The following is a 57,671-nucleotide window of genomic DNA, read 5'->3' on the forward strand; positions in this document are numbered from 1 at the left end:
TAAATCATATGAATTGGGTATATCATTTCCATATCTCATATAAGATCTCAACGCTGTGGGCGTAGTATACAGAATGGTTGCCCCGTGTTTTTCTATAATATTCCAATACTGACCTTGGTCAGGATAGTCTGGTGCACCCTCATAAATAATTTCAGTTACTCCATGCATCAATGGTGCATATACTACGTAGCTATGTCCAGTTACCCAGCCTATATCTGCTGTGCAGAAAAATACATCCGTTGGGACAAAATTGAAGACCCATTTTGCCGAGTTAAACAAATGAGTCAAGTATCCTCCGCTTCCATGGACAACACCTTTCGGTTTACCTGTGGTCCCAGATGTGTATAATATAAACAAAGGATCGTTACTTTCCATCCATTCTGACACACAATAGTTAGATTCTTTATTTACTAAATCTTCGAACCATATGTCCTTTTCATTTATATCTATATCTTCATGAGTTCTTTTAACGACTATTACTTTTTCAACAGTAGAGGTTTGTTTTACAGCTTCGTCTACTATTTTCTTCAATTGTACTATTTTCCCTCTTCTATATCCTCCATCTGCTGTAATTATTATCCTAGATTCAGCATCATTGACTCTGTCAATGATTGATTGAGAACTAAACCCTGAAAAAATAACAGAATGAATGGCTCCTATTCTAGCACAAGCAAGCATTGAAATGACTAATTCGGGTATCATTGGTAGGTAAATTGTGATCCGATCTCCTTTTTTTATACCCAGCCTTTTGAGTGCGTTGGCCAATTTGTTCACTCTATAAAACAATTGATTATATGTAATAGTAACAGATTGTCCGTCTTCACCTTCCCAAATAATGGCTGCGTGATTCTTCTTTTCACTTATTAGATGTCTATCGAGACAATTATAGGCGGCATTTAGTTTTCCTCCCAAGAACCATCTAGCAAAGGGAGGATTCCAGTCCAATACTTGCTCCCATTCTTTAAACCACGTCAAGTTTTTCGCACAATTTGACCAAAAATGTTTTGGATCTATTTGGGATATACTTTTTATTCCTTTTATCTTATTTCCCTCTAGCGAAATGATTTCTTGATGTCCATCATCCTTGCGATATTGAGGATCAATCATGAAAAAGGAAAGATTTTTCTTTACTTAAATGCTTTCGTTATTTATTATAGTGTATTATTTATATACGATTCCTCTATCAAAAACCATACACAATCAAACCAATTTACATATATTATTCATCCAAAATCTTTCTTTCAGTGGCAATCTAGAATTACATAATAAACTTATATAGGAATGTTATATTTGATTGTTGCAATAAACTAAAATAAATAAAGAGAACGAAAATAAAGTGTGAAATATAGAAGTCGAACTGAAATAGTGGCCATGATCCTGGATGCAGCCAACGGCGGAGCAACCAAAACAAAAATCATGTATAAAGCATTTTTAAGTTATGCCCAGTTACGTGAATATTTATCAGTATTAATTGAAAATAATCTAATCGAATATGTTGAGGGTTCACAAACCTACAAAACCACCGAAAAAGGCTTAAACTTTCTTAAAATGCACAATGAAATTGGAGAACTCTTAAGTTCAACTACACAAAAGTAAAACAACTTTTTAAATTTTTATAAATTCTTGTAATTTATGATTTTTTTAATAAATTTTACAAGTGCAATCAATCAATCAATCAATCAATCAATCAATCAATCAATCAATCAATCAATCAATCAATCAATCAATCAATCAATCAATCAATCAAATAAAGAGTGAAGGAAATCAAAAATAACTATGGTTTTCTACCACCTACTGCATATTTCAGATCTTTTTTGTTATTTTGTACTCATTAATTATTTGTAGCCATTATATGGCTGGATTCGTTGTTTTCTATATTATTTCCTAACGACGCTTCCACATAGTTAGTTACTTCATTGGTAGAACTTTCAGCGCCTTCTGCATTTGATCCCACTTCTTGTTGTTCCTGGTCTTGTTGAATCCCTTGATTATAATTCGTATCTTGTTCCGATTCTTGGGTTAGCTTTTGAATATTATAATCTAATACCTCTTCTTTATCTTCATTTTGGACGTTTAATTGATCATTCTTGATTTCGTTGTTGTTTGAGGTAGCTGTGTTGTCTACTGTTTGTTGTGTAAGCTTGTTAATTATGTTGTTTATTTCTGTTTTTTCTAAGTTGACATGTTCTATTAATTCATTAGTGTGTATAGTTATCTGCTGATAAATATCTTCTGTTATTTCGTTACTCTTATATTGTAACTTTGCATCAAATAAAACTGCTTTTATTCTTTTCGATTCCATATCTATTTCAGATATTCTTTGATGAAGTCTCTCGATAATCTCTTTGGTGTTTTCGCCTAAATCATCCAACCTTTTTTCATACTTTAAGTATACCAATTCTGCATCGTCTTTCATATTGTCGTTATCAGCTACGATTTCTTGCAAAGCTTTAATCCTCTTCAATGTCAAAGATTTTTCTCGCAAGAGCTTTTGTGCATCCAATCGCCACCTCGGAATAAAAATGACATAGTCGCCTTGTACCAACAGTTGTTCATAAGGTAAATTTTTTATACCACTTGATCCACAGTCTACACTTACGGATTCTATAGATCCTTCTATATCTGTGATGATACCTACAACTTTTCCAATGAATGTTCCATACATGTCTTTAACTTTTTTACTGACAAATTCGAGCTTCAATTCGCTCATGCAATTCAATTTGTAGATGAGTATAATGCTCGCTGTGTGAAAAAGATTTTATAATATTGTAAGATTTAATCAACTTAAGTACAATTACATGTATACAATAAACTTTGAGTAAGAAATTGAATCAGGAAAATTTTAATAATGATGAAAGAAAAAAACTTGAATCTCATTTTTCCAATTCAGACAGTAATATATTTGTAATAATTACTCCACGTCAGGTCGATCGGGGAGCCTTGATGTCTAGATATTCTAGAACTGACAAGACGATGAGAAGGATATTTATTGATGAATTTCTACCAAATCCCAATAGAGGTCTGGAATTTTATAACAGAGTCCTTTTAGAATATGGCGATGAATCTGTAGCTGAACTCGGGACAGCTCAATGTGCTTTGGAATGGGTATCTAATATATCTGCACAAAAAATAGAAGATCATAGGATCGGATTATCATTTTTAGAAAAATCATCCCGCTACGTTGCATTTGATAAGAAAATTAACGGAGTTTATAAATATTTTAGGGATAAAAAAATCATGTCTTCAATTTATGCCGACAAGTACATACAGTCATGTGATTTGGCATTTGAAACTTATTCAAAGAATATCTTACCTATGCAACAGTATCTAAAAGAAAAAATTCCAATAGATAATCTTATTTTTAATGATTCTGAAACAAAAACTGATACCCTCTTTAACAACCTTAAAAGCTCTATGGATATTGATAATGCAAAAAAAATATATAATTCATCCATTAAGGCCAAAGCTTTAGACATATTGAGAAATCTCCTTCCATCATCAACTCTCACTAATCTGGCAATTACAGGAAATGGAAGAGCGTTTGAATATCTTTTGTTTAATATGAACTCCTCCGAATTAGGAGAAATGAAAAATTTAGGTGATTTATTATATAAAGAACTGGAAAAGTACATCGAACCATTTATCAAACGATCAAAAGATAGACACAGCATTTCATATTGCAAATACCTTGATAATACCGAGAAATCAATTTCACGAATTCTGGATAAGGATCTTTATCAAAAACATGATGAGATTTCCGTTAATGACATTTCATTGGATACTTTCATTAATATCAAAAGTTTCATAGGTGTCAAATTGCTTTATCATGTGCCCAATATCGAAGCAGAAATCAAATTGGTTGCTTCCATTTTGCATGAATATGGTAGAGGTCTATCCATGTCTTTTTTACTAGATCTTGTTACTACCTTCTCTGAAGAAAAGCGACATGAGATTATTCGTGCATATTCTCATTTTAGAGAAAATAGAAGACATAGACCTGGAAGAGCTTTTGAGGTAATTGATTATTCATTTGAATTAGTAACTAATTATGGAATGTTTAGGGATCTTCATAGGCATAGACTTTTGACTATGAGTCGACAGTTGTTATCTACAAAATATGGGTTTGATATTCCAGAGGAGATTAGTGAATTAGGAATAGAAAAGGATTATAGTGATTGTATGTATTATAGTGCTGATACTTACAAGTTAATCTCATCTACAATGCCTGCAGAAGCACAATATGCTGTAACTTTTGCTTATAGGTATCCATATTTTATAAAAATGAATCTTCGTGAAGCATGTCATATGATTGAACTACGAACAACTCCGCAGGGCCATCCAGATTATCGAAATGCGTGTCAGAAGATGTATTCACTGATAAAACACGTCAATCCTGTTATTTCTGAGGGTATCAAATTTGTAGATATGAATAGTTATGATTTAGAAAGATTCAAATCAGAAAAGAATACCGTATTGAAAAAATCTAAAATAAATGTACCTGATTATTAATCGATTATTAATCGATACATTATGATCTCTTCTTATAGTATCTTAATATACATGGCTGTTATTTGTATCAAAATTCTACTTTTTTCACTAAAACCATTTGTCAAGAGATTGACTTCTTTTAACAATACTTTTTTCAAGCCTTCCCAAGTGGTTGATAACTCTTTCATTGGAGAAATTTTTCTCATCACAAAGATATTTTATGGTTTTTTCCTTCTCTATCTCATTAAATTCAATATTTAAATCCTCTATGTCAGTAACTTGGGGATTCAGAAATATTTCCCTTATTTCATTGTATGGTGTGGTCAGTAGTTCTGCTTTTATTTTTTCTATGTCTTCAATCTTCTTGTACTTTTGTATCAATTTTAAGGCATTTTTAGGACCAATGCCACTAAATCCATCAGGATTAAAGTCAGTACCAATCAAGATTCCAACATCCACAAGCTGTTGGTGAGTTAGATTATTAGTCTTTAGTACTTGAGAGTACTCTATTATTTCTGGTACGATATCCACATACACATTTCTATTGGGGATTTTTCTTTTCCCACTAACTGTCAAATTCCTTATCAACCTTTTAGCACCAAATAGTATTGAATCATAATCTTGACTCACGGATGAATATGCTAAATCTTTCTTAGTTAGAAGTGCGGCGGTTGCTTCCCCTTCTGACTTTGCAGTAATATATGGAATACCCATCAATGACAATAAGTATTTTGATTCTTCAATCATTTTAGAGGTTAGAATTGAAGTTCCCTGACTAAATTTTTTTGCGTCGTCTATTCTTCCCTCTTCCAATGCTACATTATACTTTTCAGTCGCTTCTTCTTTGACTTTTCTTCTTCTTTGAATTTCTCCTGATTTCAATCTATGAGGTAGTCCGTCGAAAACATATACTAATTTGACTCTATCACTAAGTAAATTTATGTTTCTATAAAAAAGTCCACTAAGATGACTAGTGGGTTCTCCTTGGTTGTTTGCAAGTAATTCTCCAGTGGGGCCTCTAATTGTCGCTAAGAATTGATAAATTACATTGAAAGCATCTATTGCAACCACTTTTCCATCTAAATCGGGAATTCTGATAGGATTAGATGTAATCAATGGTTTTAGGTTTAGTCCCATATTCTGATGTTCTACCCTTTATGATTTTTAAGTATTTGATATTTTACAGTCTTGTAATAATGAGACTGCTTTGTCGCCTAACTCAACATATTTAGCTGGAATGAACAGATTGATTATTTGTGATAGACTGGCCCTCTTACAATCGCTCATTAGTTCAACGCGGTGAGATCCTCTTCTCGTATGATTTCCTTGATGGTTGGGGTTCAGAGATAGAGAATATGAATATAAACAAAAAGGGTAAACCATTTGTATTTCCAGATTCTTTCATCTTGGCCATTGGTTACATTCGCTATTTATTTCACCTACCATACAGACAAACCCAAGGTATAATTAAGGCCACAGGAAAAAGGTTACCTGCTAATCCACCAAGTTATGGTCACATCTGTAAACGAATCAACAAGCTAAACATCGATATTAAAAGAGACAAGATGGATGACGATGATGACCTAATAATATCAATAGACAGTACAGGTATCAAGATTACTAACAGAGGTCAGTAGATGGATGAGAAATGGAATACACAAAATAGAAAAGGATATCTCAAGATCCACGTTGCTGTAGACATAAAGACCAGGAAAATCATTGCTTTGGAAGTGACAGATGAGAAGGTACATGATGGGAAAATGCTAAAGAAACTAGTCAATCATGTTTTGGATTCGAGAGAACCAAACACTGTAAAGATAAAATCGGTACTAGCTGATGGAGCCTATGATTCAAATCCAAACTTTGTGTATCTTGAGGACAAAAAGATCAATCCAGGTATAAAGGTAAGAAGGAACTCTATTGTTTCTCCTAAAAACAATAGGTTAAGGAACAACGAAGTAAAGTTACAAGCAAAGGATCTGTTGAAATGGAAGACAAAAAGAAAATACGGACAGAGATGGATATCTGAAACTGTGTTCTCATCTATAAAGAGAATGTTTGGTGAATACACATCAGCAAACAGGTTTCAAAACATGGTAAAGGAGATCATGATAAAAGTATCATTGTATAACATTTTTAGAAGAATATAACATGATGATCATGATGATAACCGGAGAATAAGGAATTATGCAACAAAGCATAGATGATCCTAATTCTAGATATTTTGTACATTCTATTGTATCATGATTCAATGAATTGAGGTTTAGTCATTCAAATGTTAGAGCAAGTAAAAGATAGAAAAGGATTTAATAAAATATGAAAAAATTGTGAAAAAACTAACTCAAGGAGATGTCTCTTTCTTTGTAGATGGCTTTGATTTAGTTTTGGTTATAGTCTTTTTGACCACTGGTATATCGTTTGTTCCACTTTTTACAGGTGTTGCTTTTGTTGCTTTTGTTGCTTTTGTTCCACTTTTTACAGGTGTTGCTTTTGTTGCTTTTGTTCCACTTTTTACAGGTGTTGCTTTTGTTGCTTTTGTTGCTTTTGTTGCTTTTGTTGCTTTTGTTGCTTTTGTTGCTTTTGTTGCTTTTGTTGCTTTTGTTGCTTTCTGTTTATTATCCAATAATCAATCTATTATAGGGTATTAAATAAATTTATTGGCTCTAATTTGAATTGAAATACAATAAAAACATAGTAACGATCTCAAAATCTAATATTTGGTCATTAAAATATTGACTATGATGCCTAAATTCAAGATTTTTGATTATAACCAAACTTATGGAGATATAGTTCTTAACAAATCCAATTAATCATTCAGATGAGTAATATAATGATGATCTCCTGAGTTTTAGTTATTTCCAAAATTAACAAGTATGGTGTCAAAATACGTCTATCTAGGTTTATTCACGTATGTAAACAAAGATCATATTGTAAAAATCTAAAGTTTGCGGAGATAACATAATAATATTTGTCTAAAGATATCACTAGAAATATTCCAGCAGACCGAATTTGATAAAATGAATAGTCAAAATTGGTAAAAGATTATAGTAAATCATTATTTGTTAATTAAACAATTTCAAATACATCAAAAGATTTAAGGTTAACAAGCTCAGATTTGATTCTTACCTGTGTGATACCACGAATTATCATGACCTTAAATTTAGATTGGAATGTCTTTTTCTGACAATAATTATGTATAACTCCATCTTGGTTAAAAAAACAGTAATTAGTCTTGCTAAAGTATTGTAATTATTACTATGGAGATCTTCGACTTTATACACTTCATTGAGGGAATGGATTACTTAGCGATATTTCTTTTGACATTCATTTCTGCGGTGCTAATTATTGTTCCAATTCCTTATTTTCCCATTCTAATGACAGCAGTTTTAGTCACTGATTTAGATCCAAATTTAATAGTTCTATTTGGCGCACTTGGAGCCGTAAGTGCTAAATCAATTATATATATGATTAGCTATTATGGAACAAACATTGGTAATTTAAAAAGAAACTTTAATTCAGAGGATTATCCAGAAACTTATAGGATCCTAAGAAAATATGGGGGTTTAACGATATTTCTGGCAGGTATTACACCTATTCCGGACAATATTATTTTTATTCCATTTGGAATGTATAGATATAATCCTCTAAAATTCATCTTGATCACATTTTCTTCCAAAATGCTATTGAACGTAATAGTAGTGTGGGGAACAATAATTATTGGCAAACCAATAATAGGAAATTTTTCTGAAATGTCTTTAGATATTAATACATTAATTGCTGCAGTAATAATATCATTAGTCTTATTTACTATTTTATTCATATTCTTCTTAAAGATTAAATGGGCTGTTTTTCTCGAAAGATTTTTTGTAAAAATAAGATCGTTGAGAAAAAATAGGAATTCATAGTGACACTTGCCGTTTACCTACTCCCCGTATTAAGCTTCATTGTCGGATGAATTAAGCTGGAGCAAGATTATTATGAAAAACTAATGAAATATTGATACATGGTTACTTTTAATTATTCAAATGTAAATGAGGTCTCAAAAGCTGATATTGTCATAATTGGTGTACCTGATGAATCTAAATCCCATGCGAAGAGAAAGGGTACAATAATGGGTCCTGATATTCTTCGGAGATCATCTAACGAATCTAACTTTTTTGAGAGAGGAGGAAAAACTATTCCTATATGTCCAATGCGCGGAGCAATAGATGGGAAATGTATTTTTGATTATGGTAATATCAGGAGAGAAGACTTGTACCGACTAATATTTGAGCTAGTTTCCTCAAAAAAAATTCCCATCGTCATAGGAGGAGATCACTCGATTACTACTGTTATATTGCGTGCAATAGGAGACTACATTGGTAAGACAGGACTTGTGTATTTTGATGCTCATCCCGACTTTGTTTCAACGACAAATGACTATTATGGTTCCGTGTTGCATGACGCTTCAAGATGGATAGATTTTAACGAAAGTATTTTGATAGGAACGCGTTCGGCCGAGCCAGAAGAATTAGAAAATGCTATCAAAGTAGGATTAGACATTGTTACGCCTCTAGATATAAATGAATTTGGAATTGCTAAAATTATGGATAAGGTGAAAGAAAAAAGTAACAAAGGTAAGAAGTATATTTCCATTGATCTTGATTGTTTGGATCCAGCATTTGCTCCGGGAGTTTCAGTCCCCTCAGCAGGTGGTCTATCAAGTATTGATTTGATAACTCTGATTAAGGTGGCAATTGGTTCAGGTATTCTCGGTCTTGATATAGTAGAACTCTTACCGGAATTTGACATCAATAACGCAACTTCAATTCTTGCTTCTAGAATCTTGCTTGAATCTATTGCTTCAATTGATCTCGCGCAAGGCTAACTCTTATTGTTTCTAAAATTTAATACTAGATATACGATTATTAATATCTATTTTTCTAACCAATTTAAGCTAGAGTTCTACGATAACATTTCAGATAAGATAATTTTTTATAAATATTTATGATCATTTGGATAGAAAAGTTAACCAAATTATATAAGCAAGTTGTCCCTGTTTTGATCTAAAATGTCAAAGACAATACTAGAATTTCCTCCAGGACCAAAATTTTCTCTAAGATTACTAAGTCAATTGTCAAAAGATCCAATCAAAACCTTAAGTAATTTTGCGCAAAGTTATGGAGAGATCACTCACTTTAAAATTGGTAATGGTCATGTATATTTAATTAATAATCCAGATTACATTGAAAAGATTTTGATATATAATCATAAAAATTTTAGAAAAGGTAAAAGACTGCAAACAGCCAAAAGATTGTTGGGCGAAGGCTTAGTAACAAGTGAGGGTGAGAAACATGATGGTCAAAGAAAAATAATTCACCCGTTGTTTTTACCAAAGAGAATTGCTTCTTATGGTCAAATCGTTGTAGACAAGACATCCTTGATGTGCAAAGAATGGGAAGATGGCCGCATCATGGATATTCATAAAGAAATGATGAATGTTACTCTAAGAATAATTTGTAAATCCATTATGAATTATGAAATTGATTCCGAAGAGGCATCTAAATTTTCGTCTGCATTAGAAGTTTCAAAGAAATACTTTAAACGCCTTCAACATCCAATAGGACACATTTTGGATCATTTTGAAATTCTACCAGAAGTACATAAAAGTAGGGAATCAATAAAAACACTTGATTCCATAGTTTATCAATTAATCGAAGATAGAAAAAGGACTACCAGTATGGATAGAGATGAAGGATCAGGTATAGAAGTGGAGAAAGAGGATGACTTGTTATCAAGGCTAATACAAGCACAATTACTATCAATCATGAAATCAAATGTGAAGCAAAATAATGAATTCGACCAGCATCAGACAAACGCAATATCAGACCTTAACCCCATGACTGATCAGCAAATTAGAGACAATGTTATAACCATGCTCATAGCAGGACACGAAACCACATCAAATGCAGTTACTTGGACGTATTATCTCATATCCCAACATCCGGAGGTAGAACAAAAAATGTTTGAAGAAATAGATTCCGTACTTTTAAAAAATATGGATGGAAAGAAAAAGATCTATAGAAATCCAACAATCAAAGATCTTCCCAAATTCAGGTATATTGAAAAAATATTTAGAGAATCAATGCGCATTTATCCACCTGTTTGGAGCATTGGCAGGTTGGCTGAAGAAGATTATTTAATTGATAAATATACGATTCCAAAAGGATCTTCAATCCTAATGAGTCAATATGTTATGCACCATGATAGTCGATATTATGCTAATCCGAGCGAATTCAATCCTGACAGATGGACTGATGAGTTTGAAAGACATTTACCAAGATTTAGTTATTTCCCATTTGGAGGAGGAATACGTGGTTGCATAGGGGAATCTTTCGCATGGCAAGAGGGCATACTATTAATTGCTACCGTTTCAAGCTATTGGAGATTGGAGCTTATCCCAAATCAAAAAATTAGAATGGATCCCGGAATCACACTTAATCCAAAAAATGGTATAAAGATGAAGTCAAGGATTAGATCGATATGAAAACAGATATCATTAACCGTAACTTGCTCGAATACAAAATTACATAAATGACGAATCAAAAATGAGATGAAATAGTGGCATAGACATGAGATTTAAATCGGTAAGAAAAGTTGAAAAATTAAATAAGAGAAAAGTTATCACCCATTCAATTATACAATTCACGCTTACATTATTTTGCTCTATAGTTCATTTTTCATCATTGGGGTCCCAATTGAATTTGTAGTCCCCTATCTGATTGTTTTTGGTGTTTCCCTATATCTAGCCAATAAATATTCTGGTAAGACATTAAGATTCTACAAAAATAGTAACGGTATAATTTTTGTTGATCTCGGATGGTTTTCCAACTTCTCCTATATATTGGCTACCATAACACGTATCGTTATTACTTCTCTTGGCATAATTTTGAGACTTGGATTACTCGAAAAAACAGGAATGGATTATAAATTGACTTTCTTTTTCTTTGGGGAGGCTATGACGATATTTTTACTGGTTACAATTATTTTTGATTTTTTATTAATTTACGGGAAAGCTGCTTTAGCTGGTATGCATAGAAGAATGTTAATTCATTATAAATTAATACTGAGTGGAAAGAAGAAGTAAAAGAGGAAACCAGATAGATTTTTCTGCTCATTAGAATTATTTCGAATTTAACTGCATATTTGGCTATTCGAGTTGATGTCGATATTATTAATGTCCCTATCCAAGTATATTTTTTGGATCAATGAACAATCTCGATTTCGAGCAACAACTATTCTAAATTCTCACTGCTGCTGGATATTTCTCACTGCTGCTGGATATTTCTAACATATCAGAATCGATTATGCAATAATAATGCAACGGTATAATCATGTTGTTTTAATCATTCACGGGTATATTACAACCTGTCCCGAATATTTTTAATTTTTTTGCATACAGATAAAACCGATCCGAGTAATCAATTGATTTGAAACTAAGAAATTTTCTCAATCCTAGAAAAGTCGGTAAAAAAACCTGAATATTATCAAATCGATCGTCATTATGATATTTCTCTAGCAGTAGATATAGGACTTTTAAGTATAAAGACCTTTTAATACAATTAAAGTAACTAATTTGTATCGTAGGTTTTTTGTCGAAGCTATCTTGACTAACAATTGTTTTTATCATTACAACTCCTACTATTCTATCTTCATTTAAAACAATCAATAATTCATTACTTTTTATTAGTAAAACTAAGTTTGAATAATCCATATTGAACTTGTAGAATCTCCAAGAATCAAAATATCTATCATCCATTATCTTTATAATATTTAGATCAGATAAGTATCTACGAATCTTGGCGACGTCAGCTAACTGTGGTGTCTTAATAACTAATTTGATTGCTCGCATATTTGCAAATGGGGATAATTTCTTGCCCGTAAGTCCTAATTTTTCTAACCGTATATTATAATAAGTGCATGTGAAGAGTTTCAAAAATCCTAATTTTTCTAGCATTTTTTGAGAGGCAAAATTACCTTGAGAAACCAAAGCACAGCATTCATTTAAGTTATTCTTGATTCCATAATCAATACTACGATTTAAGAGGGCGGTGGCAAAACCATTGTTTCTATACGGCTTATTTATCCGTAGCCCTTCAATCCATAATGAATTATTTGAACAATGAAGAATATGGATGACTCCTACGAGATCTGATTTTGAAATGAAAGATGATAACTGAGTTTCACAGACAAATAGCAGACTCGATGGCTCACTTATCCAATTATCCCAAGCCCTATCAATATAATCCCCCCATTCAAACGTATTCATGCAAAAATTCAAGACTTTATTTTTATCAGAGGATCTAGCCCTACGGATATTCATGTCAAAGAATGATCAAACTCCCAAATATTATTATAATATACCGATTCAATCAAGGTAATCTCTGCATGCTACTAAATGCGATTTTTTCAAAATGATATAATCGATATTAAACCGTCAAGAATGATAATACGGATGAAAAACCAAGAATGGGGTAGTCAGTTTCCTTATGTATTATAGATTCATGAAATCTTTCGGGTTGTGCTTTGAGGTGATAAGAGATGTTTGACTAATTTTTTTTAGACCTTGATCTTTTAGTTTATTATAAAGTAAAATATATCCAAACTATATGCTGAAGAGTACGTATGACTATATTTTAACAATTTGCTACGTTTGGTTGATTATTAATGGTTTTTTTATAGTCATTACATTAGAAATAATGATTATTTTAGGTTTCATATTCCCTCTTCTCATAATAATCATACTAAACAGAGAAAAGAAAATCAATATAAAAAATAGCAGCAAGAATCGAAATAAAGAGGGAAACCCTACATTATGATAAGTTCTGAATTCTTAATAATTTTAAATAAGATAGAATTGATAAAATTTGAGTAGCTTAAAAAATATGATGTTTGTTACTTGTTAATCAAAATCAAAAAAATCGGTGAAAAATCCTCGTTTTTTCTTTTTGTAACCATATTGATTAGATTCATATCGATGATGATCATAATCATCGTCGCTTCGGTATTTTCTTACTTCCCTTGAATAATCGTCATAATTTCCAGGACGTTCATTTGAATATGCAGGACGTTCATTTGAATATGCAGGGTCCTCATCATATTTTTTAGAAGCATTAGCGATTTTTTCTATTTCACCTCTATCTAGCCATATACCTTTGCAAGAAGGGCAGAAATCGATATCAACTCCATATCTTTGATTGGCGCGCATCATGGTTGAACAATTAGGACAAGTTAATTCGTTAACCATAGAAAAAATAAGATTTTTCCAATATTAATCTATTTTGTCATAATTCTTATCGTTAAATTGGATAATGTTGTCCGATATTAATTAAGCATGTTCATTACATTCTATCAATAACTACATTTTTAATACCTTTTTTCATAAATATCGAGAATTGCACAAGCAAAATTGAAAAGCCTTTTAATTAATTGCATCGTAATTATTTCATGAAACTGAATGGAAAGGTAACTATTATTACAGGTGCATCTGGTGGGATTGGAAAATCAGTAGCACAAAAAGTACTTGAAGAAGGTAGTAAAGTGGTTTTAGTTTCTAGAAATAAAAATAAATTAAAAAAAACCGTAGAGGAGTTGGGCAAGAATGATAATTTGATACATATGGCGGCGGATGTATCTCATGAATCTGAGGTATTAAGTGTTATTGAACAAACTTTGACTGCTTTTGATAAAATAGATAATCTCATAAATTGTGCAGCAATAATTAACGATCCTACACCATTCCATCTAATGACTGAAGATCAATGGACGAACTTGATGAATGTTAATCTAAAAGGAACGTTTCAGCCTATCAAAGCAGTGATTCCCTTGATGATCGAACAAAAATCAGGTAATATCATCAATATATCATCATTATTGGGAATAAGAGCTATACCAAAGGTACCATTTTCAGTATATGGTGTCACAAAGGCAGGTATCATAATGTTAACAAAAAGTATAGCAGTAGAATACGGACAATACAATATAAGATGTAATTGTATAGCACCGTCTACCATTCGCAGTCCTATGATGGAACCATATTTACAGGACGAGAACGCAAAAAGGATGTTAGAGGGATCATTTCCATTAAAAAGGATTGGCGATCCAGAGGATGTTGCTAATGCCATTTTATTTTTAGCTTCAGATGATTCAAAGTGGATAACCGGAACAGTGATGACGTTAGATGGGGGAATATCAGCTAAACTATAGTATTTTTTAACCAACTGGTATATGGTTCGTTTTAGACACTTGTGTTTGTACTACTTAGTTAAGTTGACATAATGAATATCGAATAAGATTAGCTTCACAAAAGTTTTTGATCGAGGATAATAAATACATACAAACGAACGCAAAAAGATATCAGTCTAACAAATTATGTAAAAATAGTTTTCAATTCAAAAGAGGGCTCATTTACAATCAAATTATACTAAGTATTACGAGTAAAATAAAAGGTAACCAAGATGCAGTTGAAGTGTTATGTGTTTTAGGAATAGATGTTTCAAAACATTATGATAATTCATTCATAGACTCAAGCGTATTTACCACTTCATTGAGATAATCTCATCTCTAGGTTACTCCCATAACAAATAGTCTGTTACCAATAGGAAAATCAATATGGTCATCAGGAAAAGTAAGAATCTATATATTGTGAAAGAATGCACAGATCTGAATGTTCTAAACCAGATTTCATCTGTTTTGAAGAGCTCGCTATAGACCTAATATTTAAAGCAGCTGTTTTTCTTGTAAATGACACAGGGCTATAATACTTGTATATATATAATATAATCGAACAAATTTCTGTTCGATTAAAACTTAATTCTAAATTAGTAGTGAAAATATTCAAGGTATTTCAAAAGTATCTCTTACCTGTGAGAAGTTAAACCTAAACCTCCTCATAGGTAATTATTAGACAATTATTAGAATTTCATGTACCAAGCTTAAACCTTTAATATAATCAACCTTTTACTGTTTTCAATACATCTATATTTTTTGTTGATAATTAATATGAATAAAAAGTTAATGCGATTTTGTTAATTTAAAATTTATTTTTTTAGATAATCCAATTGTATTTTGTATTTTGGGATATTGCTTGAGGAAATCTTTCAGCTTTGCCTAATGGGATAACCATTTCTTCTTTAGTTGGTGAGTGACTTCTCATTTCCAAATGAATGTTATTGGGCATAATCTGCTCGAGTAGTGCTTTTTCATCAGTTTTGAAGATAACTATCTTGAGGGAACCGACTTTCTTCACATATATAACTAACGGGATAAGACTCATCTTTGTAATAGAGTATTAAATAAGTTTCTTCAAAATTCTTACGTTACTCCACTGACTACTTTTTACACCTTTGAAGTATACCAACATTAGACGAGAAGTGGACAGAGTCCTTGATCATTTTACAAAAATTCAATTAAAAAATAGTCTCATTATGCTTTGTTGCATAATTCCTTATTCTCCGGTTATCATCATGATCATCATGTTATATTCTTCTAAAAATGTTATACAATGATACTTTTATCATGATCTCCTTTACCATGTTTTGAAACCTGTTTGCTGATGTGTATTCACCAAACATTCTCTTTATAGCTGAGAACACAGTTTCAGATATCCATCTCTGTCCGTATTTTCTTTTTGTCTTCCATTTCAACAGATCCTTTGCTTGTAACTTTACTTCGTTGTTCCTTAACCTATTGTTTTTAGGAGAAACAATAGAGTTCCTTCTTACCTTTATACCTGGATTGATCTTTTTGTCCTCAAGATACACAAAGTTTGGATTTGAATCATAGGCTCCATCAGCTAGTACCGATTTTATCTTTACAGTGTTTGGTTCTCTCGAATCCAAAACATGATTGACTAGTTTCTTTAGCATTTTCCCATCATGTACCTTCTCATCTGTCACTTCCAAAGCAATGATTTTCCTGGTCTTTATGTCTACAGCAACGTGGATCTTGAGATATCCTTTTCTATTTTGTGTATTCCATTTCTCATCCATCTACTGACCTCTGTTAGTAATCTTGATACCTGTACTGTCTATTGATATTATTAGGTCATCATCGTCATCCATCTTGTCTCTTTTAATATCGATGTTTAGCTTGTTGATTCGTTTACAGATGTGACCATAACTTGGTGGATTAGCAGGTAACCTTTTTCCTGTGGCCTTAATTATACCTTGGGTTTGTCTGTATGGTAGGTGAAATAAATAGCGAATGTAACCAATGGCCAAGATGAAAGAATCTGGAAATACAAATGGTTTACCCTTTTTGTTTATATTCATATTCTCTATCTCTGAACCCCAACCATCAAGGAAATCATACGAGAAGAGGATCTCACCGCGTTGAACTAATGAGCGATTGTAAGAGGGCCAGTCTATCACAAATAATCAATCTGTTCATTCCAGCTAAATATGTTGAGTTAGGCGACAAAGCAGATCATCTACATTCATGAGTTCCCCAATAGCAAAAAATCCTTTCCCTATAAGTGTAGTAATAAAAAAATCGATAAAAAACCTCGGTTAAGATGATTAACATATGTTTAGATAAGAACCATTATGAAGAAAAATCAAAGTCGTCCAAGTAGGACTGTTGAACATTATTCAGTTCGTTTGTTACACATTATGAAATAACATTACCCAAAATTAATATCATTGTACAGATAATTCTGTAAAGTCACAAAAATTAGAGTCATTCATTACTTTTATCTTTGATATGTCATACTATGAATGCAATACTTGGAATAGATTGTACTTTGTCTATGCAGATGTGATTACAATAAACAAATAGTGTATTATCTGTGATGTTTGTACAATGTTTGAATCAATCATGGTGTCAAGATTAGTCATAGAATAATCTTGGGAACTGTTGCTTTCTACTTTGGCCATTATAAAATGACTATTAATCAAGTTGTAGTTTACATAGATAAAGGAGGACTTAAGTTAAGTAGATATGGGAATTAATATAGTATATACTTCTGAGGACAATAAATTTAAGCCGTTCAATCTATACTTTGAACCCTATATTTCTGAAAGCAACGCCGCTAGTCATTCTACTCTGAAGCTAGTTAACAAGGATTTGGCATTAGAAATTTACTTGGAAAATAATGACAGTGAACTTATCATAAATAAAAAAATACAACGCGATCTTATGTTGTCATATGAAAAAATTGTGATCGAATATGATGATAGTAAACAAATATTCCGAACTTTGAAAAAAGTTAAAGCAAATTTAGAGAATTTAGTTAATCCATGATTAGGATATTACAAATATTGATAATCAAATAGAAGCGTACAGTCAAACATGTATACAACCGATAAATTAAATTAATATATTGATGATTAAAAACAAGCGCGATTTTTATTTTCAACAATGACCTTGAATACAAATGCCTTTTTCAAATGTGCAAAACATGAAATTTACAATTATGCATATTGATATCGAATGCCTCCTTTATACAATTCCCATTATACTTTGATACTTGTTAGATATTTGTTAGTGATGCTTTATGCCTACCCGAATCTAAACTTCTTCCCCTTCTCAAGCTCCCTATTTTTCTATAATCACTATTAAATTGTCTTAACTGGGATTGCCAATACATGTTAAAGGATAAGGACATAATATTAGTTGACAATATAGTACAATATTACACTGCGTAATATATATAAATATAGTACATAATTAAATGTAATGAATAAAAAAAAGCAAATGATAAAACTGAAAATTATTAGTCGATCTCCATACCTAATGGGCATAAGAAAAAGGATAAAGATACATAGTGAAAAATAAAGAAGTGGTATATGACAAAAGAAAGATATTACTAAATCGAATATCCCAAATAACACATTGGTATAGCCCCATACATATTCTTCTATTTACGACCATTTATGAATTCTGTCTACTTTCAAAGTAATAACTTGTCGAATTATTGTCTTGAATTTCTTAGCCTTAAAGTACTATAACTATATAATGGTATCATAATTATATTCGATCAATAGGTACAACTGACTGTTCTATATATTTCTATGAAAGATTACAAATAGTTTTTTAATACTTATTTTCTACAATTTTATTATTGTATTCAAATGACTCATTGAAAAAAAGTGATTTTGTAACTCTAATAAATCTATTCACAATAGACCAATTAAGGTAAAAAATATTTGTGAATATGTTGATAGAATCTGCCGATCAAATTATGAAAAACAGGAGGGTTTCATATCAGCTAACATAAATAGTAACCTAGATGGAATTGTTGGAGTAAATTATGCATTGATTAATATTAAAATTATTGATATAGATAAGTACAATGGCTAGTCTTCATTTACATAATAGTTGAAACAATTTATGACCTAAGATTTTATTTATTTTGCTGATACTTACACCTCTAAGTATGAGGGGAATAATTATGGGATGGATTTATTATATTGTAAGGATCTTAACCATAGAGATGATTTTGTAGCGAGATGTCTGAAAATAGAAAATAAAGAATGTCAAGCAGGTTGTGAAGAGTTTACTGAAACTTATAACACCAAGATCAGATCATTAATGAGAGTTCTCTGACATTAATGCTTATTAGTATCGAAAAAGGATATAAGTAGATTAAATGACAACAAAAATTTTCGTGAACTTGCCTGTGAAGGATCTAAACAGGGCAGTAGAGTTCTTTACTAAACTTGGTTTTAAATTTAATCCTCAATTTACGGATAAAAATGCAACATGTATGATAATCAGTGAAGATATTTTTGTCATGCTACTAGTTGAAGAGTTTTTTAAAACCTTTACTAAAAAAGAAATTTGCAATACTTCAAAAAATATAGAAGCCATAATAGCATTATCGGCTGAGAGTAGAGAAAACGTTGATGAAATGATTAATAAAGCGATAGAGGCTGGAGGAATTGAACCGAGAAAACCACAAGACCATGGATGGATGTATGACCGTGCTTTTGAGGATATTGATGGACATCTGTGGGAAATAACATACATGAATAAAAGCAGCTTAAAATCAAATGACTAATAGTGATAAGATAATAAAAGATAGACTTGATTTTGTTGCCTTATCAAGTCACATCTAACAAAAAACTAAAAAAAATCTAATCTAAAATAATGACTCTCTAATCTAATATACTTGCTGAGTCAGAGATCTCATTATTTCATATATTGTGTATGAATTTACAAATGGCTTGTTTAACAAGATAGATAAGACAAATTATTCCTGCATATCAAAAGTGATGAATCATCTTTAAAAAAAATAACACCGTTTAGATTAAATAAAATGGCATGTCTTCATCCATGATACAATAAATGAATTCTAAAGTAATAAATGAAATTAAGATTAAAGATGGTAGAGTGTTGACACTAGTTGAGGGAGATATTACTGAAAGAAATGTCGATGTAATAGTCAATCCTGCAAATTCTTACTTACAGCATGGCGGTGGAGTTGCTAGTACCATAGTAAGGAAAGAGGGAAACATTATCCAGGAGGAAAGCGATAAGATAGGTTTTGTTCAAGTAGGATCATCCACAATAACATCTAGCGGAATTTTGCCATGTAAATCTATCATACATACCGTAGGTCCAAGAATGGGTGAGGGGAATGAGAACGAAAAATTGAGCAAAGCCATCAATAGTTGTCTTGGACTATGCTTGCGAAAAGGATTTGAAAGTATCTCAATCCCTGCAATAAGTTCAGGAATATTTGGTTTTCCAAACGATAAATGTGCCAAAATATTAGTAAATGAAACGATATCTTTTCTAAAAAACCTGGAGGACTCATCTGCAGGTATTAAGCTAGTAGAATTCTGCATACTTGGGAAAGATACATTACAAGCTTTTCAATATGAATTCGAAAAGTCAAAACCAGAATTCTAAAATTAGTACAATTGTTTCTAAATTACATATTTATTTGACTTTAGCAAAGAAAGGAATAAGAATTAATATTTATGAATTATTCCTGTCATTGATAAGAAAACCTAGATCTTTCATCATCATCATCATCTTTTCTAAAGATGCAACATCAGGGGGATGACACGCTATTTGAAGCTATTGACCTTCTGCCAACAGGACGAAGTAATAGTAACAATAACAGTTACGGTAGTAACTTATTGGTTGGAAATAATGATCTTTTCGATCATTTAAGGGCTTTAGATCACTTTTATGAGCGGAGTACTCTAAAGCGGATAACGAATCTGCTCATGCTTAATTCTTCATATATACTAAATAATCATTCTAGCGTATTTTAATATTAGATAAACTAGACTTGATAGGTGTTATATGTGGATGGAAAAATAACCAATAAAAAAATTGCATTGGTAACAGGTGCCAATAGGGGGATAGGATTTGAAACATGTAAGCAACTTTCGCAATTAGATATAACTGTTCTATTAACCGCTCGTGATCCTACGAAAGGTGAAGCTGCAGCTAAACAACTAACAGACCAGGGACTGGATGTAATCTTTTTTCAATTGGATGTGTCAAATAGAAGTAATGTAGAGGATATCTTTACAAAGATAGAAAAACAATTTGGACGTCTTGATATTTTGATTAACAATGCTGCGATTCTATATGATAAAAATCAATCTACTATTAACGCAGATCTAGAATTGGTAAGTAAAGCATTGACAACAAATCTATACGGTCCATGGCTATTATGTCAAGCTTTCATTCCACTGATGGAAAAAAACGGCTATGGTCGTATCGTTAATATATCCAGTGGTGCAGCTTCCTTGCATTATATGGAAGGTGGAACACCCGCCTATGGTATATCAAAAGTTGCACTTAATGCTTTGACTAGAAAATTAGCATCAGAATTAGGACAAAAGAATGTATTGGTAAACTCAATTGATCCTGGATGGGTAGCAACAGACATGGGCGGTCGTGGTGGACGCCCAGTAGAAAAAGGTTGTAGGGGATCATATGGGCTGCTACCTTGCCAAATAATGGCCCGAGTGGGGGATTCTTTTATGACGGGGAACCTGTACTTTGGTAATGATCCTAATGAAAAGATAGTTTCATCGTCTATCTTGTTTCCTATCTACTTGCGGGTACAACCATTCTGGATCTGAACCTTGGCTCGTAAAATTTAGAATGATTCAATAATGAATTATTTGACTAAATTACCTTTTATGTTAATCAAATATTTTGTCTTTGATATGATACTTTTGTCCTTCACTATTATACACAACGTAACACTTAACAAAAATCCTATAAGGTAAAATATGGGTCGTAGTATTCTATCAATCGGACAATTGATCGAAATTGAAAGATAATTGGTCTGAACCTAAAAAAATTATCATATAAAAGTGATATACAACCGTTTGACCTAATTTTTGAAAATGCTGAACTCTAAACATCATATCTATCTAATACTTGTAATCCTATTCCCTTTGATTCCATCATTATGAGCACGTTTTTTCATTACTATAAATTGCTATCTATATTAGATTACAAAGAAAGAAGAAAGGCGATTGACAGTAATCTACATCCAGACTTAACTTTTCAAGATAATGGCAAAACGAAAGGAAAAGATATACTATTTGATAAGACTTTGTGAAAAATGGAGAGACTTGATACATGCCTTACATAGGGAGGACAGAGAATTATTGTTAAATATTTACTCATATAGGTACAGGTATGATAGTAATTATAGCTTTACAAACTGTAGCAAAGATTCAAAATTAGATAATTTTCTATATTTTTATTCCATTACACTTCTGCATTACCAAAAAAATAATCAAAGAATTAAAAGGAGAGATGTGACTATTAAGATCACACAAAAACAAGATTATTTATTAATTGTGTCAACAATTGCATTTCCTGATTATATCAAAAATTAATATGTTTGCATTATGGTAATGTAATATGTCATCTTCCTCCTTTCTAGATCAAATTCCAACATGGACTTCAAATACATACTATGTTGAAACATGTAACAATAATTCTGGATGTCCATGCAATTCTAATGGTTTTTGCAGAACACTGGTTTTATTTCATATTCATTCTGGAAAATATGACGGTGCAAACCTTCAGGGAATTAACATGACATGTGTATTTTCACGGCAAAAAACAATTCATGAAGATAACGAAAGTACTCAGTTATTTGTTACAAAAGATTCAGACGAAGAACATTATACACAATTAACTTCCTTAGGGTTTTATCTGGAAGCTTGCCGAGGCTGTAAAAAAGTGATGAGAATTGCTACACCATATCTCAATTTTGATCATCCTGTTAAAAATGCATTATGTTCAGTTATAAAATACCAGGATCCTCAATTTTTAATTGTTATAGTATCAACCAAGTTAATAAAACAAAATAGTGCAACCTAATTGGATAAAGTTCAAAAGATAATTCTAGTTTCAATCATTTCTGTTTCTGCAATTGCATGGATTTTTTCCTTAGGACAACCAGACATGATGGAAGCAATGATGACCTTAAATCCTATAGCAATCTCAATTTTTATATTAAGCTGGACTATTGGAATGGCTGCCATGATGTTTCCTGCAATTATTCCCATGATATTGCTATATAATAGGCTGATATCAAAGAGTTTTGACGATAGTCGTCATAATCATAAAAGTGATTATTACACAAGTTCTGTACTAGATAACTTTAAACCCGAGATTGATACTTCCAAACCACAAAAAAATGGACGATTTTCCTGTATGTCTTTGCCTTTCGGTTTACCAATCAAAACAGCTGCGTTCATAGGAACTTATCTTTTGGTGTGGACATTGACTGGTATTTTCCTTCTAGTAGTATGGTCTATTGTGATGAACAGTCTTCTTGTTAGCCACAGTTCAAGAGATATTGAAATTGTTGCAGGAATAATACTTTTGATTTCAGGTATTTATCAATTTAGTTCTCTAAAACGAAAATGCCTAGGATATTGTGAATCTCCTTTGGCTTTTTTTATGAAAAGATGGAAGGGCAACAGAGTAAGTAGCGGGCTAACAATGGGTTTCTATCATGGATTATATTGTCTTGGATGCTGCTGGCCCTACTTCCTTCTTATGATAGCCTTAGGTTGGATGAATATTTTTTGGATGGGATTGTTTGCAGGCATAATTTTTGCAGAAAAAATATGGTCCAAGGGAATTTATGTATCTAAAGCGACTGGAATTGTTTTTATGATCATAGGTATACTTACAATGATAGGAACAGTATCGATTATGCCTGAAGATGAAAATATGGGATCCCTACATAAAATGGAGAGGATGGATATGAGCAATTCAAATCCTGATAAAGGGGATAGCGTAATTGACAATACTGTGAACATGAACATGAACATGAACATGAACATGAACATGAACATGAACATGAACATGAACATGTCAAAATAGGTAGTAAGAAAAATTCATTTAACCAAAAATTCTTGAAATATTTTTACATTAAAGGCTCTACCGACAAATACTTCAAACGAAATAATGTACTTTAAATTTTATTAGACTAATCAGTATGTATGACCACAAATAGTATACCTTCTTGGAAAGCTTCTGGAGATTGGTTTGACGTATGTAAATGTAGTATTCCTTGCCCCTGTGAATTTGCACAAGAACCAACCTATGGCGATTGTGAGGGTGTACTCGCATATCATATTAATAGCGGAAATTACGGTAAGATATCATTAGACGGATTGAATGCTATAGGTCTAGGTTCGTTTGAAGGTAATATATGGGCAGGCGCTACAAAAATAAACCTTGGTTTCTTTTTCGATGAACGTGCTGACAAAGAACAAAGAGAAGCTCTTCAAATGATATTTAGTGGAAAGGCTGGTGGATTTATGGCCGAATTAGCCAAATTAATAGGCGAGGTTAAGGGGATAGATTTTGCGCCCATAAAATTTGAAATTTCAGATGATTTGAGCTACTGGAGTGCAGAAATCCCTGGAAAAGTACTTGCAAGAGCGGAAGCTCTTGGCGGTCCAATGACCCCAGTAGGTAAACGGGTTCAAACAATAAATCCACCAGGTAGTGAGGTAGGTCCAGGTGCAGTAGCTACGTGGGGAACAGCCTTAAAAGATGAAGTGGATGCAATGGGTTTTAAATGGAAAAGAGAGGGCAAATCTAGCAAACATATACCGTTTTCTTGGGAAGGTCCATGAATAGTGTTACACAGCTAACTGTTGCAATTATTATTTGCCAAGAACCATCTTGATTAATCCTCTAGCATATTCTCCAGAAAGTTGCTCAGGTGGATATCCATGATAGAGGAAATGAATCTGTGAGTCTAATACCAATCTTTCAATATTTTTCTGCATTTTTTTCCTCCACTGGTCTAATTATTAGACTCATTTATATCAGGTATGTTATCTGAATAGATGTTATTATACATCTATTAACTAAATCGGTAACTTTTCATATTTCAAATTTTGTGAAATCAACCTATGTTTCTTCATTGATTTTGTTACTATTCAGAGAAGGATGAGGCTGACAAAAAATTTATTCATCTATAATTGAGGAATTTTACCGAATGTTTGGACAAATACAAACAACTATCCCAAATTAGTATTATAAGAACTTTATAGAAAACTATTACAAATTTTTTTAATAGAACTAAATTTGCAAAGTATATTCAAAAATTATTATATCATATATTATTACTAAAGAAGGCAAGAATAGAATGTTAAAGTCAAATAACACAAAATTAACTGCAGTATTAGCTGTAACAGTATTTGCTACATTAATGACGTTTGGTCCTACAACATCCAATTTTCAAAACGCATTCGCACACTATGGAGTGGATATAGATCAATGTAAGGATGATGAAGATTACTACGAAGATAATGAAGAAGCATGTGACAAGAACCTAAGAGCACACTATGGTGACGATTATGATGGTGATTTTGGTTCTAAAACCATAGACGAAGATGATGACAATGACGATAATGACAATGGCGGCAATGGCGGCAATGGAAACAGTGCTTCACAAGGTATAGGCCAATCTCAATCTTCTAGTCAAAACTCCCAATGTGTCTCTGGTGACGATACAAATGACTCTTGTAACAACGTAAGTGTCCAAAACCAAGATAATGATGGAAACAATGCAGCTGCTCAAGATGGCGGAAACGGTAAAAAAGGCAAGGGCGGTAATGATGCTGACCAAGGTATAGGCCAATCTCAATCGTCAAAACAGAATTCCCAATGTGTCTCTGGTGACGATACAAATGACTCTTGTAACAACGTAAGTGTCCAAAACCAAGATAATGATGGAAACAATGCAGCTGCTCAAGATGGCGGAAACGGTAAAAAAGGCAATGGCGGTAATGATGCTGACCAAGGTATAGGCCAATCTCAATCGTCAAAACAGAATTCCCAATGTGTCTCTGGTGGCAGTCTGGGTAATTCTTGTAACAACGTAAGTGTCCAAAACCAAGATAATGATGGAAACAATGCAGCTGCTCAAGATGGCGGAAACGGTAAAAAAGGCAATGGCGGTAATGATGCTGACCAAGGTATAGGCCAAGATCAAGATAGTGAACAGAATTCCCAATGTGTTTCAGGCGAAGATGCAACTGTTTCTTGTAACAACGTTAGTTTCCAAAATCAAGTAAATAGTGGGAATAATGCGTTAGCACAAGACTAACATTCATTTTTTATGATTATTATTTTAAGACTATATTAATTTGAAAATATATTTAATATATCAAAATTCTCAGTCTTCTAACTAAGAAAACTTATTAATTCATGCATGTAGTCGTCTCATTTAAAATCTTATCTGTTCTAATTTTTTTGATAACTAAACAAGCAATTTTTTGATTTGAATTTCTTGGTTATTCGTTATTTAAAATAACTTTTATTATCAAAATAAATGTCAATTTACCTGACCAAAACCATGTTACTAGATTGCCTATTTAACATATATTCTTTAATTTGAAACATGACACATGTAGCAAAAATAATAGAAATAGTAGGCTCATCGGACAAGAGCTGGGAGGATGCTGCTCAGATAGCATTAACTGAAGCGACAAAAACAATTCATGGTATAACTGGAATTGAGTTAACCGACATGACAGCTAGAGTGGATCCAAATACGGGAAAAATAGCTGAATATCATTCTACGGTAAAGATAGCCTTCGGAGTGGAACATTCCTAAGGATCGGCAGATAAGGGACTAGAATTTCATTTTTTCCATAAATTAGCTTTATTTCTTTTGTCGTTATACGCCTTGGGTATGAAAAATTGTGATTGCGACTCTATAAAGATCCATTTTTGATTTGCTTATCGAAATAAAAAAGAACGGTTACCCAAACCGATCGAATGGTCTTTGTTTACATGAATTTTATGTATGCTAGGTTTTGATAAGCCTGTAGTTATCTGGTCTACTGACTAGACATCTACAAATATAGCAATGATATTAGTCAAATTATACAGAAATTTCGTATGATTCGCTGTTCAGATCATATGATTTTCTACTATTAAAATAGAAAGAATTCTTTAGTAAGATATCTTGACATTTCTTTTAGCCCAAATGATTATTTTGTGTTTATGAATAAAAAACATAATATTATTACAAAGTTGATTGTAACTTTTTTTATAGTGACAATGGGATTCTCGTCATCTATTTCTATGCCAATATCCTATGCACAAAGCGGTCGTATTGCTGATCTCCCTTTTCTTGATTTTAATAGTGATAATAACAACAAAGAGAATGACAATTTAGAAGAATTATACAACATGATTCCCGGTTTAAATACAAAAGACAATAATGATGTAAGCGATTCAGATTCTAAAACTGGTAACAAAGGTGCTCATGAAAATACATTGGATGAAAAATCCGTAGATTCAAAAACCAATGATGAAAGCAAAATTAATGATTATGCATTCTATTCTGATGATGCAATAGATGGTATAGGCAGCTCGGGCTCTGGAAACGAAAAAGATGAAGGAGCAACAGCAACAACTCCCAGCATTCTTACTTCTATCCTTGATAAATTGCCTTATTCTGATGTTTTATCTAATTCTTTGTCACCATCCTCATCCTCATCATCTACATCACCTTCTTACTCAGCATACAAAATGGGACAGGTAATACCGGGGCAATACATTGTGGTCCTAAATGATGATGTCTTGAATTTGCGTGACATTCTTTCAGAGGTTGCAAAAAAGGTAAATATTGAGGGGACTGAAATACTCTACATTTATGAAGATGTGTTGAATGGATTTGCAATTAGCGTTCCAAATGAAAGAATTATCGAGGTACTTGAACAAAGCCCATTTGTAGATCATATTGAAAAAGACAAGGTAGTTAAAGCATTTGCTCAAACACTGCCAAGTGGAGTCAATAGGGTTGATGGAGACCTAAGCTCTACCAAGTCAGGGAGCGGTGGCGGAGTCATCAATACCGACATAGCCATCCTGGATAGTGGAATACATACTAGTCATTCCGATCTAAACGTCTATCATCAGAAATCCTTTGTCTCAGGTACGTCGTCAGGAAATGATGATAACGGTCATGGGACTCATGTTGCAGGGATTGCAGCGGCTAAAGACAATTCTATAGGGGTAGTTGGAGTAGCACCTGGAGCAAAACTATGGGCAATCAAGGTCTTGGATAGAAACGGTTCAGGAGCCTTATCGACAATAATAAAAGGTATTGACTATATTAGGCAATATGCAAATCAAATAGAAGTTGCTAATCTCAGCCTTGGATGCGAATGTAAATCTTCTGCGTTTGATACTGCAATAAACAATGCTGTAAAGGCTGGAATCACGTTTGTAGTGGCTTCAGGAAATTCGGGAAAAGATGCTTCTACATTTTCCCCTGCCAATAATCCCAATGTTATAGCTGTCTCAGCCATAGGTGATAGTGATGGTAAATGTGGGGGAACAGGTCCCAGCACAGGTTCTGGAAGGGATGACACACTAGCAAGTTTCAGCAATTATGGTTCGGTTGTAGATATCGCAGCACCTGGAACCAAGATATTTTCTACTTACAAAGGGAACTCGTATGCGACAATGAGTGGAACAAGCATGGCCTCACCACATGTTGCCGGAGCAGCTGTCTTATATGAGGCATCTCATCCTGGTGCTTCACCTTCGGAAGTACGTAATGCGTTATTAAGCGGTGGATCAACATCATCAACAACATGTGATGGAAAAGGTCATGGTTACTTTACAAGTGATAGAGATAATTACAGGGAACCGTTGTTGTACGTAAGAAATTATTGATGATGTTGTTAATACTAGTGTTTAACGAACAAGTATACAAACACGCATAGATGCAGAAATGAGATAGTATTTTTATACTATTTCTATGATTCCTGTTAAGTATCGGGAGTGGGACTCAAATCCATCCCGTATTATCACGGATTTATCTATTAAAATTACCTCTAGATCCAATCTAACTTGATTTTTAAAGATTAGAAAGATTATGTTATATGAATTTTAGCGCAGTTTCAACCGAAGTAATATAGAATAACATTGGTTATGGGTAAGCAGATTCAACCAAACCTGTTTTTTATTCTCAGCCTATTGAAAAACAAGTCGTAATTTCCAATTTTATAATCATAGATTTAGCACAATATGTTTGACACAAGAGCATTTTAATGGATGTGGTACTCGATTGCAGGGAAAGTTAGACAAATACACTGGGTTCAGGTAAGTTTGGGATCATTGATACAAAACAACCATCGGTTTTACTTCTATTGAATAAGAACGTAGTCGAGTCAGTACGTCGTGGCGAAGCCACTAAGCTATAAAAAAAGGATTTGGACAGTAAAGCTAACCTATTGTGAATACAAAAGGTTGCGTAATGTTTGTGACCTGCCCGCTCTCAGTCTGGTAATGAAAAGTGGCGCTCGCTGTTGTTTGTCCAGCTGCTAATGCTTGATAGATTGTGTCAGAAGATGGTCCGGCTACAGAAACTTCTTTTCCAGGTTCTAATTCGAATGGAGGTGATGTTGCGGTACAGCCCTGAATATATCTTATTACTACATTGTTGAGAAATTGTGCAGATAAAGGTGAATCGCATACTCCTGCAGTAAATGTTATTTTACTTGGTGAATCATTAACAACTGTTGCAATAATTTGAAATTTGCTGCCAGATTTTAAATATAAAGGCGAAGGATGTATGTCTTTCAGCTCAACACCAGTACTTGTCGTATTGGTGGCCGAGTTGGTTTCGTTAGATTGGGAGTTTGCATATTGGTTCCCTAATCCTGGTAAACTTAGGAGGGTAAAAGTGATGATTGTGGCTAATACAGGTAGAATAATACATTGTTTTGCTTTACAGAATTGCATATGGAATCTCATACATAATATCTGCCATACTATTTATATTTATCCGTCGTTGTGAATCTGTCACTGCACAATTTCTGATTACCGTATTTAAGATAAAGAATTATGATCGAGTTCCAGTCCTCAATAAGGGATAGTTGGAACTATACTAATTTCGCCGAAATTAAAGCAGTTTCAATAGATGCATTCAGTTAGTAGAAAGATAATGCTCGGAAAGTACAACATTTTCAAACAAGTGGTAGGATAGAAAGATTCTATGAGACATTCCAATTAAGGATAACGTACTTTGAATCCTTCGAGATATTCTTAACAAGGCATAAGATCTAGATCTCATATGTTTTTGAACTGAGATGAATTAGAAACACCACCAATTTCATGAAACTACAATCATAGCATACAAGTAAGCTTAAATATTGGGAGTGAAGATTGTGACTTATGACTACTTCAAATGAAAATGTTAGCCATCATAAGGTTAAGGAACAGAGTGACGAGTTGAGAACAAAGTATCCCATTTTTACTGCTATTTTAGAAAGAATTCCGGACATGGATTTGAAAGAAGTTCTTAGCGTACTAGTAATAGTTGATCCTGTAAGATCGCTATTGAAGACTCACGCTACGAGATTGACTTTCATAGGAGAGGATAAGAATCTTGACCAAATAATTGAAGAAAGTATTAATCAGTTGAGGACAAAGCACGCCTTACTGGCCGGTATTCTAGAAAGAATTCATAAAATGGATCTAAAAGATACTGCAGTAGGATTATTAGGAATTGATGCAATGGAGTCACTGCTAAAGCTTAGGATGCTAGTCATTCTAACATCCTGATCCTCTTTACCAAGTTTAGAGAAGATGAATTTTTAAGAAATCTCTTATTTTCAATATTTATTCAACTATAATTCTTAGTAATTCTTTAATTTTCTCTGTAACTCGTATTTTCTTTTTCTTTGTTTATTTTAGCAAGATTTGATTTCTTTATCTTCTCTCATATTAAGATGGTTGTTATCAAGTGATCGCTTTTATGTCTAATTTTTGCAACATTCCATGTGTTTTCTAATCGGCCCATGGATGTATTTGCAAAGAACAGTATTTTGTAATACGATAATAAGTATCTATTTTCTATAATGGTATCTTAAACATATTGTAAATCGATTTAATCGAGTTTGTGTAGGGCCGGAGCTATTCGGGAACCTATCAATTCCGTAGCTCTCATAAGCTTCTCGTGAGGTAATGATGCGGGGTTCATCATGAAAGTAAATCTAGATATACCACCAAGCACTTGACTATATCTAATAATTTTCTCTGTAACTTCTTCCGGATTGCCTATGAGGAGAGCACCGTTTGGGCCCAGCTGGGCTTCAAAATCCCTACGAGTTATAGGAGACCATCCACGCTCCTTTCCGATTTCGTTCATACTATGTACATAGCCCGGAAAAAAGTCATCAACTGCCTCTGGAGTGCTCTCTGCCACATAACCCAGCGAATGTATACCCACGTTAAGATTATGCGGTAAATGGCCAGCTCTCTTTCCTGCCTCTCTGTAGAGATCAATTAATGGTTTGAAACTTGGTGTCTGGCCCCCGATGATTGCGACCATCAGAGGTAATCCAAGGATCCCAGCTCTAACAAAAGATTCAGGGGTTCCACCAACACCTATCCATATTGGCAGAGGATTCTGCAACGGCCTTGGATAGATTCCCTGTCCAGTCAGAGCAGGTCGATATTTGCCAGACCAATTCACATGTTCATTTTCCCGAATCTTTAAGAGTAATTCAAGCTTCTCTGAAAAAAGTGAATCATAGTCATCCAACTTCAGGCCAAACAAGGGGAATGCCTCGATAAATGACCCGCGACCCACTACCATCTCCGCCCTACCACCAGACAAAAGATCCAAGGTTGCGAATTCTTGGAATATCCTTACGGGATCGACTGCACTCAATACCGTTACTGCACTGGTAAGGCGTATATGTTTAGTTCGTGCTGCAGCCGCTCCTAAGATGACAGCTGGAGCAGAATCAAGGAATCCACGACGGTGATGTTCGCCTACTCCAAATACGTCCAACCCAATTTGATCTGCATATTCAATTTGTTCAACCAATCTTTGCAAGCGTTCAGATGAACTTATTGATTTCTTGGTATCGACATGAAAAGCTGCAAAACTGTCAATTCCTACCTGCATCTGATATACATCAAATATGAATATTATTTAAACAAAGTAGTAATAGTTCTTAACTTGGCAAGTATGAATTATTATACTTGTTTTGTAATAACCTTCTAATACTTTCAACAAGTAATGGAAATAATCATTAAATCAACTTATAATCGATATAAATAGTATCTAGCTTATGTATGGAATACATTCTAAAGCTTTACTACTATCCGAATATTTTATAATCATAAAATATTGCCTATGAAAGTTCTAAATGCAAGTCCTAGATTCGGAAAGCCCATGAAAGAGAGACAGTTAGAGGATTTTTTGGATAAAAATATATCTCAGATACACATCGGAACATTAAATTATAAAAAGGATCCAAACATCCATCCAATTTGGTATCACTATTAACACATCTCATAAGCAAAAATAACAAGACCCATGAGGACAAAGTTCCCTGTGTTAGTAGGGTTGTCGTTGTAGTCAAGATCCAACTGAAGCACCTTTATGCTATGCATCACATGGTAATGTAAACGAAAAGGTGGCGCCTGTTCCATTCACATTATTCCTTGCCCAAATCCTTCCACTATGGGCTTCTATTATACTCTTTGCGATGTATAATCCAAGGCCAATTCCTTTTTCTGACATGGTAGTAAATTTGGTAAACAACTTGGGTAATATTTCCTTATCAATGCCTTTCCCGCTGTCCCTTATGGATATAACCACATATTTTTGATCATTTATGAATTCTATATCTAGTATAATATATATAGCGTCACCATCATTTGTGAACTTAAATGCATTATCTAACAAATTGTAAACAACTTGTGTGATTCTTGACTTGTCCAGTTCAACCAAAAGAGATTCGTGTATTCTGCTATTGTTTAGTTGTGAATAATTTATGCGAGTTTTGTATCTGTTACAATTTGTTACAGTATGTAAATCCATAGTTTCTATTTTACTGGTGTATTGATTTTCGTATTCCATCACCTGTTCTAGCAAAAACAGTCTTAGATCAACGGTCTCTTTCCTAAGAGTCAAGGAGTTTGTTTCTATTCGGGTAATATCTAGAATATCATCTGTTAATGATACCATTTTTTTTGCATTTCTTATAATAGCATCAATATAGTCGTTTATCTCTTGTCTGTTCACCTGAATCTGTTGAGAGTTTCCTAATTCCTTTGAGTTTACATTTGATTTGAGCATTTCAGAAATTGCCAGTATTGGTTGTATAGGGCTCCTTAATTCGTGAGCAGCGATACGAATAAAGTCTTGCTGCAACTCTTCACTTTTTTTTAGTTGCTGGTATATTTCAGTTTGATTCCACAAATTCTCAAATATTGAAACATAAGATAAAACACCCGCTTTGCTGTTAGAATATGTCGAAATCCCTATGGCTTCATGAAACTTTTCTTTGGAATCATCCTTTAGTTCCATTACCAGTGATACCTTTTTGTCGATTATAAGAATGGTAGATCCTGTTTCAGTTAATGTTTGGATGGACCTTATCTGAATCTTCTTGCTACTATTGCCATCATTATTACTTGTGTGATATATCGACAAACTTTGTTTTTCCAACCTTTCAATAAATTTCTCTGTCTTTTCGTTGCTAGGGATCAACATCCGTATCTTTACGTTTCTATTCACTGCTGTTCGGGTTATCAATTCAAACACTCCTAGTTTCCATTGTCTTAGAAACGCGTTTACAGTTGGAAGTATTAGCATTATCTCCTTATTTGAGGATCTCAGCAGATCAAGATATGCGGTTTCAGCATTGTTTGACCTTGAGATAATATCTACTCTTTCAGTATCAAGTCCCCTTTCTATGTCCTCTATAATGTCTACAGCATCTATGCCATTTTTCCATAGTTCCTCAAATGTTAATTTGTACTGGTTGATATATAGAACATCATTTGTTGTAAACATCTGCTTAATGGTTTTCCTATCTTGATTGTGATCAATTTTTTCAGAGTTTGAGAAAAAGACTCGGTCAGTCACTAAGAAGTTTGGTGGAGGCAAGTTTCTAATGCTTCTTATTTTAATGCCCATATCCATGAATAACTTGGCTACGTTGGCATCCTCTTTTCGACTCAAGTCTGTGATCCACCTTACACCCTTATGATAACCCTTATCATAATTTTCCATTATTTCCTGATATACTGAAAAAAAACCATCATGTACTATTTTTAGCAAGCCAGTATCTGAGCAAATTAGTATTTCTTCACCGTCTTTACTCAAAGATCTTATCTTATCGTTTATTTCATCTTGGTCGTCAAGGACCCTGGTTTCTATTCTCTCATGACCCTCCTCGATCTCCCTAATCCGTTGTGTTGCGGGTATGGCATTGGCCCAAAGACTCTTAAAAACATACTGTTGCTGCTCCACGATTTCCATTACGTTACTATGGATGAGATGGGACACAGGTTTAGCTTCTTGCAATTTAGCTGTAGCAATATATTCACTTTCGCTTACTGCCATACCTCCTTTCGCATTGTCCACATGGCGCACCTCGGCTATTTTCATCAGCTCTTTACAATAATTAATATTGTGTTTTGTAATCTCAGAAATGTATTTGATTTTGACACCCCTTTCATATGCATGTCTCATACCTTTCCTCAATTGTTCCACACCCATCGCTACTGTAGGCCCTTGGGAATTAGCGTAATTATCCCACCTATCTTTCGCATTATTAAGTGTCTGTACAATTAGTTCCGTGGTTTTATCCTCACCATAGACAACTACAGTTTTCTCCCCAATTGAGTTATTGTTATTTTTGTTCTTATCACTGTTAATGGTTTTGAGATTTTTGTCGTAACAATAGCTATATTGATTATTTGAATTATAATTTTTATTTTCCTTGATTAATCGAATAGACAACTTTTTATTCTCCTTATCTTCAAGCCTTTTTCCTGTTTTTTCCTTCTCGGTATTGTCTTTGATAGTCAATACTCAACAATATCAATATGATTTCGTAGAATTTAAGCATATCGCTTTCTTGTTGTGAATGTTAATATTTTGTTAACCCCATCCTTTGGTCAAAACACGTAGTTCTTGGAGGGGAGGAGATGGAATTGGAATCTGTGTCTCTAAAACGTGAGTTCTATCGACATCCTGTACTATGAGTTAGATCATTAATTGAGAAGAGGATAGTATTGGATGGGTTTTGATTTATTTGCATGTCAGGCAATCATGTATAATCTAAAGCAACAACCTATTTCTGAACAAACATCCGACAATGATAAAGGACTATTGCGTATATGGAAAAATCGTTACTAGTATATCAATATTAAAACGAAATTGTGTAAACAATATACTTGACATCAACCAGTTTCTATCCTAACAGTTACTATTGTTTTTAAATTATTATTTTGGCTTATTTTTATTCTTGTACAGTTAAATTACTTCGCAGTTGAGTTGGTTCTTTTGATGTATTGTAATAATTTGGATTTATTGTAATAATTTGGATTTATTGTAATAATTTCCTACGACACTGATGACTGTTTCATTAGTTTTATGTTTACAAGATTGTAACTTGGGGAAAAATTTGAATACCTCGAATTAAATATTTCCTTGTTTCGGGATATGAATAGTCCTGCTAGTTAGTATGAGGTCAACTAGTTAGTTGAGGCTAAAGAATTTTTTAGCTTCAACATAGGCGTTACCTAATACTTCTGAAGTTTCATTAAGGATAGCTCCTGCTGACTTTGATGTAGCAATTTTTTCCGTAACGTTACGTAGAAATGATCCAGACTCAGTTATTGCTCCTTTTATTGATTCAGATGCTTCTTCCTCTGCCGATGTTGTTATTGCTGGAGTAGTAGTAGTGGTAGTGGTGGTATTAGTGTTAGTAGTGGGCGGCGTGCTGGTTTGGTTCATTGTTGAATTAGTCTGACCATACACTGAATCCAAAGTACCTTTTCCCACTATCAATACCATCCCAAAAACAAAAAAAATTCCAAAAACTACACGCATTTCTTTCTTACATTTCATTTTATTCATACGTTAATGATATTACATTTATCCTTATATCCTTATATCATTTCGTTAGTTTTTGCAACCATAGCAAGTCTTGTTCTAAAACAGGGAATCTAGTTCTTTATGGATTCGATAAAAATGAAGAGAATGTAATCCGAAATCGTGAATGCGAGATTCGGGCTCATATTTGAATTAAAAGTCCATATAAAATTAACTCATAGAAATGATCAGCACAATGCTCAATGATTACAAATCATAGAATATTTATCAATAATCGGGGGATATTTCAAAATCATTTTCAAAGTGTAGGATATCTAGATAAAATAAATTCTACCATCTATCAATAGGCTCTATGACTGAAGTCAAAAAAATTCCTGATGGATATCATTCCGTCACACCTGCTCTGATTGTAAACGATGGGTTAAAGGCTATCGAATATTATAAAAAGGTATTTGGAGCTAAACAACGAGCATGTATGATGATGCCTGATGGAAAGAAAGTTGCTCATGCCGAACTCGAAATAGGGGATTCATTAATTATGCTAGGAGATGAGTTTTTAGAGATGAAGTTCCTTTCGCCGACTACAATTGGTGGAAGCCCCGTTTCTTTGGTTTTGTATGTTGGGGACGTAGATAAAACGTTCAATCTTGCAGTATCTGAAGGAGCAAAGGTGTTAGATCTAGTAGCAGATCAATTTTGGGGCGATAGACTTGGAAGCATTGAGGATCCTTTTGGACATCGATGGTCAATAATGACGCACATAAAAGATCTTACCCACGAAGAAATGAAAAAGGCAGCAGAGGAGGCTTTTGCAAAGATGTCAAAGTAACCTTACGGTAAGTAAAATGGACTAAAATATTGTTTTTTATTATTCTCGAATATTCGCGAAAGCTTTTTCAATCAGACGGTTATTTGCAATATAGGGAAATATTTGATTACCTATCGCAATTTGATTTGTTTTATGTCAATTACATCAATTCTATTGTTGATACCCTACCTTACTGATAATTATATACTGGGACAAAATCAAGGAAACGTAAGTGGTGTTCAGACCACACAAATGTATCATTATTTTAATTCCGATGACAATGTATCAATGAATTACCCATCAACTTGGTCAGTGAATGAAACAGACATAACGCCTGAAGACAGAGTCAACCTTATCGCAGAGTTTGTATCACCGTTTGAAACCTATAATGATACTTACATTGAATACGTGCAGATAAATAGGGACGATGGAATTTTCTATGAAGCTGACCTGAACGAGTATTTAGCAGAAGCGATCAACACTTACAAAGATATCGCCAATAACTTTACATTAATTGAATCTTCAACTTCAGACTCTCTTTCGGGTCGACCTGCTTATTCTCTGACTTTTACCGAAGTCCTCAGTGGCGAAGATGGTCGAGAACCTATTACACTTAAAAACTTTGAAACTGGAATTTTGTTAAACAATACTGCATATTTTGTTACTTATGTTGGACAAGAGAAAAAATTTGATAGATACTTTCCTATTGTAGAACAAATGATCCACTCATTCAAGTTGCTCTTACCTGCGTCCTATGATGAAGGCCTGACACCACCTTTAGTTACAAATCTCAATACATCTGCAATTGGATTAGAGAAATCAATAACAGGCACTAACGAAACTTCTACTACTTCTACTGGGTCTAATTTGACTAGTTCTAACCAGATTTTGCCAAATAATTTAACTAATAGTCAAATTGTACTAAAAGACAACACAACCGAGTCTGCTTCAAAGGAGGGAGAGGCGAACTTATCAACAGAAGGTCAGCTTAATAAAAGTTCCCAAGTTAACGATACTAGAGGTAGTGAAAATGCCCAGCTGAAAAAAGATAAAACAGTAGATATTCAAATAAAAGCGACTGAGAAGGACGGCTTCTTTGGAACGGTAAGCTTTGTACCAAATGAAATTGCTGTTGATATCGGCACTAACATCGTATGGACCAACAATCACTCATCTGTACATACTGTTACTGCTGTTAACAATAATACTTTAGGAAACAACGAAACCACGATGGGAAGAGATGGAATTCCACTTTTTGATTCTGACTATATGAATACCGGTGATAATTTTTCTTACAACTTTACTCAACCTGGACGTTTTGATTACTTTGATAAAAATAATGCTAGTTTGAAAGGAGTAGTGTTTGTCAAGCAGGCACCAAGTCTGATTAATAATACTTCATCCTTGCTACATAATGAAAATACTAGCCCATCAAGTGTCAATCCAATTTCAAATGATTTTGGTAATTCAGATAATAATAAAAGTGGAATTCTAGACAAGTTTAAAGATATTAATAATTCTAGTACAAAGTCTAATAATGGAACTCTCTCCCAACTGGTACAATCTCTCCATCAGATCATTAACCGTTAACTAATGTAGCGAAGATGAGATTAAAACTCATTTCTTGTATTCACGGACTAGAACTACTTGACAATACCGGAAGAGTATAAATAAATAGGAATATGGATGCTATTTACCGTATTCATCATGACGACGAACCCAATATTGCAGAAATTCATGACCTCCTTCATCTCGACCCTTGGGAACCAGGTCGAGATAGTTGTATGTCACATTCAACATGTCTATACCACGCGCATAAGTAGAATAGGTGTGAAAAATATGACCTATAGGGTTCTTAAAAAATACACTGACTCCTTCCTTTTCTGAAACACCTGTGTCTTGTGCAACATAATTATAAAACGCCTCCTTCTTTGCTAATTCTTCTTGTGTAAAGGATACGTGGAAGTCGAAATTAAAATCACTGTCATAAGAAGAAACCCAATTAAAATCCCAGCCCATCCGTTTTCGGTAGGCAGCTATCTTGTTGTATGGAGCACGTGATACAGCAATCATAGTCACATCTCTTTGATTCAGGTGTATAATTATTTTATTGAAGTTGTCGGCCCAAAAGGAACAGCTTGGACATCCTGCATCCCAACTTGGACCAAACATAAAATGATAGATTATTAGTTGACTTCTTCCATCAAAAAGTTCTGACAAAGTTTGTTTTCCATCTGATCCATCAAAGACATACTCTTTATTAACTTGAACCCATGGCAGATCTCGTCTCTCTTGATTAAGTTGATCACGCAAAATGGTAAATTCTTTTTCTTTTGCTAGTAGATCTTTACGAGCCTCCATCCATTCACTTTGTGAAACAATTTTATGATTTTCCGAGATATACTTCTCTTATCATTTTTCTGTTTTTGCTCTTTTAAGGACATTGGATATATGTATGATAGATAATATTTAAACATTTAAATAACTATATAACTATTTTATTATAGTAATGACAGGGTCCCTTTGGAAAGCATTAGCGGAAGATAATAGAAGGCGTATTTTATTGCTATTAAGAGAACACGAAATGTATCCTACGGAGATAGCCAAGCACTTTGATACAACATTGGCTGCTGTATCTACCAATTTAAGAATCTTAAAGGACGCAGATCTAATAAAGGAAACTAGGGAAGGACAGAAAAAAAGATATTCAATTAATCCTAAAACAACTATGGAAATAAAAGATTTTTTTGATAAAATGTGGGGACAAAGTCTCGAAGATCTTAAAGTGTTTGTAGAGGAAAAAAGTAATAAGGAAAAGGAAAAGAAATGATCGATAAAGATTATGACATTATTAAAAAAGATATAGTAATAAATGCATCAGTGGATAAAGTATTTTCAGCTCTAATTGATCCTGAGCAACTAACTCAGTGGTTTCCCAACGTTGCGACCATAGAACCACGAGTTGGGGGAAAAATATTTTTTAGATTTTCAAAGGAAGTTACTAAAGAAAAAAAAGCTCATGATGTTATTGGAACAATTATTAATATCATCCCAAATAAAGAGCTGTCTCATACTTGGAACTTTACAACAAAACCTGATTACAGTAAGGAAACCATTGTTACTTGGAGACTAGATCAGATAGACAAGGATAAAACGAAATTAACTTTAGTCCATAGCGGGTTTACAAATGCAGATAGATTGCAATATGATGAACACAATGAAGGTTGGGATTGGTATGTCAAACGACTTGAGAATTTTGTTGAGACTGATGTAAATGGGAGTAATGAATAATGACAAATCTGCTTCAAAGACCCAATAAATGAGAATTTTATGTTCAATAGGTAAAGATTGATTAGGATTGTTTGGGACCCTGGTCCATCCATCCACCTATTATTGTAGGGTTTATCTAATGTGTCATGTGTTCAAGGAAATATTGCCTACTAAAAATTTTCTCAAATCTATTATTTCTTTATAGAAATATGTGATAATAAACTAAAAAATTATTTCAGTATGTTATTGATTAATCACATTTTTTTGTAACGACAAAATAGATCAAAAAATAAGTTAATCTTTTTCTAACTCAGGTAACAAGCTTCATATTTTATATTTATGTTTATATTTGTGTTTAATAGCTTTTATTCTAAAGTGCCTACCCATTTTTTTGTGGTTTTTCTTTGTGATATCTTTTCCATTATCTCTTTAGTTCTTTCATTCATTATCTGATTAATTTTGGTAGTAGCGTCAAGCATAGATTCTAGTTCATTGTTAGAGTAATTTGAATAAACCTTTGTCATTATCTCGTGGAGAGAATTAAAGACGGGGAAAACCTCCTTTTCAATCCTAGACATAATCGGCTTTACATATACCAGTCGCCGGTCCTTCAAATCTCTATCCCTAATAACATATCCACGCTTCTCTAATCTATCGATCACCCCGGTTATAGCTCCGCTTGAGAGGCCCGTGATATTAGCTAGTTGTGCACCTGTAAGTGGGGAATCTGATTTGACTATTATGTCTAAGCACTTGTGGTCTATTGTGTTAAGATCCAATAATTCACTAATCCAGTGGTGGAACAGGACGGTCCGGCTGCTAAGTTCACGAAATTGCTTGTGCAAAAGTTCTATCAGGTTTTGACGAGATTCGTCCATGTCCTTCATTATACTATTGTTATGTTGATATCTTTTATCATATATGTTTAACTTCTAAAATACTCAGAAACTAAAACATTTATATTTTGAGTAATATTATATTAATATAGTTATGGAAAATAAATCAAAAATACCAAAAAAAATCCAACTAGTTTTCCCAAGGCTTAAAGAACAAGATGTACACTTACCCATGGATCTTTCACAATACAAAGACAAAAAATTTTTCGACCTGTTTGAAATAGACGTTGACGAGCTTTCGACTTGGTTTGAAGGGTTTAGGGTTGAATCTATAGAACTGTTTGTCGATAGTGTAATCAATTCAAGTGATCAAACTAAGCTGATTGTTGGAGGCAGACAAGATCAAAAAGGTATCAAGTTTCTTCTAAAGCCAAAGGACAAGGACAAGACGGTCGTCGAATCCCAACTGCACAAAAGCCAAAATTTTGGAGGGATGTCAAAAGATGACTGAGATTGACTCAAAAGAAATACAGCAACTTTACCAAAAAAAGATATGTGGTTGGAACATCGGTGATGCTGCCAAGTTTGCAGAACCTTATTCAGAAGATGCTGATTTTATTGGGTTTGATGGAATTCATTTGGAAGGAAAGCAGCAAATAATAACTTTCCATGCAATGCTATTTGACAAATTTGTAAGGGGCACCCGCTTAGTCGGAAAGGTTAAGCACATAAGGTTCCCCACATCCACTGTCGCTATAGTTATAGGAATAAGCGGAACGATTGAGAGTGGTCATGATAGTATTAACCCTGAAAGAAATTCTATTCATACTATAGTTGCAGTTAAGACAGGCTATAAGTGGAAATTTTCCTCTTTTCAGAACACAAGAGCCCAGTATGTAGGAAGTCCTGAAAAAATAGATGTACTAACCAATGAATTGAAACAGTTGATTCAATCTTGAGGAGAAAAAGTATGAAAATAGGTGATGGTAAAGAGTTCAACAAAATTATGCACGATTGTGCTGAGACTGTGTTTCAAAACAACATGAACCTTCCAAGCTAATTGTAACTCTGTCTAGTGGATGGGTGATTAGAGATGCAATTTATATTTTGAGTTGACCACGCTGTGATCAAAGAGGAATTTAGACATTGTAGGTAGGAGGAGGAAAAGGATGGGGGAAATGAATCTGCGTCGCTTATATATGAGGTTCCATGTCTATATGTTTAATAAAACCTACTATGGAATGAGGAATCAGCACAAAATGAAGAAAAAAATGGTTTGATGTTTATTAAACAATCCTTTAAGAAATCAAATTTACTGAATCTATATGAGCCCGTACAAAGAAGGATTGAGTAGGATCGCGATCAGCTCCACCGGTTATTGTCAAGCCATATGGATCCTTCCAGTTTTGCAGAATGGGAGGAATTGGAGCTGACTTTAATGAGTCATTAGAAAGTGCATTTCCTGTTTCATCATCTAATTGCCAAGAGATGTGCTTAATTGGGATTGTATCAGATAGTGGAAGATTATTGTAACTTCTTAACAAATAGTGATCTGTGTCTCGGTTCACAAGTTCAACTAAGAAATTGACATTCTTGGGATCGGTTTTAAAAACAAATCCCCCTACATTGACTGTTATTCCAAATGCCTTTCTGTCATGTGGATAATCTCCCACAGTCTGATCCGTATTTGTATCCTTAGTTGGAAGTCTGTAAGTGTATTCGCCAGTTAATGGAGTTCCAACCTTCACATTGCCATACAATAGATTTGATCTATCGTCCATCTGTGTTACCGTTCCTGTAAAAGATATCATTATTTGATTGGACTTTGGTTCATTAGAAGCATCGTCCAATGTAGGTACATTGTTTGTACCCTGTCCTTCCTCTGTACCCTGTCCATTATCAGCTGTAGGTACATTATTGAATCCGGTTAAATTCTGTAATCCTGGAATTTTACTTAAATCGACTCCTCCTATCGTTTGTGCATATGCTAAATCCGAATACGAACCTAATATCCAACTAGCTGTTAATACTAATGCAATTAATAAAATAAAATGTCCTTTACAAGTTTTAATTGTCATACATTTCTTATCAACTCATATGGATATATAAAATAATTTCTTCAACTGATCTTATGTTATAGAAAAAGCCTTTATAGCAATGGAAGTAGAATCAAAATATGACAACGGTCAATAAAAAATCTCTGATTTTTCAGTTTCTTGTTTTTACTGCTTTATTGGCTACTCTTTCAACAACTTTAATTAATTTAGACTTGGACAATAAACTTCAGAAAATTTTCGCTCAAGGTGAGGAGGAAAATTCTTTTATAAAGGACAAATCGATATTAGAAAAGCCTAATGATGACATGGTGATAGTCAAAGAGCCAAACGAAGGGGAACAGAGTCCCTTCGTAAAGGACAAATCGATATTAGAAAAGCCTAATGATGACATGGTGATAGTCAAAGAACCGCTTCCTGATGAAGACTTTGTAGAAAGTGGAGATGCTTACTTGACTATTTCTACCATCTTTAAAGGCATTAATGATGATAATTATCGATATATACAAAACGTTGGTGTTTGTGTAGGGTCTGAATTGATAGTAAGCAATAAAGAAATATCTGCTGTTCCTGCTTGTGCAAAACACTCTGAAAATGGTGTAAAATATACCGTCCAGGCACCAGGTAAAATATATGTATATTTATCCTACTTGCTTGAGAATTATGCCATGGATTTAGGCTCCTCATCATGTGAAAATAGGATATTTCCAGGAGAATCTCAGTCGTGTACTCTAACTGTCACACTCAAGCCATTACCCTTTAAATAATCTCTCTTTTTTGGAGCCTAGAATCACTTCTATAAATAGTTCAGCGGACCAATGACAGAGTAAATGGAATGAGTGTTTCTTGATATGGACAATCATCATAAGGTTTGTGGGCCAACATATGGTACATGATTTTATGAAAAAATTACAGCAATATCAACATAGATGCACTAGTCATTAATAAATAAAAATTAAGAGATTTAGAAAATCGAATACGAGTCATAACATTTTTCAGGCTATCGTTAGCTATTGCACATAATCATTCACAGTTGGTGTACTATTATCCTTCGCAACCAACACCATCGCCATCAGCATCAAGGTTATTCGGGTCATTACCTCCAACCGGGATGTTTTTCTCACCAAAGTCTTTACAATCTAAATCCTTACCATTATTATCCAATTGATTATTATTGATACCACTAGACTCTACCTTGTCCTCATTATCTTTATTACTATTGTTTGATGAACAGCCATGCTCTTGTGCCCAATTTGAATCTGCAAATTCAGATACATCACAGAAATCTTGATAAACATCAGCAAAACCATTATCAAGTATCGCTTCATTAACGTTAACACCGTCACAATATACAACTGCAACTGTTCGACCATAGGTAAGTCCTTGATTATTATCTGGATCTACCTCTGAATTCTTATCCAAACATTGTTCTGTCATGAAATTTTTTGCTTCATCAAATCCAGATTCATCTGTTTCTGGTGCATCTATTAATGCTAGTCTTACTGTTATTGTTTCTCCCTCTATTGTCGTTACATCAAGAGTGTCTCCATCTATGACTTTTGTTACTGTTCCACTAAAGTTTGATGAAGTGGTAACTAAATCAGAATTTAAGGAAGTCGCCCAGACTTGATTTGAAAAGATAGTTGTTCCCAAAAAAACTAGAAATATAAATATTGTCTCATAAAATAAAAAATGACGCAATACTGATTATTATTATATTCGATATATAAATATACAAAAAATAGGTAGGATTATTATACAACATCTACTTGTATAGTTTAGTTTACTTTTATATCGATGGTTTTTGTCACGGAGAATTATTGATAAATAATCATAAATCATTAAACTATTCGTTATAAGTCTCCTATAATGAAAATGTGGTAGCCCGGATTAAGTAATCTCTAAAGAATTAATGAAATATAAAAAGGATGATTTTTCATTCTTAGTGATGTATTTAGAACAAATTTCTGCGTTCGCTCCTTTGCCTGTAAGAATAATAGCTGGAATTGCTTTTATACTCCATGGATTACCAAAATTTGAAAATTTACAAGGCACACAAGGCTTCTTTGCTTCCGTTGGCATTCCTGCAGATTTAGCTCTCTTAATAGGACTACTAGAAGTAATAGGAGGAGTATTATTGATTGTCGGATTACTTACAAGAATAACCTCGATTCTTTTTACTATAGAAATGATTTGTGCTGTCCTTATAGTGAAAGCAGACAATAGTTTTATGGGACAAGGTGGTTTCGAAGTCGATTTGTTATTGATGTTTATTTCAATTAGTTTGTTATTATCGGGACCTGGCAGAGTATCTATCGAAAGAGATTTACTAAAACGAGAGATTTTCCCAAAAATTTCGTACAAAAAAAATGACAGTTCAGACAAAAGGTGAAGTAGTTACTTTGGATAATACTCTGATTTCCTAAAGAGTAGGTGGCATATATGAGAAATAGCTAGATATGGAAACTTCTGTTTCCATAAAAAGGTTGGTGTTCTATTATCTTTTTTTCTTGGAAGATTAAGAACTTGAAAATTCTATAGAAATAAGAATCTATTTGGACCAAATGTAGAAATAGTGTTCATTTATGGATTACAGCGTAAAAGTTCCGTCATTTTCAAAAATATATATCTATTAATCCTCTTGAGTTCTACAGACTATAAAATTTTCTGAACCTAACTGTAAGATTTTGAAATTATTTAAATATTCATGTTCTCAAATAAGTAAATGATGGTTGATGTGCGATAAAAAGGATATCGAAGTCTTTTCCCAAGACTATGATAAATTAAATAGGCAATACAACCTTGATGGAATAATCTACAAAATTCTTGTTTTTGGTGATCAAACTGAGAATAAATACTCCATAGTAGAAATTACTTTTCCTCAAGGTGAAGAGTCAGAAATACCATTACACAAACACGGAAATGAAGCATTGATAATACATGTGATTGAAGGCAATTTTCTCTTCAAATACGGAAAAGAAACCTTAAAAGGAAACAAAGATACGGTATTAAGGTTTGAAAAAGATAAAAGTCATTCTTATAGAAAAATTGGAAAAGATCAGGGCAAACTACTTGTAACATATACTCCAGGAGGATTTGAAAACTTTTTTAGAGAATTGGGACTTTCTAAGATGGATGATATTAGAAAGTCTATAGAGTTTGATCCAATCATAGTTAACTTATTAGAAAGCAATTACAACTGGAGATTTATTTTTGATTAAGTTTCTCTATTTACAAAAAGGAAAATAGATAGGGCTAAGACTCGAATCTGCGTCTTTCGGACATGGATTCCATTAATGTTGTCTATTGAAATCTGTTACATTTTGAAAATGAAAATTTGTGTATGGAAATATTATGAATCTCAACTAACGAGTAATCTTATAAAATGCGAGTATCTTTATCTAATAGCAAATCCCTTTTCCATAAATTTAAATAATACCTTTCATTATTATACTATAATGAGATTGGTAAACAATCCCAAAAACCATCCAAAAGAACTATTAGAAACAATCGAGTTACTGAAGATTCATTACCAACGCTCTACTAAGATATTCTGTATGGTATTCGAATATATACGTAATAATTCCGTTGGAAGCTTTTGAAATGAATAAATATTCAAGTATTGATTCTCTTTCAGTAGAAAGCAATCGAATGTCTGCTAAGAGGTCATTTAGTGATGATCAAAAAATAACCACTGATAGGGTCGAAACACATACCCGTTCAGTATTAGATCAAGTGAATACAGATAAGTTAAGACAAAACCTGACCAGCTTATCTAAATTTCATACTAGACATTCAAAATCACCTCTCTTGAATGATGTTGGTGATCGGATAATGAACCAACTTAGAGGGTTAGGTTACAAGAATTGTTTTTATCATTTCTTTAATTCGACCATTGATGATAAAGAGTATATTCTTAGAAACATAATATGCAATAAGGAGGGTTTTAATAAAAAATTGATTATCATTTGCGCTCATTATGATTGTATCATGGAGAATAAGGGGGATTCAAATAGTCGTGCTCCGGGAGCAAATGATAATGCTAGTGGTGTAAGTGCCATCATCGAAATAGCAAGAGTGTTATCAAATGAGAACCTTCAACATTCGATCCAATTTGTTCTTTTCTCTGGAGAAGAACAAGGACTATTAGGATCCAAAAGTTATGCGAAATACATAGAGGATAACAAGATGGATTTGTATAGGCTAATTAACCTTGACATGATTGGGTATCCATTTTTTGCAGATAATACTATAATCATTGAAAGGGATAATAATATGGATCTGAATCACAACCAGGTTAGAGAAAACGATCTTCAATCTATAGTGTTTGGAGAAGTTATGAAAGATTTAGCCTCAGAGGTTAATCTTAAATTCCATTTGGATTCCATTTATGATAGTGACTATGAACCTTTCGAAGCCAATGGACATGTAGTAATAGGTGCTTATGACGGATCTGCAGATCCGAAAAAAAATTTACACTATCATTCATCCTCAGACCTGCCGGAATTTATAAATTGGAACTATTTGACTGCAGTTACTAAGTTGGTAATAGCAACGGTCCTAAAGATAGATTCTATCAATAGTCACTAATACAAATGTCAACAATAGTTTCAAATTTCTATGATAAATGGACCCGATGACGTTAGGACTCAAATCTCCATACTTCAGGTGTAGGTTACAATAAAAAAGATCATTTAACTTCTGAATTTAGGAAATAGATATGATGGTCAAGGCAACTTACAGTCACTATAATATCAATTTTCCTTAGAGACTCAAAGATCTAGCCATAGAATATACAGCTCTTGAAAGGTTGGAAGCCGTTCTGAACCATCGTATATTAAGTTAATAAAAATTTATACATAGTTCAATCATAGTTAGACAATGATCTTTCCTTTAGATTTTTTCGACCTTTACCATCAAAACTTTCACCCGTATATCGGTAATTTTCAACCCCGAAATACAATAGCACCGAAGTTAAAAATGATTTTGTATTAAATTTAACGTTATTGGCATTTATTAGAAATATATATTAATGACTTTCATATAAGTTTTAACATGGTATCAATATTGCCACTTCAGGTTAAACTTATGTTGGCTTTAAGAGAACATATAATGCATCATTTGATATGGCATAGTGTGAGAGATAACTGGGAAAGAATTGATGATGAATCCTTGAGAGATGGAATTAGAGCCATGGGTTGGAAGCCTCGTCAGGGTGAATAGCTAACTGACTCGGGTTGTGTATTCTTATACTAGGGTATTGTATATTGATGTTACTAAGATATAGATATATTCCATCTACCATAAAATAAGCAATGCAATAAAGGGCTAATGATATCCATATTCAATTAAATAGAATAACAGTTTATTAGCATCAGGTGCTATTGTTATGGATGTATGAAATGTCGCATTTGTAATCATCCAATTGTAGTTAGTAGACTTAAAAGACAGAGGCTTGATAACAAGAAGGACATTTTCTATGACATAGTATTTGATATTTGCGATTATTGTAATGGACCTATCATAGCCGTCAGAAGATATGATAGACAAGATCCCACCGCATTTTATGATGAAAATCCAAACGAGATATCAGAAGATAAAATGGAGTTTTATACAAAGAACAATAAAACATAGAACTCTTAATCCTCAACTTAAAAAAACTAATTTATTAAAAGACATATATTAAATATCAGTGTTTTCCGTTCACTACTCTTATTTCTTGCCTCTTTTTTCCTTTGATGCATTACATAGGACACGGAATTTGAATAAAAGTTGAATGAACAGGCTAGTTAATCAATGTCAAAATACATGAAAATAAAAAAAGTTATGGGGGGCCACTAGTTTTTTCATTACATGCAAAATAGCTCCCTCCTCCTGATGATATGCAACCTTGAATAAAGCCCTGGTAGTATGCATGAGCGTAATGTTCTCCACTTATACCGCAATCACTTTGTTGAGTTTGATTGTACGAACCACCTTGTCCAGCTTCAAAGCCAGCATGATAACATTTCTGATTCTCACTATCATTGCTGTCATCATCATCATCATCACTACTACTATATGCCAAATAGCTTCCGATTGACATAGGTACCATGAGGGCACTTAGAAGGATCATTGCTAATATGTACGATTGTAATTTCATCGTATTTTAGCAGTAACCGAACTAGTATTTAAATTAGTAGCTGTTTCATTGACTCTGTTCCTTTAGAAGGCTTTTAATTCCTTGAAGTGAAATCTTATAAACAGTTAGTCAATAATGCATGCTCTAGTACATGTGAGAATTTACAAGGCTTGGAATTTCCGGTTCAAAATTACCACTCACTTTATCATAAGCCTTTGGATTACCACATAATTACAAAGTTATACTAATAGATAAAGCGTCATAGTCGTTTTCCGGAGTTTAAGGATGTTCTGGAAGGTGAACTTTGGATTTGAACCCGTTTCTTGAATTCACGGGTTTATACCGTGATAGATGGAGATATGTTTATACTTCAATTTTGAGGCGCCGGGAGTGGGACTCGAATCCATACCGTATAATCGTGGAGTCATACATAAAAGATTATATCATAATCTCAATTTTGCCAATAATCTGTAGTACTGAAAGTGGGGATTTAAATAGAAGTTTTTTGGACGTGGGTTCCCACTAAAATAGCGATTCTCTAACACTACGTTCGAGTCTGAGTCACACAAATTTCCATTGTTAATAGTTGCAATAATATATACTATGATAAAAAAAGAAACTCATTGGTTTGCGCCGGGTCGGGTTTATATTGTTAACGGTACGATTTTTGGGTTCTGAAATTAACTACTACTGAGTGATTAAATAGTGAATTTAATTAAGAATTTGATATTATTTCGATGACCTAATTAGATTTGCAACTTTCTAAGTAATTCACATGAACTAGCCTTGCTAGTGACTACTATCTATATTCAACTATCTGAATTCGGTACATCCTAGAAACATAAATTACTGTTGGTGGTGGTACTGTATTGGTTTTTCAGCATCAAGTCCCAAAGAAATAGCCACCTCTAGGGGGTTCTTTCCTTGAGGGTAAAGTTTAAAGACCCTAGCGCAACCGCTGACAGATAATAAATCATTTTATCAGTGCTAACTTCCTCCCTATACGACTAGTAACATTGCCTTAACACTATAAGCTGCTTGTATTAAATCACCGTTTGTACCGTGTTTCTTTACATTGGTAATAAATAAATCAAGCTGCAAGATTGCATCTTGAATATCTTGTGATATCATTACTTATTTTGCAAAGTCCTTCTTGCGTCGTTCTTTCCCTGTTCAAACAAATTTGATACAGTTCCTAAAGAAAAGTCACACCATTTATTTGCAATATCATTTTCATCAGCACTACGCTCGATCCTTATTATTTTAGTTATATCAAATCTATCCTCAAGTAAACTCCTGTATGGTCTAGATTTTCCATCACGATGTAGACTTTTTCCATTATCATTCAAAATTTCGTCTATTTTTTCTTGGGGTATGTTGTTATCTTTTGCTAGTTTTAACAGTCTATTGGTCAAGTTATAGTAGTCTGATACCATAGTGGCAACTTTTTCATCATATGGTGTCTTGTCCTGATACGTCAACTCATTTTTTAAATCTCTTATGCCATCTAAATCCGAAGGAACTGGATAATCCGCAACTGACGGCCATACGTCGATGATATAAACCTCTAAATCTGGAATATTGTTGTCCGTATCTGTTCCTGTTTTTTTTTCTACAGGTTTCTTCCAGTAATCTTGATGCGATGTTATTAGTTCTCTTAAAGGGGTGTTACTTAATATACCACCATCCCAAAATCTACTGTAATTTTTAGGATTGTAGTTTAGTATATCCGCTAATTTTTCTTCTTCGGTCTTTGTATAATCGTACTCCTTTGGAACTAAGGTGTAATCATAATGTTCTGGTACAGATGCACTTGCCAGTATATGTTCTACCATGATGCCTTTGTCATATTTTATTGTTCGTTCATATGTACCCTCATTTCCGTCAGGTCCGGGTGAGTCACCATACTCTGACTTTCTAGTACTTTTACCTTTATCTTTTCCGTAGCTATCAAAGGTTACAGTTTCACCCTCCTCAACGTCTACACTTATTACAAGAAGCCTTGGCTCCTCATCATCAAAGCTTGTTCCTATTGGAAATCTTATGGCTTCATTTAGAGACCCTCTTAACCTGCTATTATCATAGCGATACCAAATATTTGGTACGATAAAATTATCAAAGAATTTTGAATCAATTGTCGGTGTTAGATTAAGCGCAAATACATTTGGTGCTCCTCTTATTATAGATTCTTTTGCAGAATAATATCTCCTTGCAGCCTCCGCTGTAGCAATAGAAGAATTAGTTCTATATAGCGTTTCCCATCCTAAAGTCCAAGATTTTTCATCCCACGAAAAGGGCCACCATTTATTTAAATTAACATTTGAAGCCAATCCAGACTTCCAAAATTCTTCGAGTGCTTCAGCAGAACCCTCCCAACTCTCACTAATGGTCTTGTTCTCTTCCCTCCTCCTCCTTTTTATTACATAGCTTACCAAAAATGCAGCATTTATTGCACCTATAGAGGTACCTGCTACTATATCAAACACATTCTGGTCATCAGGAATATCTTTTTTGATCCAATTATACAAAACTCTAAAAACTCCTGCCTCATAAGCACCTAATGCTCCTCCCCCTTGAAGAACCAAGGCTCTTTGAGTATCTTTTTTTACCATTGTAATAGTATTAAACATTGTCTTATTTTTAAGAGTTTTGGCAAAGAATAGCATAATCATAACTGATTCCTGATCTCCTTGAACATCTTCTCACCCAAATAAGCCAGTTATTGTCTCATGATATTTCAACGAAATATTTTACGACCCGGAGCATATCTGAGATTGGTGTAGATTTGATCGTTAGTTGTCTGGGGTTTATACTTTACGAGTCAGAACGTGCATAGAGGGACTGGAGGCCTTGCTATAAAAACAGGGAATTTATTTCTTTTATACAACCCCTATCAAAAGGAGGGAAAGGGATTTGGAACTCCGTAGGAATACTTGAAGAGATAAAATAACTACACACATTTAATCGTGACTACTATATGGTAATCTTAATAAAAAGCCTTGAATTTTTTCCTAAGGCATGTCAATTAATCAATACTTGGCTCGAATCGAATGGATATGCAGCAAAAAACAACATGGAACTATTATAGTATATTAATTGTTCAGGACAGGTTCAGTGGCCAGTCTCTTTGAGTGTCGAGAAGTATGCGAAACAAAAATGAATAAATGAAAAAGGGAATACATTCTATGAAAGTGGGCTTTTTGAAATGTTGGGCTACTCAATAGAGAAATAATACAAATCCGCCAAATGTCTCAAGTATCCAACTGTAGCTTTATCTAAGCCATAACCATAATAGATATCTTCCCCCTATTTCACAGAGACCGCCAGAAAGAAGAAAAATAATGAGTATACAACTTCTTTATACTTTACCAATAAAATGGAAAATCCCAATAGTGTTAATATTGATTGTTAAATATCATATATTAACTACCAAACTTTTTTTATGATTTTACTTTATCGTTAGAGTCATCCTTATCAACAATACAACTACCGGTGATTTTCTTGTTGATTGCATATAAAGCGTATATCATTATACCAATGGAGAGTACTCGTAATGGTATTTGATAATTTGTAAGAAACGCTGTAGCCACCATACCTGCTCCACCGAAGGTTGAAATGATTATAAATCCAATAGATGAGCAACTAGCACAAGCGCTAGTTACTATTCCTAAAAATGAACCTGAAATCAATGATTTACCGATTTTCAGTTTTAAATTTTTTATCAAATAGATATTCATAGATACTACTATTCCCAAGAGAAGAGCTATGATGTTTGTAAATACAAATCCAACTATTGCATCATCAGGAAGATAAAAATAAAGTATGGGTGAAAAAAACAACAATTCATCAAAAATATTAAAAAAAATCCAAAATGAAATGAATACTAGGATAGTTATCGCGATATATAAAATCGGATTCGAACTGTATACTATTTTGAAGGCAAGAAGTCCTGTCATTTAGTTCTTTGTAGTATTTTGTTTTTCCAAGGTATCGATGACTGTCTTAAAAATAGGAAAAGGCTTTGGACCTTGTATTTTTTCAATAATTGAACCGTCACTACTCATTATTATAAATGATGGAGTTTCTGTAAATCCTAACGAATTTGCCAAGGCAATATCTTTGTCTATGAATGATTCGTACATTTTAGTATCAAAACATGAGTTAAACTCAGTAATATTGATATTTGGTAACTGTGAAACAAATTTCTTTAAGTTTTCAGTGTTGACCCAGCCAGAATCTATTGGACCTTGATTTGCATACAAAATCTTATGAAACTCCCAGAATTTTCCTTGATCATTGGTACATTGTGCTGCTAACGAAGCGTTTTTTGAATCGAATCCTCTGTTTGGAAGATGCTTGAATACATAGACTGCTTTATCCGGTTGAATATATGAAGAGTTAATTTGTTGTTCTGTATTATCTACATATCTTTTGCATAAGTGGCATTGAAAATCGCTAAAATCTACAACCACCAATGGAGCGCTAAGATTTCCATAATATGGTGAACCTTGCTTAATTAGAGCAGATAGTGTAAGGTTGTCTAGAGTTTGTGCAAAAACTATATTTTTCACTAAATGTTGGTTTGATTCTGTATAAATGAAATTTAATACCAAGAATATGAAAAAAAATACAAATACAAAAGATGAAAAATTAATGACACTATTTTGAGTAAATATCATTGCTCTAAAAGTTATTATCATTTCCTGTATATATTCTCCTTTTATATCTAGACTCATTTTAAAATTGCCTACAACCTAAACATGAGTCATGTAGTAGACTGGTGTATTGAATTTCAATAACCATTCATTTTACAACGCTACAATAGGACCTTATTGCAAAAGAATATACCTGAATCAGACGATGTTTGGGACCCGAATTCATACCGTATAATCGCGGATTCATCTATTAAATTTTTAAATGTGATTTGATTATCGTCTCTGGGATTTGTACAAACGTAAGCACGGAGGTTATATTGGAAAACAATGATATATTGTAATATATTGGGAATAATTGGATTTAACAGAAATATCTTTATAGATCCATTGAGTTATTAATATATGGACAAATTTTTCAGAATTAGGATAGATTCTGATAATATTGAAAATTTGACAAATTTTATAAAAGAGAATCCATTGGATATTGGTTGCACGGGGGGCATTACTGAGTATAAAGATGGACATTTCTCTATCGAAGCTTATGGTAATGAAAACGAAACCAAAAAATTACAAGAAGAAGCTCTTAAGAAATCTGACAAGATAACAATAGATTTAGTCGATATTACACAATATCTTTCAGATCGCCAAAAGGAGGTAGGAACTGGGGATAGATACAAAGACAAAAAAGAATCACTGCAGGGCTATGGGACAAAGGTGAAACAATAATGAGTTATTTGAATGTTCAAGAGGTTGAATCTGCACTGTTAAATCTACAAGCAAATTATGCTAATTTATCCAATTTGATTACTCTTCCCATAAAAACTCATGAAGGTAGAACATGTCATGCCATAAGAATTGGAAGGAAACCAAGTAACGATTGCGACAACATATTATTCATTGGGGGTGTTCATGCTCGGGAATGGGGCAGTTGCGAGATTTGTATTTCATTTGCAGCAGATCTTCTTGAAACATATGTTACAAGTTCCGGATTACAGTATGGTGGAAAGATATTTACTCAAAATCAAATCAAGACTATTGTTGAGAGTCTGAATATCATAATATTTCCTGATGTTAACCCGGATGGAAGAAATTTTAGTCAAACTCAATATCCTTTATGGAGAAAAAATCGCAATCCTAACACAGGTGTAGACATAAATCGTAATTATGATTTTTTATGGGATTTTCCCAATTTATTTTCACCTTCATCACTTGTTCATTCTTATACTTCAACAACTCCTAGTAGCGATGTTTATCACGGTCCTTCTCCATTTTCAGAGCCAGAGACTAGGAATGTCCAATGGTTATTGAATCAGTTCCCACGAATCCGATGGTTTATAGACATTCATTCCTACAGTGAATTGTTACTACATGCCTGGGGTGATGACCAAAATCAGAGTAACAATACATCAATGAATTTTAAGAATAATTCATTTAATTCTGTTAGAGGAATCAAAAATGATCAAACATATAGAGAATATATAACAAGTTGTGATTCAGTTAAAATTATATCTCAAGCAAATCAAATGAAGAACTCAATTAATTCTGTTAGAGGAAAAAACTATACAGTACAGCAAGCATTTGATATATATCCCACATCTGGCACTTCGCAGGACTATGCTTATAATAGATATTATGCCAATCCTACTAAGGGAAAAATTTTTGCCTTTACGATTGAATGGGGAACACAATTTCAACCACCATGGAGTGAAATGGAAAACATTATTCGTGATGTTTCTTCAGCGTTGGTTACTTTTTGTGTAGAAGCTGAAGATTTAAGATTTATTGATCAAAGATGGACGTTTGGTACTTCAATAGAAGTAGAAAATCCAACAGTGGGAATTCTAAAGCATTTAACTTTATATTCAAGTATTCAATTGCCTGCATCACAGCCAGTAATGTCTAATTGGATATTAGCTTCGGTTCCCACTCCAAATGTGACAGAAGGATGGAGGATTTCGGCGGTGATGCTAAGATGTAGAATAGCTCAAGGATTAATTGATAAAATTGGCATTAGGGATGGGAATGATACAATTCATGGATTTGAGGAGCTAACCATAGGCAATACTACAAATTGGGAAACTATTAGACTCGAACTACCGTGTCCAAGAAATTTCAGATTTGGTTTGGGTGTATCCATTCATGTGAATGGTCCCTTTGATACGGGTGGACCATCTAGTCCACCTGGTAAATTTGATTTTGCAAGCATAGGAATTGAGTTTACCAGAGATAATAATACTAAATCTGGACCGGTAGTTACTCCTAACCCGTGAGGATTATGTATATACAATAAATACGAAAGGAGAACATTGACTTTTGAATAGGCCTTCCCTTAGAAGTCCATACTCATTCTACTTGCGACATAGACAAACCCGTTTGTCGCATTCACCGTTAAGCTTTGATATATAAAGGTAAGATTCGCCATTCAATCTTGAAGGCCTATAATGAGACTGGAGGCCTTGCTATAAAAACAAGGAATCTAACATTCTAGCATTATTGTTAAAAGCGGATGAGTCGGGATTTGTTTATATGTCAAGTAGTAATGGGTTTTTACTACATGACTGGTATTGTATGTCCTCTCATATATCGTGTAGTTTAAGTTTCATAATTTATGGAAGGTGATATTGTCACTCATCAACAAAAAGCCTTATATCATTTTTACCATAAATCGTGTTATGAATTACCGCACAGACACTGAACCTGGTTCTTCTGGGTCAAAGGTGCTAAATAACGAAGTAGAAAATAAAAAAGCTATAAAGGAAATATAAGATAAACTGAATGAACTAGCTCCGTCATTGCATAATTCGGTTAACCTAACTACCATTAAGGACCTTGAATTACGTGTATCCGAATTAGAGGGGAAAGTAGAAAAAATTCTTAGTATTCTAGAATCAAAAAAAAGATTGTAATTGACCATATAAATTCATGTATTAAAAATTTGACAAAAATTACTCTAACATTAACAAGAATCATGGTATTGAGGAGATGGCATTAGTTTACATGTCAGGTAGTCATGGGTTTCGATCAAAGTTCAGGATCTCAAATCTGAAACCTTAAGAAAGTTCCGCTAATTTACTTGCTATCAACAAATTAAGTAGAATACCCGAGATAAGGTGTTGAGCGGACCTCCAGCTTACTTCTATATTATTTTTTTGGTAAAGAATTAGATCACCATAATATTTTTAATTTAGTTATTTATGACAAGTACCTTTTGCTCCAAAAATCAATTAAGACGCATTTAATATTTTCAAAACGATATACTTTGAGTAACAATTATTTAGAATATCATTAGACAATGAATACTCGTATACATTATATGACTTGAAATACCTTGTTTATTTTTCAAATAAGTTCCTTAATTTTTATCTCGAGCTTGTTTATAGAAATAGTATTGAAGTATGAGTATGAACAATAACATAAAGCAAAAGACAGTTTTAATAATCTATAATAATTATGATGTTAAAGACTATGTAGATACTTTAAGAAATAACAATATTCTAGTCTTGTTATACTCCGATCCTATTTTAGCTCTTAAGGAGTATAAACCCAGATTCTATGATTTGATCCTCTTGGAAACCAGATTAACAACTATGTCCGGTTTTGAATTTTATTCTTTAGTAAGTAAGATAGAAAATATCCCTGTTTGTTTTCTAACTAATTTATCTACGTATTATAATAGTCTAGGTAATTTTTATCATGATATTGATATAGGTTGCTTTATCAGTTTAACACATTCAACTGATACATTTCTTAAACTAATTCAAGTGAAATTGAACAATTAAATTTTATTTCTCCAATTCAAAATTACACTATTCATAACTTAATTTGTCATATAGTAATTTGTTAGTTATGACACTAATTTACAAAAACGTTAAATATCATTTTACTAACCGGTAAATAAGTGAATGTCAAAACTATTTTCAAACTCATTATTAATTCTAGGGATTATAGAGGATGTAGACATTAAGAGAATCCAAAAGGCAGAATATTTCCATCGTTCTTATCCAATAGATGATCTTGTTCAATCAATCAGAGAAAAGAGTTTGCTTCAGCCAATTATT

Annotated in this window: 56 protein-coding genes and 2 pseudogenes (2 of these 58 cut by a window edge); 36 read left to right on the forward strand and 22 right to left on the reverse strand. The window is 33.3% G+C overall.

Features of this window, described 5'->3' with window-relative positions:
* Positions 1–1,107, reverse strand: partial view of an acetate--CoA ligase gene (gene acs, locus NMY3_RS02785; protein WP_196817427.1) — the 5' portion only. The gene continues 828 nt to the left of window position 1, outside the view; 1,107 of the gene's 1,935 nt are visible here — the first part of the coding sequence; it begins with the start codon at positions 1,105–1,107; the stop codon falls past the left edge of the window.
* Positions 1,108–1,338: 231 nt separating this feature from the next.
* On the opposite strand from acs, the gene NMY3_RS02790 reads away from it, so the two are divergent.
* Positions 1,339–1,596: a winged helix-turn-helix domain-containing protein gene (locus NMY3_RS02790; protein ID WP_144734504.1), complete on the forward strand. Its 258-nt coding sequence runs from the start codon at positions 1,339–1,341 to the stop codon at positions 1,594–1,596.
* 235 nt (positions 1,597–1,831) lie between these two features.
* Here NMY3_RS02790 and NMY3_RS02795 read toward each other — a convergent pair whose 3' ends face one another.
* Positions 1,832–2,710 (reverse strand): CdvA-like protein, encoded by an 879-nt coding sequence (locus NMY3_RS02795; RefSeq protein ID WP_196817428.1) that lies wholly within the window; start codon positions 2,708–2,710, stop codon positions 1,832–1,834.
* Positions 2,711–2,814: 104 nt separating this feature from the next.
* Here NMY3_RS02795 and NMY3_RS02800 point away from each other — a divergent pair, with 104 nt between their 5' ends.
* A complete protein-coding gene (locus NMY3_RS02800) occupies positions 2,815–4,509 on the forward strand; it encodes an FAD-dependent thymidylate synthase (protein ID WP_196817429.1) in 1,695 nt (564 codons plus the stop codon).
* 87 nt (positions 4,510–4,596) lie between these two features.
* On the opposite strand, the gene fen is transcribed toward NMY3_RS02800, so the two are convergent.
* Positions 4,597–5,625 (reverse strand): flap endonuclease-1, encoded by a 1,029-nt coding sequence (fen, locus tag NMY3_RS02805; protein WP_196817430.1) that lies wholly within the window; start codon positions 5,623–5,625, stop codon positions 4,597–4,599.
* Positions 5,626–5,744: 119 nt separating this feature from the next.
* Between fen and NMY3_RS02810 the strand changes: the two are divergent.
* Positions 5,745–6,638: pseudogene (locus tag NMY3_RS02810) on the forward strand (IS5-like element ISThar1 family transposase).
* Between the two features lie 191 nt (positions 6,639–6,829).
* On the opposite strand, the gene NMY3_RS02815 reads toward NMY3_RS02810, so the two are convergent.
* Positions 6,830–7,111, reverse strand: a complete 282-nt coding sequence (locus tag NMY3_RS02815; RefSeq protein WP_196817431.1) for a hypothetical protein — start codon at positions 7,109–7,111, stop codon at positions 6,830–6,832.
* A gap of 670 nt (positions 7,112–7,781) precedes the next feature.
* Here NMY3_RS02815 and NMY3_RS02820 point away from each other — a divergent pair.
* From NMY3_RS02820 to NMY3_RS02835, 4 genes are all read left to right on the forward strand, one after another.
* Complete coding sequence (locus NMY3_RS02820) at positions 7,782–8,393, forward strand: VTT domain-containing protein (RefSeq protein ID WP_196817432.1); 612 nt, start codon at positions 7,782–7,784, stop codon at positions 8,391–8,393.
* Between the two features lie 98 nt (positions 8,394–8,491).
* Positions 8,492–9,355 carry an arginase family protein gene (locus NMY3_RS02825; RefSeq protein WP_196817433.1) on the forward strand — a complete coding sequence of 288 codons (864 nt, stop codon included), beginning with the start codon at positions 8,492–8,494 and terminating at the stop codon, positions 9,353–9,355.
* A 183-nt stretch (positions 9,356–9,538) separates the two neighbouring features.
* Positions 9,539–11,014, forward strand: coding sequence for a cytochrome P450 (locus NMY3_RS02830; protein ID WP_196817434.1), 1,476 nt, complete (start codon positions 9,539–9,541; stop codon positions 11,012–11,014).
* A 174-nt stretch (positions 11,015–11,188) separates the two neighbouring features.
* A complete protein-coding gene (locus NMY3_RS02835) occupies positions 11,189–11,614 on the forward strand; it encodes a hypothetical protein (RefSeq protein ID WP_196817435.1) in 426 nt (141 codons plus the stop codon).
* A 255-nt stretch (positions 11,615–11,869) separates the two neighbouring features.
* On the opposite strand, the gene NMY3_RS02840 is transcribed toward NMY3_RS02835, so the two are convergent.
* Positions 11,870–12,850: a GNAT family N-acetyltransferase gene (locus tag NMY3_RS02840; protein ID WP_196817436.1), complete on the reverse strand. Its 981-nt coding sequence runs from the start codon at positions 12,848–12,850 to the stop codon at positions 11,870–11,872.
* 579 nt (positions 12,851–13,429) lie between these two features.
* On the reverse strand, positions 13,430–13,774 hold the full coding sequence (locus NMY3_RS02845; protein ID WP_196817437.1) for a zf-TFIIB domain-containing protein: 345 nt from the start codon (positions 13,772–13,774) through the stop codon (positions 13,430–13,432).
* Positions 13,775–13,974: 200 nt separating this feature from the next.
* Between NMY3_RS02845 and NMY3_RS02850 the strand changes: the two genes are divergently transcribed.
* Positions 13,975–14,733 carry an SDR family NAD(P)-dependent oxidoreductase gene (locus NMY3_RS02850; protein WP_196817438.1) on the forward strand — a complete coding sequence of 253 codons (759 nt, stop codon included), beginning with the start codon at positions 13,975–13,977 and terminating at the stop codon, positions 14,731–14,733.
* Between the two features lie 841 nt (positions 14,734–15,574).
* Here the strand turns inward: NMY3_RS02850 and NMY3_RS02855 are convergent.
* Positions 15,575–15,775: a hypothetical protein gene (locus NMY3_RS02855; protein ID WP_196817439.1), complete on the reverse strand. Its 201-nt coding sequence runs from the start codon at positions 15,773–15,775 to the stop codon at positions 15,575–15,577.
* A 229-nt stretch (positions 15,776–16,004) separates the two neighbouring features.
* A pseudogene (locus NMY3_RS02860) lies at positions 16,005–16,898 on the reverse strand (IS5-like element ISThar1 family transposase).
* A gap of 568 nt (positions 16,899–17,466) precedes the next feature.
* On the opposite strand from NMY3_RS02860, the gene NMY3_RS02865 reads away from it, so the two are divergent.
* The 7 genes from NMY3_RS02865 (at position 17,467) to NMY3_RS02900 (ending at position 24,611) form a co-directional block, all read left to right on the forward strand.
* The gene (locus tag NMY3_RS02865; RefSeq protein WP_196817440.1) at positions 17,467–17,769 is read left to right on the forward strand and encodes a hypothetical protein; all 303 of its coding nucleotides are present in this window, start codon (positions 17,467–17,469) and stop codon (positions 17,767–17,769) included.
* Positions 17,770–19,117: 1,348 nt separating this feature from the next.
* Entirely contained in the window at positions 19,118–19,528 is a 411-nt protein-coding gene (locus NMY3_RS02875) for a VOC family protein (RefSeq protein ID WP_196817442.1), read from the forward strand.
* 287 nt (positions 19,529–19,815) lie between these two features.
* Entirely contained in the window at positions 19,816–20,382 is a 567-nt protein-coding gene (locus NMY3_RS02880; protein ID WP_196817443.1) for a macro domain-containing protein, read from the forward strand.
* 404 nt (positions 20,383–20,786) lie between these two features.
* On the forward strand, positions 20,787–21,575 hold the full coding sequence (locus NMY3_RS02885; RefSeq protein WP_196817444.1) for an SDR family oxidoreductase: 789 nt from the start codon (positions 20,787–20,789) through the stop codon (positions 21,573–21,575).
* 796 nt (positions 21,576–22,371) lie between these two features.
* A complete protein-coding gene (locus NMY3_RS02890) occupies positions 22,372–22,836 on the forward strand; it encodes a DUF1326 domain-containing protein (protein WP_196817445.1) in 465 nt (154 codons plus the stop codon).
* Positions 22,837–23,850 carry a DUF2182 domain-containing protein gene (locus NMY3_RS02895; RefSeq protein WP_196817446.1) on the forward strand — a complete coding sequence of 338 codons (1,014 nt, stop codon included), beginning with the start codon at positions 22,837–22,839 and terminating at the stop codon, positions 23,848–23,850.
* A gap of 119 nt (positions 23,851–23,969) precedes the next feature.
* Positions 23,970–24,611 (forward strand): DUF1326 domain-containing protein, encoded by a 642-nt coding sequence (locus NMY3_RS02900; RefSeq protein ID WP_196817447.1) that lies wholly within the window; start codon positions 23,970–23,972, stop codon positions 24,609–24,611.
* Positions 24,612–24,641: 30 nt separating this feature from the next.
* On the opposite strand, the gene NMY3_RS16840 is transcribed toward NMY3_RS02900, so the two are convergent.
* Positions 24,642–24,767, reverse strand: coding sequence for a hypothetical protein (locus tag NMY3_RS16840; RefSeq protein ID WP_257719999.1), 126 nt, complete (start codon positions 24,765–24,767; stop codon positions 24,642–24,644).
* A gap of 362 nt (positions 24,768–25,129) precedes the next feature.
* Between NMY3_RS16840 and NMY3_RS02905 the strand changes: the two genes are divergently transcribed.
* The 3 genes from NMY3_RS02905 (at position 25,130) to NMY3_RS02915 (ending at position 28,677) form a co-directional block, all read left to right on the forward strand.
* Positions 25,130–26,092: a hypothetical protein gene (locus tag NMY3_RS02905; protein WP_196817448.1), complete on the forward strand. Its 963-nt coding sequence runs from the start codon at positions 25,130–25,132 to the stop codon at positions 26,090–26,092.
* Positions 26,093–26,386: 294 nt separating this feature from the next.
* Positions 26,387–26,602 carry a dodecin family protein gene (locus NMY3_RS02910; protein WP_196817449.1) on the forward strand — a complete coding sequence of 72 codons (216 nt, stop codon included), beginning with the start codon at positions 26,387–26,389 and terminating at the stop codon, positions 26,600–26,602.
* A gap of 392 nt (positions 26,603–26,994) precedes the next feature.
* Positions 26,995–28,677, forward strand: a complete 1,683-nt coding sequence (locus NMY3_RS02915) for a S8 family peptidase (protein ID WP_196817450.1) — start codon at positions 26,995–26,997, stop codon at positions 28,675–28,677.
* A gap of 552 nt (positions 28,678–29,229) precedes the next feature.
* On the opposite strand, the gene NMY3_RS02920 is transcribed toward NMY3_RS02915, so the two are convergent.
* Complete coding sequence (locus NMY3_RS02920; RefSeq protein WP_196817451.1) at positions 29,230–29,748, reverse strand: hypothetical protein; 519 nt, start codon at positions 29,746–29,748, stop codon at positions 29,230–29,232.
* A 432-nt stretch (positions 29,749–30,180) separates the two neighbouring features.
* On the opposite strand from NMY3_RS02920, the gene NMY3_RS02925 reads away from it, so the two are divergent.
* Positions 30,181–30,570 (forward strand): hypothetical protein, encoded by a 390-nt coding sequence (locus NMY3_RS02925; protein WP_196817452.1) that lies wholly within the window; start codon positions 30,181–30,183, stop codon positions 30,568–30,570.
* Between the two features lie 325 nt (positions 30,571–30,895).
* On the opposite strand, the gene NMY3_RS02930 is transcribed toward NMY3_RS02925, so the two are convergent.
* From NMY3_RS02930 to NMY3_RS02940, 3 genes are all read right to left on the reverse strand, one after another.
* Entirely contained in the window at positions 30,896–31,921 is a 1,026-nt protein-coding gene (locus NMY3_RS02930) for an LLM class flavin-dependent oxidoreductase (RefSeq protein WP_196817453.1), read from the reverse strand.
* 483 nt (positions 31,922–32,404) lie between these two features.
* A complete protein-coding gene (locus tag NMY3_RS02935; protein WP_196817454.1) occupies positions 32,405–34,840 on the reverse strand; it encodes a sensor histidine kinase in 2,436 nt (811 codons plus the stop codon).
* A gap of 672 nt (positions 34,841–35,512) precedes the next feature.
* Complete coding sequence (locus NMY3_RS02940; protein WP_196817455.1) at positions 35,513–35,893, reverse strand: hypothetical protein; 381 nt, start codon at positions 35,891–35,893, stop codon at positions 35,513–35,515.
* Positions 35,894–36,221: 328 nt separating this feature from the next.
* Here NMY3_RS02940 and NMY3_RS02945 point away from each other — a divergent pair, with 328 nt between their 5' ends.
* Both NMY3_RS02945 and NMY3_RS02950 read left to right on the forward strand, forming a co-directional pair.
* Complete coding sequence (locus NMY3_RS02945; protein ID WP_196817456.1) at positions 36,222–36,698, forward strand: VOC family protein; 477 nt, start codon at positions 36,222–36,224, stop codon at positions 36,696–36,698.
* Positions 36,699–36,830: 132 nt separating this feature from the next.
* Complete coding sequence (locus tag NMY3_RS02950) at positions 36,831–38,267, forward strand: cupredoxin domain-containing protein (protein WP_196817457.1); 1,437 nt, start codon at positions 36,831–36,833, stop codon at positions 38,265–38,267.
* Between the two features lie 99 nt (positions 38,268–38,366).
* Here NMY3_RS02950 and NMY3_RS02955 read toward each other — a convergent pair whose 3' ends face one another.
* Positions 38,367–39,077: a thioredoxin family protein gene (locus NMY3_RS02955; RefSeq protein ID WP_320410472.1), complete on the reverse strand. Its 711-nt coding sequence runs from the start codon at positions 39,075–39,077 to the stop codon at positions 38,367–38,369.
* Between the two features lie 109 nt (positions 39,078–39,186).
* Here NMY3_RS02955 and NMY3_RS02960 point away from each other — a divergent pair, with 109 nt between their 5' ends.
* Together NMY3_RS02960 and NMY3_RS02965 are read left to right on the forward strand one after the other, a co-directional pair.
* The gene (locus NMY3_RS02960) at positions 39,187–39,507 is read left to right on the forward strand and encodes an ArsR/SmtB family transcription factor (protein WP_196817459.1); all 321 of its coding nucleotides are present in this window, start codon (positions 39,187–39,189) and stop codon (positions 39,505–39,507) included.
* Positions 39,504–39,968, forward strand: coding sequence for an SRPBCC family protein (locus NMY3_RS02965; protein WP_196817460.1), 465 nt, complete (start codon positions 39,504–39,506; stop codon positions 39,966–39,968). The genes NMY3_RS02960 and NMY3_RS02965 overlap by 4 nt, the downstream gene beginning before the upstream one ends.
* A 344-nt stretch (positions 39,969–40,312) precedes the next feature.
* On the opposite strand, the gene NMY3_RS02970 is transcribed toward NMY3_RS02965, so the two are convergent.
* On the reverse strand, positions 40,313–40,834 hold the full coding sequence (locus NMY3_RS02970; RefSeq protein ID WP_231100203.1) for a MarR family winged helix-turn-helix transcriptional regulator: 522 nt from the start codon (positions 40,832–40,834) through the stop codon (positions 40,313–40,315).
* 103 nt (positions 40,835–40,937) lie between these two features.
* Here NMY3_RS02970 and NMY3_RS02975 point away from each other — a divergent pair, with 103 nt between their 5' ends.
* Positions 40,938–41,294, forward strand: a complete 357-nt coding sequence (locus tag NMY3_RS02975; protein WP_196817462.1) for a hypothetical protein — start codon at positions 40,938–40,940, stop codon at positions 41,292–41,294.
* On the forward strand, positions 41,287–41,742 hold the full coding sequence (locus NMY3_RS02980; protein WP_196817463.1) for an SgcJ/EcaC family oxidoreductase: 456 nt from the start codon (positions 41,287–41,289) through the stop codon (positions 41,740–41,742). Before NMY3_RS02975 ends, NMY3_RS02980 begins: the two co-directional genes overlap by 8 nt.
* A gap of 339 nt (positions 41,743–42,081) precedes the next feature.
* Here NMY3_RS02980 and NMY3_RS02985 read toward each other — a convergent pair whose 3' ends face one another.
* On the reverse strand, positions 42,082–42,861 hold the full coding sequence (locus tag NMY3_RS02985; protein ID WP_196817464.1) for a hypothetical protein: 780 nt from the start codon (positions 42,859–42,861) through the stop codon (positions 42,082–42,084).
* Positions 42,862–42,959: 98 nt separating this feature from the next.
* Between NMY3_RS02985 and NMY3_RS02990 the strand changes: the two genes are divergently transcribed.
* Positions 42,960–43,604, forward strand: coding sequence for a hypothetical protein (locus tag NMY3_RS02990; protein WP_196817465.1), 645 nt, complete (start codon positions 42,960–42,962; stop codon positions 43,602–43,604).
* Positions 43,605–43,881: 277 nt separating this feature from the next.
* On the opposite strand, the gene NMY3_RS02995 is transcribed toward NMY3_RS02990, so the two are convergent.
* Positions 43,882–44,490, reverse strand: coding sequence for a thermonuclease family protein (locus tag NMY3_RS02995; protein ID WP_196817466.1), 609 nt, complete (start codon positions 44,488–44,490; stop codon positions 43,882–43,884).
* Positions 44,491–44,749: 259 nt separating this feature from the next.
* On the opposite strand from NMY3_RS02995, the gene NMY3_RS03000 reads away from it, so the two are divergent.
* The 5 genes from NMY3_RS03000 to NMY3_RS03020 all read left to right on the forward strand — a co-directional run bounded on the left by NMY3_RS03000 (position 44,750) and on the right by NMY3_RS03020 (position 48,471).
* Positions 44,750–45,229 carry a DoxX family protein gene (locus NMY3_RS03000; RefSeq protein ID WP_196817467.1) on the forward strand — a complete coding sequence of 160 codons (480 nt, stop codon included), beginning with the start codon at positions 44,750–44,752 and terminating at the stop codon, positions 45,227–45,229.
* A 343-nt stretch (positions 45,230–45,572) separates the two neighbouring features.
* The gene (locus NMY3_RS03005; protein WP_196817468.1) at positions 45,573–46,058 is read left to right on the forward strand and encodes a cupin domain-containing protein; all 486 of its coding nucleotides are present in this window, start codon (positions 45,573–45,575) and stop codon (positions 46,056–46,058) included.
* 382 nt (positions 46,059–46,440) lie between these two features.
* Positions 46,441–47,427 carry a M28 family metallopeptidase gene (locus tag NMY3_RS03010; protein ID WP_196817469.1) on the forward strand — a complete coding sequence of 329 codons (987 nt, stop codon included), beginning with the start codon at positions 46,441–46,443 and terminating at the stop codon, positions 47,425–47,427.
* A 465-nt stretch (positions 47,428–47,892) separates the two neighbouring features.
* Complete coding sequence (locus NMY3_RS03015) at positions 47,893–48,060, forward strand: hypothetical protein (protein ID WP_231100204.1); 168 nt, start codon at positions 47,893–47,895, stop codon at positions 48,058–48,060.
* A gap of 174 nt (positions 48,061–48,234) precedes the next feature.
* Positions 48,235–48,471 carry a hypothetical protein gene (locus NMY3_RS03020; RefSeq protein ID WP_196817471.1) on the forward strand — a complete coding sequence of 79 codons (237 nt, stop codon included), beginning with the start codon at positions 48,235–48,237 and terminating at the stop codon, positions 48,469–48,471.
* A gap of 190 nt (positions 48,472–48,661) precedes the next feature.
* Here the strand turns inward: NMY3_RS03020 and NMY3_RS03025 are convergent, their stop codons facing one another.
* From NMY3_RS03025 to NMY3_RS03045, 5 genes are all read right to left on the reverse strand, one after another.
* Positions 48,662–48,979, reverse strand: a complete 318-nt coding sequence (locus NMY3_RS03025; protein WP_196817472.1) for a hypothetical protein — start codon at positions 48,977–48,979, stop codon at positions 48,662–48,664.
* Between the two features lie 978 nt (positions 48,980–49,957).
* Entirely contained in the window at positions 49,958–50,089 is a 132-nt protein-coding gene (locus NMY3_RS16845; protein WP_257720000.1) for a hypothetical protein, read from the reverse strand.
* Positions 50,089–51,630 (reverse strand): patatin-like phospholipase family protein, encoded by a 1,542-nt coding sequence (locus NMY3_RS03030; protein ID WP_196817473.1) that lies wholly within the window; start codon positions 51,628–51,630, stop codon positions 50,089–50,091. The genes NMY3_RS16845 and NMY3_RS03030 overlap by 1 nt, the downstream gene beginning before the upstream one ends.
* Positions 51,631–52,398: 768 nt before the next feature.
* Positions 52,399–52,797, reverse strand: coding sequence for a hypothetical protein (locus NMY3_RS03040; protein ID WP_231100205.1), 399 nt, complete (start codon positions 52,795–52,797; stop codon positions 52,399–52,401).
* Positions 52,798–52,914: 117 nt separating this feature from the next.
* Positions 52,915–53,694, reverse strand: a complete 780-nt coding sequence (locus NMY3_RS03045; protein WP_196817475.1) for a DsbA family protein — start codon at positions 53,692–53,694, stop codon at positions 52,915–52,917.
* Positions 53,695–54,015: 321 nt separating this feature from the next.
* On the opposite strand from NMY3_RS03045, the gene NMY3_RS03050 reads away from it, so the two are divergent.
* The 5 genes from NMY3_RS03050 to NMY3_RS03070 all read left to right on the forward strand — a co-directional run.
* Entirely contained in the window at positions 54,016–54,339 is a 324-nt protein-coding gene (locus NMY3_RS03050) for a hypothetical protein (protein WP_196817476.1), read from the forward strand.
* A complete protein-coding gene (locus tag NMY3_RS03055) occupies positions 54,339–55,883 on the forward strand; it encodes a M14 family metallopeptidase (protein WP_196817477.1) in 1,545 nt (514 codons plus the stop codon). Before NMY3_RS03050 ends, NMY3_RS03055 begins: the two co-directional genes overlap by 1 nt.
* A gap of 351 nt (positions 55,884–56,234) precedes the next feature.
* Positions 56,235–56,378, forward strand: a complete 144-nt coding sequence (locus tag NMY3_RS03060) for a hypothetical protein (RefSeq protein ID WP_196817478.1) — start codon at positions 56,235–56,237, stop codon at positions 56,376–56,378.
* A 636-nt stretch (positions 56,379–57,014) separates the two neighbouring features.
* The gene (locus NMY3_RS03065; protein ID WP_196817479.1) at positions 57,015–57,392 is read left to right on the forward strand and encodes a hypothetical protein; all 378 of its coding nucleotides are present in this window, start codon (positions 57,015–57,017) and stop codon (positions 57,390–57,392) included.
* 123 nt (positions 57,393–57,515) lie between these two features.
* A protein-coding gene (locus NMY3_RS03070; RefSeq protein WP_196817480.1) for a ParB/RepB/Spo0J family partition protein crosses the window boundary here: on the forward strand, positions 57,516–57,671 show its 5' portion. The gene runs 699 nt beyond the window's last position; only the first 156 of its 855 coding nucleotides appear in the window; the start codon lies at positions 57,516–57,518; its stop codon lies off the right edge, out of view.

It is taken from the genome of Candidatus Nitrosocosmicus oleophilus, assembly GCF_000802205.1.
GTDB lineage: Archaea > Thermoproteota > Nitrososphaeria > Nitrososphaerales > Nitrososphaeraceae > Nitrosocosmicus > Nitrosocosmicus oleophilus.

Excerpts from the sequence above, each read along its gene's own strand:
- NMY3_RS03045 (WP_196817475.1), bottom strand. The coding sequence starts at position 53,694 with ATGAGTCTAGATATAAAAGGAGAATATATACAGGAAATGATAATAACT.
- NMY3_RS03025 (WP_196817472.1), bottom strand. The coding sequence starts at position 48,979 with ATGAAATTACAATCGTACATATTAGCAATGATCCTTCTAAGTGCCCTC.
- NMY3_RS02840 (WP_196817436.1), bottom strand. The coding sequence starts at position 12,850 with ATGAATATCCGTAGGGCTAGATCCTCTGATAAAAATAAAGTCTTGAAT.
- NMY3_RS03010 (WP_196817469.1), top strand. The coding sequence starts at position 46,441 with ATGAATAAATATTCAAGTATTGATTCTCTTTCAGTAGAAAGCAATCGA.
- NMY3_RS03015 (WP_231100204.1), top strand. The coding sequence starts at position 47,893 with ATGGTATCAATATTGCCACTTCAGGTTAAACTTATGTTGGCTTTAAGA.
- NMY3_RS02905 (WP_196817448.1), top strand. The coding sequence starts at position 25,130 with ATGTTAAAGTCAAATAACACAAAATTAACTGCAGTATTAGCTGTAACA.
- NMY3_RS02830 (WP_196817434.1), top strand. The coding sequence starts at position 9,539 with ATGTCAAAGACAATACTAGAATTTCCTCCAGGACCAAAATTTTCTCTA.
- NMY3_RS02910 (WP_196817449.1), top strand. The coding sequence starts at position 26,387 with ATGACACATGTAGCAAAAATAATAGAAATAGTAGGCTCATCGGACAAG.
- NMY3_RS03055 (WP_196817477.1), top strand. The coding sequence starts at position 54,339 with ATGAGTTATTTGAATGTTCAAGAGGTTGAATCTGCACTGTTAAATCTA.
- NMY3_RS02985 (WP_196817464.1), bottom strand. The coding sequence starts at position 42,861 with ATGACAATTAAAACTTGTAAAGGACATTTTATTTTATTAATTGCATTA.
- NMY3_RS02945 (WP_196817456.1), top strand. The coding sequence starts at position 36,222 with ATGACTGAAGTCAAAAAAATTCCTGATGGATATCATTCCGTCACACCT.
- NMY3_RS03030 (WP_196817473.1), bottom strand. The coding sequence starts at position 51,630 with ATGATTATGCTATTCTTTGCCAAAACTCTTAAAAATAAGACAATGTTT.
- NMY3_RS03005 (WP_196817468.1), top strand. The coding sequence starts at position 45,573 with ATGTGCGATAAAAAGGATATCGAAGTCTTTTCCCAAGACTATGATAAA.
- NMY3_RS02940 (WP_196817455.1), bottom strand. The coding sequence starts at position 35,893 with ATGAATAAAATGAAATGTAAGAAAGAAATGCGTGTAGTTTTTGGAATT.
- NMY3_RS02960 (WP_196817459.1), top strand. The coding sequence starts at position 39,187 with ATGACAGGGTCCCTTTGGAAAGCATTAGCGGAAGATAATAGAAGGCGT.
- NMY3_RS02890 (WP_196817445.1), top strand. The coding sequence starts at position 22,372 with ATGTCATCTTCCTCCTTTCTAGATCAAATTCCAACATGGACTTCAAAT.
- NMY3_RS02990 (WP_196817465.1), top strand. The coding sequence starts at position 42,960 with ATGACAACGGTCAATAAAAAATCTCTGATTTTTCAGTTTCTTGTTTTT.
- NMY3_RS16845 (WP_257720000.1), bottom strand. The coding sequence starts at position 50,089 with ATGATATCACAAGATATTCAAGATGCAATCTTGCAGCTTGATTTATTT.
- NMY3_RS02970 (WP_231100203.1), bottom strand. The coding sequence starts at position 40,834 with ATGAAGGACATGGACGAATCTCGTCAAAACCTGATAGAACTTTTGCAC.
- NMY3_RS02900 (WP_196817447.1), top strand. The coding sequence starts at position 23,970 with ATGACCACAAATAGTATACCTTCTTGGAAAGCTTCTGGAGATTGGTTT.
- NMY3_RS02925 (WP_196817452.1), top strand. The coding sequence starts at position 30,181 with ATGACTACTTCAAATGAAAATGTTAGCCATCATAAGGTTAAGGAACAG.
- NMY3_RS16840 (WP_257719999.1), bottom strand. The coding sequence starts at position 24,767 with ATGCAGAAAAATATTGAAAGATTGGTATTAGACTCACAGATTCATTTC.
- NMY3_RS03000 (WP_196817467.1), top strand. The coding sequence starts at position 44,750 with ATGAAATATAAAAAGGATGATTTTTCATTCTTAGTGATGTATTTAGAA.
- NMY3_RS02975 (WP_196817462.1), top strand. The coding sequence starts at position 40,938 with ATGGAAAATAAATCAAAAATACCAAAAAAAATCCAACTAGTTTTCCCA.
- NMY3_RS02880 (WP_196817443.1), top strand. The coding sequence starts at position 19,816 with ATGAATTCTAAAGTAATAAATGAAATTAAGATTAAAGATGGTAGAGTG.
- NMY3_RS02965 (WP_196817460.1), top strand. The coding sequence starts at position 39,504 with ATGATCGATAAAGATTATGACATTATTAAAAAAGATATAGTAATAAAT.
- NMY3_RS02795 (WP_196817428.1), bottom strand. The coding sequence starts at position 2,710 with ATGAGCGAATTGAAGCTCGAATTTGTCAGTAAAAAAGTTAAAGACATG.
- NMY3_RS02825 (WP_196817433.1), top strand. The coding sequence starts at position 8,492 with ATGGTTACTTTTAATTATTCAAATGTAAATGAGGTCTCAAAAGCTGAT.
- NMY3_RS02920 (WP_196817451.1), bottom strand. The coding sequence starts at position 29,748 with ATGCAATTCTGTAAAGCAAAACAATGTATTATTCTACCTGTATTAGCC.
- NMY3_RS02845 (WP_196817437.1), bottom strand. The coding sequence starts at position 13,774 with ATGGTTAACGAATTAACTTGTCCTAATTGTTCAACCATGATGCGCGCC.
- NMY3_RS02915 (WP_196817450.1), top strand. The coding sequence starts at position 26,995 with ATGAATAAAAAACATAATATTATTACAAAGTTGATTGTAACTTTTTTT.
- NMY3_RS02875 (WP_196817442.1), top strand. The coding sequence starts at position 19,118 with ATGACAACAAAAATTTTCGTGAACTTGCCTGTGAAGGATCTAAACAGG.
- NMY3_RS02930 (WP_196817453.1), bottom strand. The coding sequence starts at position 31,921 with ATGCAGGTAGGAATTGACAGTTTTGCAGCTTTTCATGTCGATACCAAG.
- NMY3_RS02865 (WP_196817440.1), top strand. The coding sequence starts at position 17,467 with ATGGGAATTAATATAGTATATACTTCTGAGGACAATAAATTTAAGCCG.
- NMY3_RS03020 (WP_196817471.1), top strand. The coding sequence starts at position 48,235 with ATGAAATGTCGCATTTGTAATCATCCAATTGTAGTTAGTAGACTTAAA.
- NMY3_RS02950 (WP_196817457.1), top strand. The coding sequence starts at position 36,831 with ATGTCAATTACATCAATTCTATTGTTGATACCCTACCTTACTGATAAT.
- NMY3_RS03065 (WP_196817479.1), top strand. The coding sequence starts at position 57,015 with ATGAACAATAACATAAAGCAAAAGACAGTTTTAATAATCTATAATAAT.
- NMY3_RS03050 (WP_196817476.1), top strand. The coding sequence starts at position 54,016 with ATGGACAAATTTTTCAGAATTAGGATAGATTCTGATAATATTGAAAAT.
- fen (WP_196817430.1), bottom strand. The coding sequence starts at position 5,625 with ATGGGACTAAACCTAAAACCATTGATTACATCTAATCCTATCAGAATT.
- NMY3_RS02980 (WP_196817463.1), top strand. The coding sequence starts at position 41,287 with ATGACTGAGATTGACTCAAAAGAAATACAGCAACTTTACCAAAAAAAG.
- NMY3_RS02820 (WP_196817432.1), top strand. The coding sequence starts at position 7,782 with ATGGATTACTTAGCGATATTTCTTTTGACATTCATTTCTGCGGTGCTA.
- NMY3_RS02850 (WP_196817438.1), top strand. The coding sequence starts at position 13,975 with ATGAAACTGAATGGAAAGGTAACTATTATTACAGGTGCATCTGGTGGG.